The sequence below is a fragment of the Streptomyces sp. NPDC046303 genome, assembly GCF_055588085.1.
In genome coordinates this window covers 273,826-329,577 of the sequence record NZ_JBVJFA010000001.1, presented here as the reverse complement: position 1 = coordinate 329,577, position 55,752 = coordinate 273,826, and the positions used below count along the sequence as shown (strand labels likewise).

Sequence of the window (55,752 nt, the reverse complement as noted above, 5' to 3'; positions counted from 1 at the left end):
ATGGGCGATCGCCCATACTGTTTGGGCACTTGCCCATACTAGGGCCGGGCGCCGTGGTGCGCTCCGGCGGGAGGGAGTTCACCCATGGGTCGATTCGCCAACACCGCACAGGCCGAGGCGTGGAACGGCTACGAGGGCGAGCAGTGGGCCCGCAGCTGGGAACGCTGGGACGCCGTCAACGACGGCTTCAACCAGCCCCTTCTGGATGCCGCGGCCGTCTCGGAAACCGACCGCGTACTGGACATCGGCTGCGGGGCCGGCCGCACCACCCGCCTGGCGGCCCTGCGCGCCGGGCGCGGCAGCGCACTGGGCCTGGACCTGTCCGGCCCCATGCTCGAACGGGCTCGGGCCGGCGCCCTGCGCGAAGGCCTGGAGAACGCCTCTTTCGTCCAGGGCGACGCGCAGGTCCACCCCTTCGAAGCCGCCGCCTTCGACGTGGCCGTCAGCCGCTACGGCATGACCTTCTTCACCGACCCCGTCGCCGCGTTCGCCAACCTCCACCGCGCCCTGCGGCCCGGCGGCCGGCTGGCGTTCATCTGCGCGGCCGAAGCCGAGGCGAACGAGTGGCTCCAGGCGCTGGCCTCGCTCGACGAGATCCTGCCGCTCGGCGGGTTCGGCGAACCGGGCGCGCCCGGCATGTTCTCGCTCACCTCACCCGACCGCATTCGTACGCTGCTCACCGCGAGCGGCTTCGTCGGAGTCGGCGTACAGCGGGTCGAGGCCCGCGGGAACTGGGGAGCCGACGCGGAGGACGCCGCCGCGTTCCTGCTGGACTCCGGCCCCGGACGCCACCTGCTCGACCAGGTCGGGCCCGAGGCGCAGGCCGAGGCGGGCCGGGCGCTGACCGGCGCCCTGCGCGGCTACGAGGCCGGCGGAGCGGTGTGGTTGCGCAGCAGTTCCTGGCTGGTCACCGCCGCCGCGGGGCCGTCCCGGAATTGACGTAAGCCTTTCGTCATCAGGAAGGGCCTGGTCCCGGGGGTGCCGGTCCCCTTGAATGGGGGAAACGGTTCCGTTCCGGGAGGACTGGCAGTGGCAATGACGAAGCGGGGCGGCAGGAGGCTCGCCGGGATCCTGGTCCTGGCGATGCTGGCGCTGGGCGCCGGCCTGTACTGGTTCCAGCCGTGGAAGCTGTGGCAGGACGCGACGGTCCGCGAAGCGCTCCCCGCTGCGGCGCCGCCCGTCGGCCCCTCCCCCACGTCGGCGGCGCCGAAGACCGTGGCCGAGGGCACCTTCATCAGCCACGAGCACACCACCACGGGCACCGTGAAGCTGATCCGCCTCGCGGACGGCTCCCACACCCTCCGGCTGGAGAACCTCGACACGAGCAACGGCCCCGACCTGCGCGTGCTGCTCACCGACGCCCCGGTGAAGGAGGGCGCCGCCGGCTGGCAGGTGTTCGACGACGGCAAGCACGTCAGCCTCGGCATGCTCAAGGGCAACAAGGGCGACCAGAACTACGAGATCCCGCCCACGGTGAACCTGGCCGACTATTCCAGCATCAGCGTCTGGTGCGACCGCTTCGACGTCTCCTTCGGCGCGGCGGTGCTCAAGCAGGTGTGACCACATCCCCCCACGCATGATCCGCCGCGGGGCGGCCCTCCCGAAAGGGCCGCCCCGCGGTGCGTTACGCAGAACGCCGCGCGTTCGGGTGTGACCTTTGGCCGCGGCGGTCGTTCACCGGCCGTGAGGAAGATCATCATCGCCCGGCGGGGCGGGCCATGCGACTGAGCCGTGCCCTGTGTGCCGCGGCCGTGGCCCTGTTGCTCACGGGCTGCTCCGAGGCGCGCCCGGGATCCCCCCGCTCCGGCATCCCGTCCGGTGAGCAGGGACAGGACGACCTGATCAAGTCCGCGCAGCGCGCCCTCGTGACCCGCTGCCTCGCCGGGCAGGGGCTGACCCTGCCGGCCGCGAGCGAACGGCAGGCCGCGAGCGAACGGCAGGCCTCCACCGCCGAGGGCAAGCGGCTCCAGGCCGCCCTCTTCGGCACGGACCCCCGCGAGCTCTCCCTCACCCTGTCCACCGGATACACCGTCACCGCCAACACCGACGGCTGCCTCGCGCACGCCCAGCGGGCCCTCTACGGCGATCAGAAGCGGTGGTTCCAGGCCGAGGTGGTCGTCAACAACCTGCGTGCGGAAGCCCAGGCCCGGCTCGGTACCGACTCCGGTTACCGCGCCGCCCTGGCCCGCCGGACGCGCTGCACCGACCAGCCGCCCGGCACCCCACCGGAACGCACCCCGCCGGAACGCTCCGAGCCGGCCCGCACCGACCACTGCGACCGCGACAGCGGACTGGCCGAGATCAGGGCCCGCCTCGAACCGGCCCTGCTGGCCGAGGTACGTGCCGAACGGCGCGAGGAGCTGACCGCCTACCAACGGCTGCGTACGGTCGCCCTGCGACGCGCCGCCGGCCTGACCTCCTCCTCCATCCCCACTCCCCTTCCCTAGCACCGAAAGGACCCACCCCTCATGACCATGAAGCGCGTCTTCACGTCCGCCGCCGTGGCACTCCTCGCCATGGCCGGAGCCCTGGCCGCCGCCACGCAGGCCGGCGCGGCCGACTGCCCCAGCGGACACTTCTGCGCATGGGAGCACGCCAACTTCGACGGCCAGCGCGCCAACTGGTCCGGTGATGACGGCTGGTGGGAGAGCTGGATCGCCGACGAGGACTCCTCGTGGGCCAACCACGGCATCTCGGGTCCGGGGATCAAGGACCACGTCAAGGTGTACTCCAGGGCCAGCCAGGGCGGACACATGACCATCTGTCTGGCCCCGGGCCAGGAGGTCGGCTTCAACGGAGCCGCGAACGACAACGGCGACTCCCACACCTGGGCGATGGGCTGCTGAGGGCACGGCCCTGCGCTCCACCTCGGGCCGCACGAGTCCACGGCCACAGGCCCGGACCCGTGCGGCCGGCTCAGCCGGTGCGGCGCGAGCGGGTCAGGGCCAGCCCCGCGAGGGCCGCGCCGGCCAGCCCCAGCAGCAGGGCCACGAAGGCCCCGCCGAGGCCGTTGCCGGTGCCCAGACCGCCATCGGAAGTGGCCACGATCAGACTCCCGAGCGCCGTGCCGATCAGGGCCAGCAGCAGGGCGACGACGGCCGGACCGCGCCCGCTGCCTGAGCCGATGCGACCGGCGGAGCGCAGCGCCCGCCCTGCGATGACGACGGCGGCCAGCCCGAGCAAGCCTCCCGCGAGGGCCCCGAGTCGCCCGGAGCTCATGGCGTACACACTGGCGGCCGTCGGTGCGTCAAGCATCATGCGAACTGACATGGCCTGCTCCTCCTGCTGTGACTGGACTGCTGTGGACTCGACTGGATCGATCGTGTCCGCCGGGCCCGCCGCCCGTCGTCCGCCGGACGCGGTCACTTCGCCCTGCCGCCGACGCCGCATCCGCCTACCGCGGACGCTGCGGGAGCCGCGGAGATACCGCGTGCGCGGTAGTCGGCCGATCGTCCGCTCGTACGATCCGCCCGCGGGGACATCCGGCTAGGGTGCGGACATGAGCAGGAGATCCATCGGTAGGGGTGACTGGGCGATCGCCGTCGGCGTAGCCGTGATCCTGCTGGTCACCGGGCTGTCCGGGCAGCATGACGCCGCGGGGACCGAGCTGCTCGGCTTCGCGCTGCTGGTGGTCGGCGGCCTGGCGCTGGCCGCACGCCGCCGTACGCCGGTTCCCGTCCTGGCCGTCACGGGGCTGTGCGCGCTGGGTTACCAGGCCGTGGGTTTCGACGTACCGGCCGTCGCGTACCTGTTCGCGGTGTACGCGGCCGTACGGGCCGGGCACCGCACCGTCACGGTGGTGGCGAGCGTGATCGTGCTGGCGGCCCTCCCGCTCGCCGCCCTGGCCTCGGGGCTGCACGACACGGGCGAGGCGTTCGCGCAGGCCCGAGGGGCCCTCGAGGTGGCCTGGCTGATCGCCGCCGGCGCCGCGGGGGAAGCGCTGCGGCAGGCCGAACGGCGGGCGGACGAAGCCGAGCGCACCCGGGAGGAGACCGCGCGGCACCGCGCCGATGAGGAGCGGCTGCGCATCGCGCGAGAGCTGCACGATTCGCTCACCCACCAGATCTCCATCATCAAGGTGCAGTCCGAGGTGGCCGTACACGTGGCCCGCAAGCGCGGCGAGCAGGTGCCGGAGGCGCTGCTGGCCATTCAGGCGGCGGGCCGCGAGGCGACGCGGGAGCTGCGCGCGACCCTGGAGGCGCTGCGCGACGACGACACCGCCCCGCCGCGCGGGCTCGACCACGTACCGGAACTGGTGGAAGGGGCCCGTTCCGTCGGCCTGGACGCCTCGCTGACGATCGAGGGACGGCGACACGACGTGCCGGCCGCCGTGGACCGGACGGTCTACCGGATCGTCCAGGAGTCGCTCACCAACATCTCCCGGCACGCGGACGCCGCCACCGCGTCGGTGCGCATCGACTGCCGTCCGGACGCCGTCGCGGTACGCATCGACGACGACGGCAAGGCCCTGCCCGGCACCGCCGCGACGCCCGGTGTCGGACTCCTCGGCATGCGCGAACGGGTCACCGCCCTCGGCGGCCGGCTGCGTGCGGAACCGCGTGCGGAGGGCGGTTTCACCGTCCAGGCCGAACTCCCCGTGGACCGGTCGTCGTGATCCGTGTCCTGCTGGTCGACGACCAGCCGCTCATCCGCAGCGGATTCCGCGCGCTCCTCGACCTCGAGGACGACATCGAGGTGGTGGCCGAGGCCGGCGACGGGAAGGCGGGCGTGGCCCTGGCCAGGGAGCACCTGCCCGACATCGCTCTCGTCGACATCCAGATGCCGGTGATGGACGGCATCGAGGCGACCCGGCTCATCGCGGCGGACCCGGCCCTGGCCGGGGTGCACGTCGTCATCCTGACCAACTACGGCTTGGACGAGTACGTCTTCGACGCGCTGCGCGCCGGGGCCGCGGGGTTCCTCGTCAAGGACATCCTGCCGGAGGACTTCCTGCACTCCGTACGGGTCGCCGCGCGCGGCGACGCCCTGCTCGCGCCCTCCATCACGCGCACGCTCATCAACCGGTACGTGACCCAGCCCCGCGACGCCGGCACCGCGGCCGGTCAGTTCGAAGAGCTGACCAACCGGGAACGCGAGGCCGTCGTCCTGGTCGCGCAGGGCCTGTCCAACGGCGAGATCGCCGACCGCATGGTGATCAGTCCGATGACGGCGAAGACCCACGTCAACCGGGCCATGGCCAAACTTCATGCCCGCGACCGTGCCCAACTCGTCGTACTCGCCTACGAATCCGGCCTCGTCACCCCCCGCACCTCCTGACGCCCCGGGCGTGTTGCAGAATCACTGGCCGAGGCCGGTACCTGCGGACACGGGGAGTCCAGGACATGCGCGTGTTGCTGTCGACGTACGGATCGCGCGGCGACGTCGCACCGCTGGTGGGACTCGCGGTGCGGCTGCGGGAGTTCGGCGCGCAGGTGCGGGTGTGCGCACCTCCGGACGAGGAGTTCGCGGCGCTGCCGGCCGGTTTTGGCGTGGAGCTGGTGCCCTTCGGGCCGGCGGTGCGCGCGCTGGTGACCGGGGCCGCGCCGGCGGCGGGCGGTCCGCCGCGGCGCGCGGCCGAGTTGGTCGCCGCGCATTTCGACACGGTGGCCGCCGCGGCCGAGGGATGCGATGTGCTGGTGGCGGCCGGCTTGATGCCGGCCGGTCTGCGGTCGGTGGCCGAGCACCTGGGCATCCGCTATGTGTACGCGTGCTTCCATCCCTTCGAACTGCCGTCGCCGCACTACCGGCCTTCGTTGCGGCCCGGCCGCCCGAACCCGCCGGAGGTGACCGGCCACCGGGCACTGTGGGACCTGGACGCCGAGCGCGTGAACGCGATGTACGCGGAGCCCCTCAACACGCACCGGGCGTCGCTCGGCCTGCCACCGGTGGACAACGTCCGCGACCACGTCTTCACCGACCGGCCGTGGCTGGCGGTGGACCCGGCCCTCGGCCCGTGGCAGGAGCTGACCGACCTCGACGTCATCCAGACGGGCGCGTGGATCCTGCCGGACGAACGCCCGCTGCCGGACGAGCTGGTGGCGTTCCTGGACGCCGGCGCACCCCCGGTGTACGTGGGCTTCGGCAGCATGCCGATGCGCACCGCGCCGGACGTGGCCCAGGTGGCCGTGGAGGCGGTCCGCGCGCAGGGCCGGCGGGTACTCGTCGGGCGCGGCTGGGCCGGCCTGGCCCCGGCCGGCGACGAGGACGACTGCTTCACCGTCGGCGAGGTCAACCACCAGGCGCTGTTCGGCCGGGTGGCCGCCGTCGTGCACCACGGGGGTGCCGGTACGACGACGACGGCTGCCCGGGCGGGCGCGCCGCAGGTGGTGGTCCCCCAGATGGTGGACCAGCCGTACTGGGCGGGCCGGGTCTCCGACCTGGGCATCGGCGCGGCGCACGACGGCCCCGTTCCGACCGCCGGGTCCCTGTCCGCCGCGCTCGGGGCCGCTTTGGCTCCCGGGACCCGCGCTCGGGCCAGGGCGATGGCCGGTGCGATCCGTACGGACGGGACGACGGTGGCCGCGAAACTGCTGCTCGATGGTGGAGCCTCCTGCTGACCGCTACCGATCGGCGGCCGGCAGGCGCAGCATGTAGATGTCGATCGGGTCCTGGGACTCCACCGTGAAGCCGTGGCGCTCGTACAGGCGCCGGGCGGCGCTGCCCTGGAGGACGTTCAGGCGGACGGGTACGCCGTCGGCGTCGGTCGCGTCCAGGAGCGTGCGCAGGACGGCCGAGCCGAGCCCCCGGCCCTGGGCGCCGGGGGCGAGGTAGAAGTGCTCCAGCCACTGCCCGCCCTCGGACGGGCGCAAGGTGACACAGCCGGCGAAGGCGCCGTCGGACACGATGACCGACGTGTGCCGCGGGGAAAAGGAATCGTGCAGCCGCTGACGGACGTAGTGCTCGTCGAACCGGCCCAACCGCTCCAGGTCCGGGCGCATGACCACGGCCCGCAGCTCCGCGATCGTCTCGACATCCGCGGGCTCCGCGGGGCGCAGGGCCCATCCGGTCGTCTTCGTACGCGTGTCCACGGCCGGATTATGTCAGTGGGTCGTGTGGGTTACGTGGGCAGTGTGGGGCGGGTGGTGCCGGGGCGGCAGATCACCTTCGGGTTGTACGTCTCGTACGTTCCCAGGGGGTTCTTCTTCCACAGCCACAGGTGCAGCGCGTAGTGGACCGGCTGGCCCGGGAAGTGGCCGCGCTGCGGGCCCTTGAACGGGGTACCGAACAGGCTGGGCCGGTCGTCGTCCGTAGCCAGGTCCTGGTCGCGGTCGTAGACCATCCACTGCACGCCGACGAGGCGCTTGCCGCCGCGCCCGTCGTCCTCGTAGAACAGCGCGGTGGGCTTCGCCGGGTCCAGGGAATTGTCGAGCGCGTGGTTGAAGTGCGGGTAGCCGAGCGCGCCCGGTCCCTGCTTGTTGACGACGCAGTACTTGTCCGGCACGTAGCCCGCCTCCACCGCCTTGGCGTGCTGGTGGAACCTGGCGGTGGCCTCGTACGTGATCGCGCGGTCGGCCGCGCCCCGGCCCGGGTCGGCTCCGGCCGCGGGGGCGGCGGCGAGCGCCAGGGTCAGCGCGGCGGTGATCGTGAGGGCCGGGGGGAGGCTTCGGGCCATGTTCGGACTCCTTGGGTCGGGCTGACTACTTGAGCAGCCTGTCCCGCGATCCCTCCGCCCGCCACACCGTGCGACAGGTCGGCTGACCGCCGCGCGGGTGACGGCGGCCGGGCCGTCCCGTACCCGGTCGGGGTGGAAGCGGCTCACTCCATCGAGCCACGGGGGTTTCACGCCACGCCCCTCCAGGGAACCGGTGTGTCCGCAGAACTCGAGTGTCACGGAGGGTGCGGAACATGACGCAGGAGAACGCGACACCGAACGCGCACGGGCACGGGCCCGGGCCCGGGCAAGGTGCCATCGGCGACCTCGTGTCGGCCGTGTCCAGGGGCGCGCCGGAGTACCGGTCCTGTCCCCATCCCGTCTACGCCGCCCTGCGCGAGCAGGCCCCGGTGTGCCGGCTGACGCCTCCGCACGGGGTCGACACGTACCTCATCACTCGCTACGAAGACGCCCGCGACGCGCTGTCCGACCCGCGCTTCAGCAAGGACATGCGCGGGGCGATCGACACCTACCACGCCGTGTACGGCAGCTTCTTCGACGCCCTCGACGACAACGTCCTGAACTCGGACCCGCCCCGGCACACGCGTCTGCGCCGGGTCCTCCGGAGCGGGTTCACCCCCCGGCGGGTGGAGGAGATGCGGCCGAAGGTGACCGCGATCGCCGAGGCCCTTCTCGGAGCGTGCGGCAAGAGCGACCCGGTCGATCTGATGGCGTCGTTCGCGTTCCCGCTCCCCATCGCGGTCCTGTGCGACCTGATGGGCATCTCCGAAGGGGACCGTCCCGAGATCCTGGCGCACTTCGGGGTGGTCTCGCGCGCCAGGTTCGATCCCCGGATGGGGGCGGAACTGCAGGCGGCGGAGGAGTGGCTGCGCGACCGGCTGGCCCGGCTCATCGCGTACACGCGCGCCCATCCGTCGGACTCGTTCCTCAGCGACCTGATCCGGGCGGAGGAGGAGCTGGACGACGCCGAACTGATCTCTTCGCTGTGGGTGCTCTTCTTCGCCGGGCACAAGACGACCGCGTTCCAGATCGGCAACTCCGTGCTGAACCTGCTGCTCCATCCGGATCAGCTGGAGAAGCTCCGGAAGGACCCGGGGCTGATTCCGCGGGCGGTCGAGGAGATCGTCCGGTTCGAGGGATCCGTGGAGACGTCGACGTTCCGGTACGCGACGCAGGACGCGGAGGTCCGGGGAACGGTGATCCCCAAGGGCTCGCTCGTGCAGATCGCCATCACCTCGGCGAACCGCGACCCGGAGAAGTTCGACCGCCCCGACACCCTGGACGTGACGCGCGAGGGCCTCCAGAGCACGCACCTGGGCTTCGGCCACGGCACGCACTACTGCCTGGGCGCGCCCTTGGCACGGCTCGAGCTCGAGATCGCCCTGTCCTGCCTGCTGCGGGAATTCCCGGAGATGGAACTGGCGGACGCGCAGGCCGCCAAGGGGGCATGGCTCAAGGGGCCGATGCCGGCGTTCCGGGGGCTCCAGGAGCTCCGGCTCGTCCTGGAGCCGGCCCGGCCTGCCCCCAAGGACGCCGAGCCCGCGGTCCCCATGACCTCCGTGGCCTCCGTGGTTTCCGGAAACTGACCGACCAACTGACCCAGCCCCGACGGACGGTGGATTTGGCATGACAGATTCCGCGAGCACCTCCAGGCTCGGCCTCCTCGGAATGCCGACGGAAGAACCGCTGACCGCCGCCGCGGGCTCCACTGCGGGCGCCGAGGACAGCGTCGGCCTCGCCCGGGACTCCTCCGCCCCGGGCCCGGCGGAAGCCCACGCGGCACTGGTCAAGATCGACATGCACCATCACTACTGCGCACCGGAATGGCGCGAATGGGCCGCACGGCACGGGCTGGTCAAACCGGAGAAACTGCCTCCGTGGTCACGGCTCGACACCGAGGCCTCGATCGGCTTCATGGACCGCGCGGGCATTTCGACGGCCGTCCTCAAGCCCATGCTGCCGGCGCGCTACCGCTCCTCGGCACAGCTGCGTGAAGCGATCAACATCACCCTCCAGTCGATGCTCGAGGTGGCGAGTTCTCATCCGGGACGGTTCTCGTTCTACGTGCCGCTCTTCCTCGACGATGCGGACGCGTCGTCCTGGGCCGTACGCCGCGGGCTCGGGCAGCTCGGCGCGGTCGGCGTGAACGTGACGGCCAACTACGGCGGTGTCTACCTCGGCGATCCCACCTACGACCGGGTGTTCCACGAGCTGAACGACCATTGCGCCGTGGTCGACACCCATCCCCACAACCTCCCGGACGGCACCCCCGGGGCGATGACGGTTCCGGGCATTCCGAACTTCATGTGCGACTTCCTGCTGGACACGACGCGGGCCGCGGTGAACATGATCGCCCACCGGACGCTCGACCGTTTCCCGGACCTCTCCGTCATCCTGCCCCACGCCGGAGGCTTCGTTCCGTACATCGCCGGCCGCCTGGAGGCACTCGGACGGTTCTGCGACCCGCCCCTCGAACCCGCCGCCGTCCGCGAGCACTTGCGACGCTTCTACTACGACACGGCCGGCCCCATGGCGGGCGCCTCGACCCTCCTCGACCACGTGCCCGCCGACCACCTCCTCTTCGGCACGGACTGGCCCGCCGCCCCAGCCGACACGGTGACGAACCTGGCGCTCCCCGCCCTGGAGTCCGACCCCGCCTTCAGCCCGGACCAACTGCGGGGGATCTACCACGACAACGCACTGCGCCTGATCCCTCAACTGGCCAGCGTCTGACCGCCGTGGAAGATGACGTCAAGGAGACAGAACCCGGCCGGCCGCGGGGCGCGGGTGGGTTTCGTACATGCGGATCGCGACCACCAGGCCGGAGGCCGCGGTGAGGGCGGCGACCGTCCAGGTGGCGGTGGTCAGGCCGTATGCGGCGGCGAGGGCTCCGGCCAGCAGGGCGCCGACGGCGAAGCCGCCGTCCCGCCACAGGCGGTAGACGCCGACGGAGCGGGCGCGCCAGGCGGGGTGGGCGACGTCGCCGATGACGGCGAGGAGGGTCGGGTAGACGAGGGCGGTGCCGATGCCGAGGAGGACCTGGGCCACGGCCCAGACGGGGAAGGCCGTTCCGGCGGCGACCAGGGAGAGGGCGGCGGCCTGGAGCAGCATGCCCGCGGTGATGAGGCGTTTGCGGCCGACGCGGTCGGACCACCAGCCGGTGAGGAGTTGGCCCGCGCCCCATACCGCGGGGTAGACGGCGGCCAGGACGCCGATCTGCGCGAGGGACAGCCCGTGGGCGGCGAAGAGCAGCGGGAAGATGCCCCAGGCGAGGGCGTCGTTCAGGTTGTTGACCATGCCTGCCTGGCTGGCGGCGGACAGCGCCTTGTCGGTGAAGCTGGTGCGGCGGGCGACCTGGGCGGTCGTCAGGGCCGTTTCGGCGGCGGTCCGGACGGGGTGGAGGGCTGCTTCGGCGCGGGCGTGGGCGCGGGTCTCCCGGACGAGGAGGGTGGACATGCCGAGGCCGAGGGCGGCGTAGGCGGCGCCGAGGAGGAACGGTTCGGGGCGCAGGCCGTGGTGGGCGGCGATGGCTCCGGTGGCCAGGGAGGTGGCCGCGACCGCGACGTATCCGGCGGCTTCGTTGAAGCCCATGGCGAGTCCCCGGCGTTCGGGACCTGCCAGGTCGATCTTCATGATGACGGTGGTGGACCAGGTCAGGCCCTGGGAGGCGCCGAGGAGGATGTTCGCCGCGACGATCCACGCCCAGGCCGGGCCCCAGGCCAGCATGGCGGGGACGGGCAGGGCGATCAGCCAGCCCGCGATGAGCACGGGCTTGCGGCCGTAGCGGTCCGAGAGGGTGCCGGCGAAGAAGTTGACGGCCGCCTTGGTGGCGCCGAAGGCCAGGATGTAGGTCAGCGAGAACGCGGACGCGGCCAGGTGGAAGACCTGGTCGGCGAGGAGCGGCAGGACCACGCGCTCCTGACCGAGCATGCCGCCCACGAGTGCGTTGACGGCGACGAGCAGGGTGAACTGGGCGAGGTTGGCGCGCAGCCCGAGCCGGATGCCCGGTTCGGCTCCGGGGTCCGCGGCGGGCTGGGCGGGAGCGGGGCCGGTCACTCGCCCTCCTGGAGCGCGCGGCCGGTCGCCCGGGCCCAGTCGCCGGGGCCGCCGTCGAGGACGGCGAGGTCGCGGTGCCGGGCGCGCTGGAGCAGGCTGGCGGCGGTCATGGCGCGTTCACCGTGCCCGCAGGCCACGACCGCACCGGCCGGAGCCTCGTCCGTGCGGGCCTGGAGGTCGCCGAGCTCGATGCCGATGGCGCCCGGGATGTGGCCGGCGGTGTGCTCGGCCCGCTGCCGGACGTCCAGCACCGGCCGCCCTTCGATCCGGCCGGCGGTAACGAAGGCGATCGTCTCGCGCGCGCCGCCCTCGGCGGTCCAGGCGTCCATGCCGCCGTCCAGGAATCCCGCCAGCTGTTCGTACCCGATCTTCAGCGCCTGCCAGGTGATCTCGGCGAGGTCCTGGCCGGGGGCGGTGACGAAGACGAGCGGGGCGTCGTCGGGCAGCAGCCAGCCCAGCCAGGTGGCGAACTGGTCCCGCAGCGGGATCGAGAGCGCGCCGGGAACGTGTCCGGCTGCGAAGTCGGCGGCGGGGCGTACGTCGACGAGCTGCGCGCCCTCGGCGAGCAGGGTGCGCACGCGCCGGGTGTCGAGCGCGGGCAGGAGCGGGGCGCCCGCGAGGACGGCGGGGCCGCGCCGGTTGACCTCGCCGAGCCGGCCGAAGTAGGTGGGGTAGGAGCCGAGGCTGCCCAGCAGGCGGGCCACGAAGGCGTCCTCGTCGGGTGCGGCCAGCAGGGGGTTGGCGTGTTTCTGGGCGCCGATGGTCGTGGTGCGTTCGGCGCCGGGCGGGGCGGAGCAGAAGGAGCCGGCACCGTGGGTGGGCCATACCGCCACGGCGTCGGGCAGCCGCGCCAGGCGCTGGAGCGAGCGGTACTGGGCGCGGGCCAGCTCCTCCGTGCGGTCGGCGCCGAGGAGGTCGGTGCGGGCGGCGGAGCCGACGATCAGCGAGCCGCCGGTGAAGACTCCGAGCTCCCGGCCGGCGTCGAGGAGGAGGAAGGACAGGTGCTCGTCGGTGTGGCCGGGCGTGGCCAGGGCCCGCAGCGTCAGCCCGCCCAGGTCGGCCTCGTCGCCGTCCCCCAGGCCGCGGTGGGCGAAGGCCCGCATCCCGGCCGCGGAGGCGAGCACGGCCGCGCCGTCGTCGTGGGCGAGCTGGAGGGCGCCGGAGAGGAAGTCGGCGTGCAGGTGGGTGTCGGCCGCGAACGCGACCCGCAGTCCGCGCCGGTCCGCCGCCGCGCGCAGGGCGCGCAGGTCCCGGGCGGCGTCGACGGCCAGCGCCCGGCCGTCGCCGAGGTCGACGAGGTAGGCGCTGTTGCCCAGACCGTGGTCGACCAGCGGTACGAGATGGTCGTCGGCGAATCCCATGAGTCCTCCAGGCGTCGGGATATGTGCCGTGTCGCTTCAGCACCCGCCCCTCCCTTACAATATTCCATGGATTTATGGAGGATGCCATGGGAGACCCCGCGCGCAAGACCGCGCTGTACGACGCCTTCGCCCGCACGGGCAAGGCACTGAGCAGCGGGAAGCGCCTGGAGCTGCTCGACTTGCTGGCCCAGGGGGAACGCACCGTCGACGCCCTCGCCAGGGCCGCCGCGCTCAACCTGACCACCGCCTCGGCGCACCTGCAGGCCCTCAAGCGGGCCGGGCTCGTCACCACTCGCCGCGACGGCGTACGCATCCACTACCGGCTCGCGGGTGACGACGTCGCGGCCCTGTACGCGCTCCTGCGCACCGTCGCCCGGACCCACCAGGCCTCCGTCGAGCCCGCCCGCAGGGCCTACCTCGGCACCGATCACGCCGAAGAGGTCAGCCGCGAGGACCTGCTCGCCCGCGCGCGGTCCGGCGAGATCGTGGTCCTCGACGTCCGCCCCGCGGAGGAGTACGCCGCCGGTCACATCCCGGGCGCGCTCTCCATCCCCGTCACCGAACTCGCCGAGCGCATCGCCGAACTCCCCGAGCACACGGAGGTCGTCGCGTACTGCCGGGGCGCCTACTGCGTCCTGGCCCACGACGCCGTACGCCTCCTGCACGCCCGCGGCCGCACGGCCGTCCGCCTCACCGACGGCATGCTGGAATGGCGCCTGGCAGACCTGCCCGTGGCCACCGGGAGCGCCGCGTGACCGTGCGGATATTCATCGCCCTCGCTCCGCCCGACGACGCCAAGGAGGAGCTGGCGCGGGAGCTGCGACCCGCCTACGACGCGTACCCGCGGATGCGGTGGAACCGGATCGAGGACTGGCACATCACCCTGGCGTTCCTCGGTGAGCTGCCGGTCGCGACCGTCCCCCTCCTGCGCCCGCCGCTCGCGGCCCTCGCCGCGGCGCACCGTCCCGTGCGGCTGGCACTGCGCGGCGGGGGGCACTTCGACGAGCGGGTGCTGTGGAGCGGGATCGACGGGGACCTCGACGGCCTGCACCTGCTCGCCACCGAGGTGCGTGCCGCCGTCAGGGAGTGCGGAGTCGCCTTCGAGGAGCGGCCGCTGCGCCCGCACCTGACGCTGGCCCGGTCCCGCCGCAACGCGCCGCCCCACGCGGTGGAGGCCGCCGCGGGACTCTCCGCGTTCGCCGGCCGCCCCTGGCAGGCCGAGCGCCTGCACCTGGTCGGCAGCAACATCGGCCGCGGCCCCGGGCCCATCCACTACCGCGACATCGAAGCGTGGAGCTTCGGCGGCGGGAGCTGAGCTGACGGCAGGTCGTGCGCATACGGGAGAGGCCCCGCCGGTGTCACACCGGCGGGGCCCCGATCCCCTGCGCGTGTCTCAGAGGGCGCTCTTCGACGCGCTGGAGACGACGCACTCCTTGTACTCGCTGCCGTCGCCCTTGCCGGTATACGGCGTCGTGGCCTCGGCCGGCTTGGACGCGCCCGCCTTGACGGTGAGTGCGGCCACCTTGGCCTGGGCGGGGGTCGCGGTCGACGTGGCGTCCCCGCGGAACTTCATGGTGATGTTGTAGGTGTAGTCCACCGAACCGCTGTTGGTGACGGTGAGCCGGGCGACCAGGTTCTTGCCCGAGCTGTCGAGCTTGCAGCTGTCGATCTTGATGTCGCGCTCGGCCTTGTTGCTGCTGGAACCGCCGGTGACGGAGCCGGTGGTCGAACCGCCGCTGGTGCTGGTGCTGCTGCTGTCGCTGTTGCCGCCGGTGCTGCCCCCGCTGGAGCTGCTGGAGCTCGAGCCGGAACCGCTGCTGCCACCGCAGCTGGCGCCGTGGGAGCCACGGGCTCCGGTGAGTGCGAAGACGGCGATACCGAAGACGGCGACTGCGCGGACATGACGAAGCTTCACGTTCAACCCCGTTGAAATATCAGGAACCGAGACCACCCGTCTTGACGGGCGCACGTCACCTTAACAGCGAACTCAGGGGGCCCCGTCCCCGCTTGCGCGCGCGGCGCCGCCCCGGGCCCGTGCCGACAGGCCCCGGTGCAGGCAGGCGGTCAGGCGCGCTGCGATCAACCCCTCTGGGTCCAGGCGCGGGTTGAAGATCGTGACGTCGAGGCCGACGGCCCGTTCGCCGGCCAGTGCCGTGCGCAGCACGCTCTCCAGTTCCGGCCAACCCAGCCCGCCGGGAAGGCGGTAGTCGACGGCGGGCATGACCGCGTCGTCCAGGACGTCGACGTCGAGGTGGATCCAGTACCCGGCGCTTCCGCCGTGCGTGAGCCGGCTGACCGCCTCGCGCGCGGCGGTGGCGGCGCCGGCCGCGCGCACGGCGTCGAGGTCGATCGCACGCAGGCGTGACGGCAGCGGTTGCATCCCCGCCTCGCGGGATTCGGCGGAGTCGCGGAACCCGAACGCGACGGTGTCCTCGTCGCGGAGCAGCGGCCGGCGCCCTTCGAGGTCGGTGAGCAGCGCGGGGCCCCGGCCGGTGGCGAGGGCGAGTTCCATCGAGGCGGCCTCGCCGGTCGGCTCCGCCGAGGGCTGGTAGAAGTCGGTGTGGCCGTCGAGGAACAGCAGGCCGTAGCGGCCGCGGCGGCGCAGGGCGAGGAGCGTGCCGAGCAGGATGCTGCAGTCGCCGCCGAGGACCACGGGGAAGCGGCCCTCGTCGAGAACGGCGCCGACCGCGTCGGCCAGCAGGACGGAGTACCGCGCGATGCCGGCGGGGTTGAGGATCCCGGTGCCGGGGTCCCGCCGGGGGTCGTACTCCGGTGCCTCGACCCGGCAGGCGCGCACCAGCCCTGGGTGGTCCATGAGACCGGCGCCGAGCAGCGCCGCCGGCAGGTCCTGGACGCCGGACGGGCGCAGCCCGAGCACGGACGGTGCTTCGATGACGGCCATGTCGTGCACGTCTCAGCCCCTTCGCCGCCTGTCGAGAACCGGCGCCACGGACTCATGGTCCCGCAGGACGGCCACCCGTGCCGCGCCGACGGCGTCGGAGCAGGTCAGCCGGTGTCGAGGACGAGGTCGGCGCGGTGGCGCCCGGCGGCGACGAGGCGGGCGTTCGGCTCGTCCGACCGGGCCACCCACGCGCGTGCGTACGCCGGGTCCTTGCCGTGGCGCACGTGCCGGTCGACCAGGCGCCGGACCCGCAGGTCCTCGTCCGGGGCGAGGTACCAGGCCTCGTCCAGCAGCGGCCGTACCGCTGCCCACTCCCCCGCGTCGTGCAGCAGGTAGTTCCCCTCGGTGATCACCAGGGGTACGCCCGGGGTGACGGGGATGCTGCCGGCGATCGGTTCCTCGAGGGCCCGGTCGAAGGCGGGTGCGTACACCGTGGCCGCGTCCCCGGTGGCCGCGTCCCCGGTGGCCGCGTCGGATCCGCGCAGGCGCAGGCGGCGCAGGAGGGAGACGTAGCCGGCCGCGTCGAAGGTGTCCGGAGCGCCCTTGCGGTCGGCCAGCCCCACCCGGACCAGCTCGGCCTGGGCGAGGTGGAACCCGTCCATCGGGACCACCACGGCCGTCTCCGGCCCGAGCGCTTCGGCGAGCCGGGCTGCCAGCGTCGACTTTCCGGCTCCCGGTGGTCCGGCGATGCCGAGGATCCGCCGGCTGCCGTCCCGGGCGGCCAGCGCGGCCGCCCTCCCTACCAGTTCCGTCGTCGTGTGCACGGGTCCATCCTGCCCTCCTCGGGCCTCGTCAGGTGTGGGGCAGTGCGCTCTTGAGTTTTGCGTGCAGGTCGTTCGCGAGTTGCGCGGCCGAGGGCGGTTTGTCCGTGTAGAGCCGGCGCAGTTCGGCCGTGAAGGTCTGGGTGAAGGCGCCGTAGAGCGGCGTGCGGGGGCGCTGGACGGCGTTCTGCAGTGCGGGCAGCAGGGTGTCGCGCGCGTACTTCGGGCGGCCGTGCTCGTCCCGGGGCATGCGGTCGGTGCTCTCGGCGTTCGGAGTGGCCGGGACGGGGGGCTTCGCCATGGGACACGTCTGTGCGTTGTCGTTGTACGCGGACAGCCGGGTGGCCGCGAAGCCCGCGTCGAGCAGGCAGCGTTCGCTGTCGCGGCCGGTGAGGAATGTGATGAGCGCCTGGGCCGCCGGCCCGCGCTTCGACGCCTTGGTCACGGCGAGGTTCTGGCCGCCCAGGACCGCTCGGCCGGGCAGCGGGGCCACCGCCAGCTGCTGGTCGGTCAGGGACTGGTGCAGGGTGCGGTAGGCGTACGGCCAGTGGCGCAGGAAGGCGGTCCGGCCGTCGGCGAAGTCGCCGAGGGATTCGGCCTCGTCGGAGCGGCCGGCGTCACCGAGGGTGTAGGGGGCCTGCGTACGGTCGCGCAGCTCCCTCAGCCCCGCGTCCAGGTCCGCCACGGAACCGGTGTACCGGCCGGCGCCGTCGGTGAGGGAGAAGCCCTCGTCGGCGGAGGCGAACGCCTCGATGCCGTTGACGGTGAGGCCCTCGTACGGTGCGAGCTGCGTGGTCCACCCCTTCTCGTAGCCGTCCGCCGCACTGCGGCCGGCGTCCTGCACGGTGTCCATCAGCCGCTGCACCGTGGACCAATCGGTTCCCGTGCCGAGTCGGGTGTCCGTGACGCCCGCCTTCTTCAGGTAGTCCGGCCGGTAGAAGAGCAGCCCGACGTCGCTGTTGAACGGGACGGCGTACGTCTTCCCGGCCCAGCGGGCGGTGGCGGCGACGGAGGGGATGACGTCCTCGTCCAGCATGTCGTCGGGGAGCGGCTGGACCAGGCCCGCGTCCGCGAACTCCGGCACCCAGGTCACGTCGAGGTTGACCACGTCGTACTCCGCGCTGCCGGACTGGAGCGCCCCCAGCAGCTGGCTGCGCTGCTGGTCCGCCGAGCCCGGGAGCTCGACCAGCCGGGCCCGTGGGCCGGACCCCTTCTCCTCCTGCTGCCGGTTCCACTGCTCGATCAGCTTCTGCCGGATGCCGCCCTTGCCCGTCACGTCGCGTCCGCTGGCCACCACGATGTCGCCCTCCGCGACCGCTGCGTCGGCCGGCCCGCCCGTGGCCCCGGCCCCGCTGTCGCCGCTCCCGCTGCACGCTCCCAGGGTGAGGACCACCACGAAGACCGCCGCGCAGAGCCGTCTGCCGCCGCGCGTCACCCCTCGTCCCCCGTTCCCGCTCGGGCGACCTCGTCGCGCAGTCCGGCCACCAGATCGGTCCTGGTGTCCAGGCAGCGCCCGCCGCTCGCCTCGGAGATGACGGCGTCCGGCTTTCCCTTGTCGCAGCCGCCGCTGTCCAGGGATGCCATGACCACCGGAACCTTCCTGTCCCGCGCGTACGCGCGCAAGCCCTCGAGCCGTCCGCCCTCGGTCAGCCGGTTGTTGTCCTCGTCGTCGGTGATGTAGACGATCAGCTGCGGACGGTCGTCGTCGGCGCCGCGCCGGGCCATGTCGTCCAAAGCCGCGGTCAGGGCCCGGTAGGGATCCGCCTCCACGTCCTTGACCTGCGCCCGCTGGTCGATGGCACGCTCGGCTTCCTCGCGCCGGTACCGGCCGAAGGGCAGCAGCTCCTGGTGCGCGAGGGGGGCGCCGGGCGCGGCCGCGACCGCCCAGACGCCGTACTCGTCCTGATCCCCCAGGCCACCGAGCGACTGCTTGACGATGCCGGGCGCACCCCCCGGCCCCTCCCACAGGTCGCCCATCGAACCGGAACTGTCGACCAGGAACAGGACGCGGCCGGGCCCGTGGGCGTCCCGGTACTCCTTCAGTGCGGCGGCCATCGCGGCCTGCCGGGCGGGAGCGCCGAGGGTCCCGGGGCGGGTGACGGCGCCGAAGCCGCTGAAGGCGAGGTCGGGGGCGAGGGGCCGGTGCTCCCCCGCGGCGCTGCGGAAGCCGTCCTTGCCGAACTCCACGAGCCCGCCCCGGACCCCCTCCGACCCCGGGCCCGACCCCGAACCCGACCCCTTCCCCGGGCCGGTCCCGGTCAGCCAGGTGCGGAACCGCTCGACCGCGTCCTGCCGCGCGTCCTTGTCCCGGTCCGCCTCCCGCCAGCGCACCCGTACGAACGTCGGGTCCAGGCCCGGCGTGTCGTCGGGGTAGGCGGCCAGCCGCGGGGCCCGTGTCGTGCTGTCGCAGTCCACGCCGGACTTCATCAGGAACTCCGGTACCAGGGCGGCGGTGCGGTCGTCGACGGAGTCGTCGTCGGGCAGCAGGCACAGCAGGCTGCCGCCGGTGGGCGCGGGAGGACCGGGCTGCGCGACGCGGTTCTCGGCGGTGGCGGCGTTGGTGCCTCCCGCACCGCCGGCGCCTCCCGCACCGTACAGACCGATGGTCGCCACGAGCCCCGAGTCCGTGTGCTCCGGGTCCGGGCGGCGTACCTCCGCCTTCGGGTCGCGGGTGCGCACGGCGTCCATCAGTGTCGTGAGCGCGCCGGTCCGTTCGGCGATCGCCTCCGCCGCGAGGTGCTGCGGTACGGCGAGCACGAGCGGCGAGTAGGCGAACGGGGCTTGGTCGACGAGCAGTTCCACGTAGCTGCGCTGGTCCTGGGGCGGGCGGGCGCGGGCGGCGCTCGCCGAGGTCGCGGGGATCCAGATGTCCGGCTGGGGGCCGATGTCGCGCTGCGGGTTGACCGCTTCGGAGGTGGGCCGCTGCCAGGGGTCGGACTGGTCGTGGAACGCGGCGACGACGTCCGCGGCGCCGGCGCTGTACACCGTGATGCCGCTGCGCCGGCAGCCGTCACCGGTCCGGTTCGCGTCCGAGACCAGGTACACCTCCGTCGCCCGGCGTACGGTGGGCTCGATGTCGGGGTCGGTGAGCAGCCGGAGTTCGAGCGGGGGCCCGCAGGGGTGACCGCCGCCGAAGAGGTCCCCGGCGAAGTGGTATCCGGCGGGGACGAGGCCCGCGAGCACGGTGAGCAGTCCGGCGCCGGCCGCGACCGCGCGGGTCCGGGCGGTCAGGCGAAGACGGCCGGTCCGGTTCGGATCGCCGGCAGGGCGCGGACGACGCGTTCCGGGAAGCGGCCACGAGGGCCGCCGGCGCCATAAGGGCCTGTCGGGCACGGCTGTCAGGTCCGGGCGGCCCGCCTCGGGATCCGCCCCGGCCGCCCCCGCCCCGGGAACCGCTGCCGGATCCGCCCCGTCCGCCGGGCCGCCCGCGCCCGCTGCGCCGGCGCCCGCGGAGCCGGCCACGAGCAGCACGTCCGTGCCCGGATCGGCCCGGCGGCTCTGCGGCTCCCACTGTTCGGCGGGCTCGCGCAGCGTCGTGTGATGCGCGGACATGTACGCCCGCACCCGCTCCGCGAGCTCCTCGAATCCCACGGGGGGCGTGGCTGCGCCGTGACCGTCGACGCGCAGTTGGCGGATCAGCTCCGCGGTGAACGGGGTCGGGGTGGTGTCGTCCCCCGCGTCGATCCGGTTGTTGGCCTGCACGCTCATGAACAGCGATATCCGGTGCCGCTGCGAGGTGTCGAGCGCGTCCCAGGCCGCCGAGGCGTTGCCCGCGTAGCAGCAGTCGAGCACCACGACCACGTGCACCGCCCTGGTGCGGGTGAGCACGGCCAGGACGCTCTTCCAGGGGACGGCCCCTCGGAACACCGACTCCGTGCCCGCCACGATCGTCGCCGCGCGCATCAGGAGCCACAGTTCGTCACCGGTGCTGGGCACGGCGCCGTGTCCGGCGAAGTAGAGCAGGAGGAGGCCCTCGGCCTCTTCGACGGCCTCGTCCAGGCGGCGGTCGAACTCGTCCACGTTGCGCGGCCGGACGACTCCGATCTCGCCCTCGCGGAACACGCCGCCTCCGCGCAGGGCGTCCTCGAGGCCGACCAGGTTGTGTTCGACCGCCCCGAGGTTGCCGGGCACTCCGAACGGGTGGCCGGGCTGCGTGAACTCGTACGAGGGCACGCCGACGAGCAGCGCTCTGTTCACCTTCCCGCGCGGATCGAAGCGCGCCATCGGACTACCTCGCGTCGCCGTCCGGCACGACGTCGACCTCGACCTCCGGGGGTTCCCCGCGTTCGACGGAGCGGCGGTTCTCCCGCCATGCCCGTACCCCGCTCTTCGCCTGCTCGTACACCTCGTCGAAGAGCTTGGGGCCGATGATGCCGACCAGGACCAGTGTGATCTCCAGGCCGGTCCCCATCGGGCTGCCGGCGTGCTCCTCGGCCCCGGCCTGCTCCCTGATCTCCAGGTCGCCGCTGCTCCTGAGCGCCTCCAGTTTGTGTTCCCGTTCGAGCCACGCCTTCAGGGCACCGACGTCGCTCGCGCTCGCCCCGTGCCCCAGGCGTATCCGGACAGCCGTCTTCGCCAAACCCTCCCCCTGGTTCATAACTCAGCATCATGGCACGAGGGTTGGGGGCGTGGGGAGACATCGGTCCGGTGCAGGTCCGCACCCGCGCGCGCCGGGCGGCCGCCGGGGACGGGCGTACACCATCACGCCAGGCCGACATGTCGTGACCGCCGACCCGGCGCCACCGCTACGGAGCCGGACGTTCCGCTGCCACTCGCGCCCCGCAGGCGCCCCGCAGGCACCCCGCAGGCACCCCGGCAATGGACGGGCCGCGTGTGCATGGGGGCGGGCGAACGGGGGCAGGCGCGCTGCGGGACAGCCCGCCCGACGGACCGGTGGGGCGGGGAGACCCGAGGAGGACGCCATGGACGAGCAGGGCGGCGCGGGAGGAGTCCCGCTGCACGACGAGGAGGAGCAGGGCCGTCACCGCAAGCCGCACGCGGAGCGCCGCGACGACGGGAAGACGTCGGCCGCCGACACGGACGAGGCGAGCCGCCTCGACCGGCCTCAGCAGCCCGAGAAACCGGGCGCCGGCGGCAAGGGGACGCGCTGGGCGAGCCCGCGGGACGAGTGACCCGAGCGGTCACGCGCCGGAGGGCCGGCCCGGATGGGTCGGCCCTCCGGCGGGTCGGCAGTGGGGGCGGCCCGCCCAGGACCGTTCAGACCGTTCAGGCGGCCCCTCAGGCGGCCAGGGGCGCCGTGGCCATCCCCGCACCCTCCCGCAAGCCCGCCAGGAACTCCTCGACGGCCTCCACCGCCGTGTACGCGGGCTGCCAGGCCAGCTCCGTACGGGCCCGGGAGGAGTCCAGCAGGGGCAGCCGCAGGACGGCGTCGAACAGGTCCGGTGACGCGGGCGCGAGGTGCAGTCGCCAGGCGGCGGCGAGCGCGGCCCTGACCGGGGCGCTCGGCATGGGGAGCCGGCGGGCGTGCAGGATGCCCGCGAGGACGTCCGCGTCCAGGGGCGGGTCGGCCGCCAGGTTGAACGCTCCGCGTACCGGGCGGGTGGCGGCCGCCAGGTAGGCGGCGGCCGCGTCGTCGGTGTGCAGGGCCTGGAAGGTCAGGCCCGGCAGATCGGGGACGGCGGGGATCAGGCCGGGCCGGATGAGTCGTCCCGGCAGGAGCCGCCCCGCGAAGATCCTGCGCTGTTCGGAGGCCGAGGTCCGCTTGAACAGGAACGCCGGGCGCATGCGGACCACCCGGACGTCCGGGTGCGCCTGCTCGAAGGCGTCGAGGACGCGTTCGAGGTAGGCCTTCTCGCGGGTGTACGCGGCCTGCGGCCACCCGTGCGTAGGCCAGGATTCGTCGACCTTCCGGTCCTTGGGCCCGGGTGAGTACGCGCCGACGGACGAGGCGTGGACGAGGGCGGGCACGGCTGCTTCCGCCACGGCGTCGAAGACGCGCACGCTTCCGAGGACGTTGGTCCGCCAGGTCTGCGCCGGGTGGTGGGTCGGCTGGAACTTCCAGGCGAGGTGGATCACGGCGTCTGCCCCGGCGAACAGCGGCACGAGGTCCGGGCCGTCCGGTTCCACGTCCACGGCGGCCCAGGTCGTCTTCGCGGGCCTCCACTGGGGCACCCGGCGGGCCAGGCCGAGGACGGACGTGACGGCCGGACTGTCCGCACAGGCCTGGACCACGCTCGTTCCGACGTTTCCGGTGGCGCCGACGACCACGACCCGCAGGCCGTCGTCACCGGGTTCGGTGGGCAGGGGGCGGGGGCGAGTCATCCTGGGGGCTCCCTTCGGGAGGCGCGGTGTCCCTCGTACGACGCGCCTAACCCGCACCGGGCCGGGCAAACCTCGCCCGCCGCACGGACCGGGGCCGATCGGCGCGCGCAACGGGCGCGCCGGGCGCGCCGGCGACACGCCGCCGACGGCCGCCCCGCATGTCACCGTCGCCAGAACAGGTGGTGCGTCACACCGCTCGGGCTGGGCACGACGTCGAGGTGGAACCGGTCCAGCAGCTCCTCGGGCGACTCCCAGAGGCGTACTCCGGATCCGAAGCGCACCGGCGAGACGGCCACGTGCAGGGTGTCGACGAGGTCGGCGTCGAGGAACTCCCGGATGGTGGTGGCCCCGCCGCCGAGGCGGACGTCCTTGCCCTGCGCCGCCTCCTTCGCCCGGTCGAGGACCGTGGCCGGATCGTCGTCGACGAAGTGGAAGGTGGTGTCGGAGAGCGTGAACGAAGGGCGCTCGTAGTGGGTCATGACGAACACCGGGGTGTGGAAGGGCGGCTCGTCACCCCACCAGCCGCGCCAGTCGTGGTCCTGCCAGGGCCCGCGCTGGGGCCCGAACTTGTTGCGGCCCATGATTTCGGCGCCGATGTTGTGCGCGAAGTCCCGCGTGAAGTAGTCGTCGAGGCCGCGGCTGCCCCCGGGGTCGGTGCGGCGGGGCCAGCTCGCCGTGGCGCCGGCCCAGGCGAACAGGGCCCCGGGATCGACGTCGCCGAACGGCCGCTCGAGGGTCTGGTGCTCACCGGCGCCGAATCCGTCACTCGAGACGTTGAAGTTCTGGACTCTCAGCAGTTGCTCCACGCGTTTCCTCCTGCGTAGTCGAGGACGAGGAGACGGCCCGCGCCGGGTATGCCCCTCGCCGCTGCCGTGCCATCCAACCCGCTCCTGCCACGGAACGCGATCACCGGTCCGGCGAGCCCCCGCAGGCCGTCAGCCGTCGGGCGCATCCCGCCGGCCGGCCGGCCGGGGGCGGACACCACCCGTTCACTCACCGGCCGCCGCCGCCAGGGAGAGGTCCTGGAAACGGGCGTAGCGGCCGCCGAGGTGCAGCAGTTCGTCGTGGGTGCCCGCCTCCACGATCCGGCCGCCGTCCAGGAAGACGATGCGGTCGGCCCGTCGGACGGTCCGCATCCGGTGCGCGACCATCACCACGGTACGCCCCGCCATCAGGCGCTCGATGCCCTCGTGGGCCGCGGCCTCGTTCACCGGGTCCAGTGCGGAGGTCACCTCGTCCAGCAGCACGATGGGCGCGTTCTTCAGCAGCGCGCGTGCGATCGAGACGCGCTGGCGTTCGCCGCCCGACAGCAGCGCCCCGCCCTCGCCGACGTGCGTCGCCCATCCCCCGGGCAGTCGCTCGATCACCTCGTCCAGCCGCGCCGCGGTCGCGGCCGCCCGCACCTCGGAGTCGTCGGCGTCGGGGCGACCGAGACGCACGTTCTCCTCGATCGTGCCGTCGAAGAGGTAGACGTCCTGGAAGACGAACGCGATCCGCGCCATCAGCACCTCGGTGTCGATCGCCCGCACGTCCACGCCCCCCACGCGCACCGCGCCCGCGTCGACGTCGTAGAACCGTGCGATCAGCTGCAGCAGGGTGCTCTTGCCGGCTCCCGAGGGTCCGACGACGGCGAGCCGCTGTCCTTCCGGCACGGTCAGCGACACGTCGTCGAGCACCGTGCGGTCCCCGTGCCGGAAGCCGACGGAGTCGAACTCCAGGTCGTGGCCCGCCGGCCGGACCGGTTCGGCGGGTTCGGGCAGCGGCTCCGTGCGCAGCAGCGTGTCGAGCCTCTCCAGCTCGGCGCGGGCGCCGCGCAGTTGACCGCCCAGGTCCGCCAGCGACAGCAGGGGGTCAGCGCACCGGGCGGCGAGTACCAGGATCGCGAGAACCTCCGCCGCGCCGATGTTCCCGCTGAGCGCGAGGGAGGACCCCAGGACCAGCAGCACCGTGAACACGGCCTGCACCGTGAGCGTCAGACCCAGTACGCCGGGCAGCGCCGACAGCGTGGAGCGGCGGGACGCGCGCCGGAGTTCACGCAGCGAGTCGTCGAGCGCCCGGAAGCGTTCCGTGGTGCGGCCGCCGGCCCGCAGCACCGGCTGGGCCTGGAGGTACTCGACGACCCGCGCGGTGGCCTCGTGTTCGCGTGCGGCGCGCTCGGTGTCGGTGGCGGCCATCGAGCGTCCGGTCCGGATCTGGATCGCCGCCACGAGCGGAACGGCGGCCAGCGCGGCCAGTCCCAGCTGCCAGTTGAAGAAGAGCAGCACGGCGACGATCGTCAGGGGAGTCACACAGGCGGAGACGAACGGCGCCAGCAGGTGCGCGATCACGCTCATCGCCTGCAGGACCCCGGGGCCGGCCAGGCCGGACACCTCCCCGACGCGGCCCGCGCTGTACCAGCCGAGGGGAAGCCGGGCCAGGTGATCGCCGATGCGGTGATACATGCCGTGCAGCAGCGTGGTCCCGGCGCGGAATCCGGACAGGTCGCTGACGTAGCGCAGGACCGCGTAGACCGCGACGGCGGTCCCGAACGCGAGCAGCCAGGGCCGGGCGTCCTCGGGCGTGCTCCCGAACAGTGCGCGCAGCACGGGCACCAGCAGCGCGTAGGACAGTCCCTCGACCACGGCGGTCGTCGTCATCAGGGCCACGGTGCGGCGCACCGGCGGGGCGTACTCGGGGCCCAGCACGCGCAGCAGCAGTCGGATCATCGGTCCTCGTCTCCTTGCCTTGCGGCGTCGGGGGTGTCCTGCTCGTGGGTGGCCGCCGGCCGGCGCGACTGCCAGAACGCGGCGAACTTTCCGCCCCGTGCCAGCAGTTCGGCCGGTTTGCCGTGCTCGACGATCGATCCGTCGTCCAGCATCACGACGGTGTCGGCGTCGGCGACCGTCTCCAGGCGGTGGGCGATGACCAGAACCGTCCGCTCGCCGCCCAGCGCCGCGAGGGTCCGGCGCACCGCCTGTTCGGTCTGCGGGTCGGCGAAGGCCGTGGCCTCGTCGAGTACGAGCACGGGTGTGCCGGCGAGCAGTGCGCGGGCGAGCGAGAGCCGCTGTGCCTCGCCGCCCGACAGGCCGGCCTCCTCGCCGATCACCGTGTCGTATCCGCGGGGCAGTTCGAGGATCCGCTCGTGGATGCCTGCCATCCGGGCGGCCCGCTCCACGTCGTCGAGGCCGGCGTGCGGGACCGCCAGCGCGATGTTGTCCGCGACCGACGCGCGCAGCAGGCGCACGTCCTGGAAGACGAACGAGACCATCCGGTGCAGCTCCCGGCTGTCGAGATCGCGCAGGTCGACACCGCCCAGGGAGACCGAACCGGAGGTCGGGTCGAAGAACCGCGGCAACAGCCGGACCAGGGTGGACTTTCCGCTTCCCGACGGCCCGACGACCGCGGTGACCGTGCCCGGCTCGAGCACCAGGTCGATCCCGCGCAGCACTTCGCGGCCGGCTTCGTAGCCGAATCGGACGTCGCGCAGTGCGATCCGGTGGCCGCGTGGTGCGACCGGGTGCGCCGGTTCCGGCAGGGGCCGCACGGCGAGCACGTCCCGGATCCGGCCGACCGCGCGTCCGGCGGCCTGCATGTCGTCGAAGCCGTGGCCGAGGGCCGCCACCGGAGCGGTCAGGCCCAGTCCGAGCAGCAGGAAGGGCAGCAGGTCGGCCGGCGCCAGTCCCCCGGTGGTGATCAGAGCCGTTGCGCCGATCAGTACGGCGAGCAGGACGAACGGGGGCGACAGGACGAGCTGCATGCCCGCGGCGATCCCGGCGAGGCCGCGCACCATCCGGTAGAAGACGGTGACGAACTCGTCGGTGGCCGTGCGGAACCTGCGGTGGGCGCGCCCGGATCCGCCGAACGCCTTGACCACCGCGATGCCCTGCACGAACTCGACGACGGAACTCGAGATCCGCCCCATGGCCGCGTCGAACTCCTTCTGCTCGCGCAGCCGGGTCGGGGTCATCATCAGCGGAACCAGCGCCACCGCCAGCACCACCGGTATCAGCGTGATCAGCGTGAGCCGCCAGTCGACGGTGAACAGGTACACCAGCGACACCAGCGGGACCACGAAGGCGGAGACGAGCTCGCCGGGGGCGTGGGCGATGAACGGGTGGACGGCGCTGACGTCCTCCCCGACCACCTTCGCCAGCTCGCCGGTCCGGCGCCGGGAAAACCAGCCGATCGGCACCCGGCCCAGCCGTTCGGCGAGTTGGCGGCGGAACGAGAGCTGCACCCGGACGTCGAGGAGGTGCCCGAGCCCGGAGGACGCGGCGGTCAGCAGCAGCCGGACGAACAAGCCCGCCGCACCGGCGATGACGACGAACCGGACGTGCCCGTGATCCACCGGGCCGGGCGACAACAGCGCCCGGCCCAGTTCGGCGACCGCCAGCAGCGGCGCCAGGCCCGCGACGGCGCCGATGACCTGCAGGGCCACCACGGCGGCGAAACTCCCCGCGTACGGGCGCAGCAGTCCCGCCGTGCCCGGCTTCACGGGGCGAGGGCGCGGCGCAGCGCGGAGCCGAGTTCGGTGATCTGCCGCTGCGAGACGGCGGCGGACTGGATCGCCAGCGATCCGTGGAACGTGCCGGGCCACTGGTGCAGCTCCACCGGCACTCCCGCCTGCAGCATGCGCAGCGCGTAGTCGATGCCCTCGTCGCGGTTCGGGTCGAATTCCGCGGTGGCGACGTAGGCGGGCGGAAGGCCGGACAGGTCCTCGGCGCGGGCCGGTGCGGCGTAGGGGGTGGCGGGCTGGGAGCCCAGGTAGTGGCCCCATGCGGCAGCGCGAACGGCGCGGTTGTTCCAGGGGGTGTCGGTGAAGTTCCGGGCGGACCACGTCTGCTGCCGGTCGTCGAGGATGGCCTCGTTGAGGAGCTGGAAGGCGATCGGCGGCCCCTGCTCGTCACGGGCCCGCAGGGCCACCGCGGCCGCGATCCCCGCGCCGGCGCTGTGGCCGCCGACCGCGATCCGGTCCTGGTCGATGCCGAGTTCGGGCGCGTGGTCGTGCGTCCAGTTCAGCACGGCGTAGACATCGTCGAGTGCGGCCGGGAAGCGGTTCTCGGGCGACAGGCGGTAGTTGACGGTGATGACGACCGCTCCGGCGAGGTGCGCCATCGGGGCGGCCCACAGGTGCTCGGTGTCCAGGTCACCGCCGACCCATGCGCCGCCGTGCAGCCAGATGACGGCGCCCCGCGCCTGGTGCGGGCGGTAGACGCGGACGGCCACGTCGGGATCGGCGGCCACCGTGCGGTCCGTGATCTCCAGTCCCGCGGTGTCCGGTGCCGGCCGTGAGGTGGCCATCTCGGCGTACGTCGTGCGGAAGGCGACCGGGTCGCTCAGGTCGGTACGGGGCAGCAGGGGGATGAATGCTTCGAGTTCGGGATCCATGTCGGCCATCCTCACCGCCGGCCTGCCGCGGGATCATCCGCCAACTGTCGCGCGTCCGGCCCGGATCGCGCGCCGAACGGCGCTTCTTCTCGCTGCCGTGGGGACCTATCCTCCTGGAATGGAGGCACTGGCCGTACGGCTGTCGGGAATGGACTCGTACGTCGAGGGCGCGATCCGCGTCGTCGCGTTCTACGACACCCTGATGCGCCGGCGGGTGGACCTCCCGGCACTCGCCCGGGCCTCGGCGGCTCTGGCCGAGTGCGTGGCGGGGTTCCAGCTCCACGGCACCGGCCGGATGACCCGCATGTCGCCCGACGGCAGGCCGGCGTCCGGCCCGCCGGCACCCCCGTCCACGACGGCGCCGATCACCCTCGACGACGAGGAGATCGGCACGGTGTGGCTGGAACGCCCCGGCTCGCCGAATCCGCTCGACGAGGTGCTCCTCGACCGGCTCGCGATCGCCGCCGCGACGGCCGTCGAGCGGTACGGCCCGGCCCGCACCACCATGGCCGACCCCGCCCTCGTCGAGCTGGCGATCAGCGAGGACAGCGAGGAGGCGGCCAGAGCCCGGGCGCTGCGACTCCTCGGATTCACCGCGGAGCTGCCGGTGCACGTGCTCGCCGTACGCTCGCACCTGCCGCTCGACCGGATCGGCTCCCTGCTCTGCCCCGGCCGCCTGGTGAAGGCGGCTTCCCTCGCCGATGTGGGCGTCATCCTGGCCACGGCCGTCGACCCCGACCGGATTCCGGCGGACGTGTACGCGGGCATCGGCGCCGCCGAAGGCCCCGACCGCTCCTGGCGGCAGGCCCGCACCGCCCTCCGCTTCGCCGGCGCACGTCAACCAGTGGTCCACTACGACGACTTGGGGGCGCTGGCGCTGCTCGCGCACGTGCCTCAGGACGCCGCCCGGGACAATGCCGACGTGGCCGCGATCGCCCGCATCGCCGGCACGCCGGACGATCTGGAGACTCTCGACGCCTACTGCGCCACCGGCTCCTTGCGCCGGGCCGCCGACCGCCTCCACCTGCACCACAGCAGCGTGGCCCGCCGGCTCGAGCAGATCGCGCGGTCCCTGGGCATCGAACTCACCGAACCGGCCGGACTGGTACGGGCCAGCGTGGCCCTCACCGCGTGGCGGCTGCTCGACTCGGCGGAGGGTGCCGGGGTTCGCCAAGGCGGTTGAGCTGCGCCTCTCGCCTCGTCAGCCCACGCCCGGTCAGCCTCCCGTCGCCGAGAAGTGCTGGTAGTCGGGTGGGGACCAGCCGCCGCCCCAGTGCCAGCCCACCTCCTCGAAGGCCCGGGTGACGACGTCGTCGGGGCGGATCATGCCCGGGGCCCGGCGGTCCCTGCGCAGGTACGGGCGGCCGGCGGCGGGGTGGGGAGTGCCGCCGCGGTCCACATAGGGGTTCTCGAGCGGGTTGACGTCCACGGCGTCCCCGTAGGCGTGCCGGGAGCGGCGGCCCGGGTCCCCGGTGACCTGCCGGCAGTTGAAGGCGGAGGTGTTGTCGTCCGCCATCGACCGGGCGTCGTCCCCGCCGTACGCCGCGGCCGGCCGCATGCGGCGGATGGGGAACCTCGCCTCGAAGGCCTTGCCGAAGACGCGCAGGAGGGGCTGTACCGCCCGCTCGTGGACGACGAGTTCACCCCGGTGGACCTTGCCGTCGAAACCCCAGTGGTTCATCCGGATCAGCCGCAGCCGGTCGGGGCCGACCGGGCAGCCCGGCCGGTACGTGGCGCCCAGCGCCGCGTCCGGCACCCGCTGCACCTCGGCGGCCAGCACCGCGCGGTCCTCGCGCACCCGGACCACGGGCGGGCCGGAGGGAGCGGCCGTGCAGGCGGCGAGGGTGGCGGTGCACAGGACGACGGCCGCCGCGGCGGCGTGGGGGGCCAGGCGCACGCCATCGCGGCGGCGCCGGCCTTCGTCGCCGCACGCCGCGCCGGCCGGGCTCAGCCCGTGTCCCGGTGGGTGAGCCGTACCTCGAAGCCGCGCAGTTCCTCCGGCGCCGCCGTTTCCTCGCGGACCTCGACGGCGCGCACGTCGGCCGCCGGAGGCCCCGTGCGCGCCCACCGCACCATCGCCTCGACGGCGGCCTCGCCGCCTTCGAACAGCGCCTCGACGCCGCCGTCGGGCAGGTTCCGTACCCAGCCCGACACGCCGTGGGCGAGCGCCTCGCGGCGGCAGGTGTCCCGGAAGAACACTCCTTGCACGGTCCCCGACACGATCACGCGCTTGCGTACCATGCTCCGACCATAAGGCGAGGCTGGGAGTCATGGTCGTGCACGTACTGGGCAGCAGGGTCCTCCTGACCCCCACGGACCCCGAGCGTTCGCGCGTCTTCTACGGGGACACGCTCGGGCTGGCCGTCTACCGCGAGTTCGGCACCGGCCCCGAGCGCGGCACGGTCTACTTCCTCGGCGGCGGCTTCCTCGAGGTGTCGGGACGCGCCGAGGCGCCGCCCGGTCCCGGGGTACGGCTGTGGCTCCAAGTCGCGGACGTGCAGGCGGCGTACGAGGAACTGCGCGGCAGCGGCGCGGAGGTGCTGCGGCCGCCGCAGCGCGAGCCCTGGGGCCTGATCGAGATGTGGATCGCCGACCCGGACGGCGTGCGCATCGCCGTGGTGGAGGTGCCGGCGGACCACCCCCTGCGCTTTCGCCCGTGACCGGGCGTGGCCGCCGCCGTGATTTCCCGGGCATCCGCCGTTTGGGTGACCGGGCGCGGGGCAGAAGGGGACTGCCGCCCCGCGGTCGAACGCGGGGCGGACCACATGCGCCCACCGAGCGACGCGGTCGGGCTCCGCGCGCCGCGTTGTGGGTCACGGCGGGTGCGACCCGGCGGCGGTTGCTCCGTTCGAGGGGGCGCGAAGCCGGACTCGACGGGCTCGCGCTGCACGGCCGTACCGGCGCCGGGTGGGCTGCGGTCCGCGGAGGGCGCGGGCGAGGCCCGTGGCGGGCGGCAGCGCGCCGAGGCCTCGCAGGGCGACCTCGGCCAGGGTCCGGGCCTCCTCGGCCGAGAGGCTCCGCCCGACCGGGGTGGCGCTCACCCATGCGCCGTCCGGGTCCAGTTCGGCGAGACGGCGCCGGCCCTCGCCCATGAGCTGCAGGGCCGGCGGCCGCGGCGTCAGGCGGGCCACGAGCACCCCGGGTGCGAGGACGGCGACGACGACGGCCGCGGCCGTGGCCGTGGCCGGTTCGGCATCGCGGACGGCCGCCGCCACGATCCAGCCAAGCCCCAGCAAGGCGGTCAGGGCCTGGGCTCCCCCGTGCGCACGGACGCAGCTCCCGTACGGCCCGGACGGGATCCGGCGCTCCACCAGCCCCTCGTCGAACAGCCGGCTCCCCGCCCAGCGCAGGGATTCCGCCCGGGCCGCGGCGTCGCGGACCTGCCGTGCGTCGCGCCCGCGGCTACCGCTGCCGTACGCGGCCGCCACGGCGGCCCGGGCCGGATCCCGGGGTCGCGGGCCGGGTGCGAGCGTGATCCCGTAGCGGCCGGTCACCGACAGCCGGCCGGCCAACAGGAGCCCGGTCATCGCCGTCTCGGCCACCCGCTCGCGCCCGCCGAGGAGGAACGCCGCCTCGTACAGGCCCAGCGGCGCCGACGCCGCGCTGCCGGGCGGCCGCTCGCGCCTCCGGGGGCGGTACATGACCCACCAGAACGAAGCCCGGCTCACCCCCACGGACAGCGTCACCAGCGCGGCGAGCGCGAAGCACGCGAACACCGGTCCGTCCACGCCCCGCTCCCCCGCCGCTCGCCCGGTGACGGAGGCCGATTGTGAAGCCTGCGGCCGGGAAGGGCAATCCCCGTGACCCGCCCGCGTGAGCGAGCGGCCGTCAGTCCTCGATCGCGATCTCGCGCTTGAGGATCTTGCCCGTGGGGCCCTTCGGCAGGCCCGGTACCAGCTGGACGATCCTGGGGTACTTGTACGGGGCCACGCGGGCCTTCACGAACGCGCGGAGTTCGTCCGCGGTGACCTCGGCGCCCGGCTTCAGCGTGACCACGGCGGCGACCTCCTCGCCGTGGACCGCGTGCGGGACGCCCACGACGGCGGCCTCGGCCACGGCCGGGTGCTCGTAGAAGACCTCTTCGATCTCGCGCGGGTAGACGTTGTAGCCGCCGCGGATGACCAGGTCCTTCTTGCGGTCGACGATGAAGTAGAAGCCGTCCTCGTCGCGCCGCGCCAGGTCGCCGGTACGGAACCAGCCGTCGGCGAACGCGGCTTCGTCGGCCTCCGGGCGGTTCCAGTAGCCGGGCATGACGTTGGGGCCCTGCACGGCGATCTCGCCGACCTCGCCCTCGGCGACGTCCTTGCCCTCGTCGTCGATCAGGCGTACCCGCACACCGCTGATCGGGGTACCGATCGAGCCGGGCTTGCGGGGCCCGTCGAGCGACCCGAACGTGACCACCGGGGCGGTCTCGGACAGCCCGTAGCCCTCGACGACCGGGCATCCGAACGCCGACTCGAAGCGGTGCAGCACTTCCACGGGCATCGCCGAGCCGCCGGTCACGGACAGCCGCAGGCCGCTGTCGCCCGGCAGACCGGTCGAGCCGGCCGCGTCCGCGGCGGCGAGCAGGCCCAGGAACATGGTGGGCACGCCCTCCATCACGGTGACCCGGTCGCGGGCGAGGATCTCGAGCGCCTTCGCCGCGTCGAACCGCGGCAGCAGGGTGATGCGGGCGCCGATGAGCACGGCCGCGTTCAGGCCGCAGGTCTGGCCGAAGACGTGGAAGAAGGGCAGGCCTCCGAACACCGTGTCCGAGGCCGACATGTGCAGCAGGTCCACCACGGCGGCCGTGTTGCTGCCCAGGTTGCCGTGGGTCAGCCGGGCGCCCTTGGGCCGGCCGGTGGTACCGGAGGTGTAGAGCAGCACGGCGAGGTCGTCGGTGTCCCGGTCCACGACGTCGGTACGCGGCTCGGCGGCGGCCAGCGCGGCGCCGAACTCCTCGGCGGTGACGTCGACGCAGTCGATGCCCAGCTCGGCCGCCGCGGCACCGGCCTCGGGCAGCGCCTGCCCCCAGGCCAGGACCAGCCGGGCGCCGCAATCCCCGGCGCTGTAGCGGATCTCGGGGGACTTCAGCAGCGGGTTCATCGGGACGGCGACCGCGCCGGCCCGCAGGACGCCGTAGTAGACGACCGCGAAGTGCGGGATGTTCGGCAGCAGGATCGCCACCCGGTCCCCGGGCCCGACGCCCCGGGCGGCCAGCCAGCCCGCGACGCGTGCGCTGCGCTCGTCCAGCGACCGGTAGTCGAGCGCCAGGCCGTCCCACTGGATCGCCGTGCGGTCGGGGTTCGCCGCCGCGGTGCGGGCCAGGTTGAGGGCGAGGTTGGTCATCTTTGACTTCTTTCTGATGGTTCGGTCTTCGGGTGGGCGCCGGTCGCCGGGCCGGGCGGCTGTCAGCGGCCCGGCCCTGCCCACCGGCCAGGCTATCGGTCGGACGTGCGGTGCCCACCGCGCCGAAGACCGGTCCGGCTTGAAGGAGTCGGGGCAGGTCGATGGCGTGTCCGTGCCCTGTGTGACCATGGCTCGTCGACACACCCGCGCCTCATGGGGGGACCATGCGCACCCGCACCACCACCGCCACGACCGGCCTCGCCGCCGCGCTCGCAGCGCTGCTCGTCCTGGCCGGCTGCACCGCACCGGGCACGAGCCCGCGCGGGGCGGTGAGCTCCGGACCTTCCGCGCCCGCACCGAGCGGCGGGTCCGCGTTCAAGGGACCCCGGCCGCAGGACCAGAACCTGCTGGCGTGGACCGGCGACCCCAATGACGCGGGGCACGTCACCGCGCAGTCCGCCGCGGGGGTCGGGGGCCGGGTCACCCTGGTGCGGATCGTCCTGCGCGAGGAGATCACCTGGTCGAACATCTGGCTGGGACTGGCCGGACTCGACCCGAACGCCCAGCTCGCCAACTGCTACCTCGGGGTGTACGACGCCAAGGGCACCCTGCTCGCGGCCACCCCGGACATCTCGCCCCAGCTGATGACCGAACCGATCGCCAAGCCGCTCCCCCTCGCCAGGCCGTTCACCGCCGCGCCCGGCACCTACTTCATCGCCCTCCTGCTCAACGGCACCTGGGCCACCAACGCCCTCACCCTGAAGTCCACCGGGGCCGGCATCTCCGTGAACGCCGGTCTGACGCCGCCGCAGCTCCGGTACAGCACGATCCTGACCGGTCAGACCTCGCTGCCGGCCTCCGTCGACCTCGCCGAGCAGTCCACCAGCACCATCAACACCGGCTGGGCGAGCCAGTGGTACGGAATCTCCTGAGCCCCTCGGTGTAACGTGCCGACGGGTCAAGCGGGTTGACGGAGGGGGCGGTACCGTGGCGGACCACGACCTGACCGGTTTCACCCGGAGCACGTTCACCCACGAAGGTGCCTCCCGCGGGATACTGCGCCGCGGTACGGGCCCGGCGGTGATCATCATGGCGGAGATCCCGGGCATCACCCCGAAGGTCGTCGAGTTCGCCGAACGCGTGGCGGCGTCGGGCTGTACGGCCGTGCTGCCGGTGCTCTTCGGCACGCCCGGCCGGGACGCGAACCCGGCCGCCCGCGGCTGGCCCGGTACCGGGCGCTACGTGGCCTCGTCGCTGTGGCGGGTCTGTGTGAGCCGGGAGTTCACCCTGCTGGCCACGGGCCGCAGTTCGCGCGTCGTGCACTGGCTGCGCGCGCTGGCCGCCGCGGAGCACGAACGCTGCGGCGGGCCCGGAGTCGGCGCCGTCGGCATGTGTCTGACCGGCGGATTCGCCCTGGCCATGGCCACGGACGAGCGGCTGTTGGCCCCCGTCCTGTCCCAGCCGTCGCTGCCGCTGGCGTGGACGCCGGGGCGGGCCGGCGCCGTCGACATCAGCCCGGAGGATCTCGCGGTCGTCCGCGCGCGGTGTGAACGCGAGGGGCTCCACGTCCTGGGGCTGCGGTTCCGGGGCGACCGCCTCGTCCCCGGGGAGCGGTTCGCGCACCTGCGGCGCGAACTCGGTGACGCGTTCGTCGCCGTCGAACTCGACGACAGCGCGGCGAACCCCGACGGCGTGTTCGCACCGCACTCCGTCCTGACCGAGCACCTCGTCGACGAGCCCGGGCAGCCCACCCGGCAGGCGCTGGACACGGTCCTCGCCCTGTTCCGCACCCGGCTGCTCGGCGAACAGCCCCCGGCCACCGCCTGACCCGGTCCGCCCCGGGCGCCGTACCGTCCTGCCGGCAGCCGTGCCCGGACGCGAGGAAACACCGGCGCCGCGTGCCGGTCGGCCGGGGCCGGGGGATGCTGGTTGCATGGCTGGCGTTCCCCGGGTGCGGCTGCCCGCCGCCTACCGGGCGGCGGCCCGGCGGTCGGTGCGGGTCACGCTGGCGGGCAGCGCCGGTTTCTACCTGTTCCTGTACGGCTTCGGCTCGGCCGCCGCGGCGACCTACGCGCTGTTCGCCGCCGTGGCGATGGCGGGCCTGTCGCACATCCCCGGTACCGGACGGCAGCGCGCCGCGGTGCTCCTGCGGCTGCTGCCCGCCTGCTGGGTGCTGATCACGATCGGCACCTACCTGTCCGTACGGACCTGGAGCGCGGCCCTCGGGATGCTGGTGGCCGGGTTCGCGCTGGCCTTCGCGGCCGTGGGCGGCCCGCGCCCGGCGGGGGCCGCGCCGGGCCTCCAGCTGATGTACATCCTGCCGTCCTTCCCGCCCTACGATCCCGGTTCGCTCGGCGAACGGCTGGCGGGCGCGACGACGGGCCTCGCGCTGCTCGTCCTCGCGGAGGCGCTCGTGCTGCCCGATCCGCCGACCGTCCCGTACCGGGAGCTGGCCGCGCGGGCCGCCGACACCGCCCGGCGCTGCGCCGACGAGCTGACCCGGGGGACCTGCACGCTGTCCGACGCGACGGTGCGGGCCGCGCACCAGGCGGGTACCGGGCTGCGGTCCTCGCTCGTACCGGAAGCCGAACGGCCGGCCGGAGCGGGCCTGCGGGACCGGGCCCTGGCCCATACCGGTCTGGCCCTGCGCACCCTGCTGAGCAGGCTGTCCGTGCTGCCGCCCGCCCCCGGCGGGCCGGATCCGAGCCGGGCCGGGCTGGACGTGCTGCGCGCGGTACGGGACGCGGCGGAGGAGACGGCCGGCCTCCTGCGCGGCCGGGCACCCGTCGGGGACGCGCACGCGGAGCTACTGCGGGCCCGTGCGGCCCTGGCCGCGGGCCCGGCCGCCGACGCCTCCCCGGCGATGCTGCGCCGGTACGTGGCGGTGCTGGAGGCGGCGGACGCCGGGCTGGCGATGTCGACGGCCGCGGGGATCGCGGTACGGGGCCGCGCGGGCGCGGAGCGGGCGGCGCCGGGGCGGTTCTGGTACGCCCGGATGTCCGCACCACAGCTGTGGTGGCGGCGGTTGGAGGGGCACGCCGGCGGGCGGTCGGTGTTCTTCCAGAACGCGGTGCGGATCAGCCTGGCGCTGGCGGCGGCCCGGGTGATCGCGGGGGCGGATTCGCTGCCGCACGGGTTCTGGGTGCTGCTGGCGACCTTGACCCTGACGCGGACGACCGTACGGGAGACCCGGTCGACCATGCGGGTGGCGCTCACCGGGACGCTGATCGGCGCCCTGGTCGTGGCCGGGCTGCTGGCGCTGGTGGGGACGGACATCGCGGTGTACGCGGCGGCGCTGCCGCCGCTGATGCTGGTCGCCTTCACGCTGGGGCCGGTCAAGGGGGTGGGCTGGGCCCAGGCCCTGTTCACGCTGGTGATCGCCCTGGTGTTCGCGCAGCTGGCGCCCGCTACCTGGCAGCTGGCCGAGTTCCGGTTGCTGGACGTGCTGACCGGCAGCGCGATCGGCGCGGTGTTCGGGCTGCTCGCCTGGCCGCGGGGCGCGCAGGACGAGCTGCGGCGGTCGATGGCGGTGCTGCTGCGGGGCACGGCGGAGACCGTGGTGGCCACGACCGCGCAGCTGGCGGCGGGCGGGGTGCGCAAGCCGGTGACCGCGGCGCCGGGGCACCGGTCCCTGCAGCACGCGCTGATCATGGCGGAGTCGGCGTACGCGCAGTTCCAGAGCGAGCCGAAGGAGCCGGCCGCGCCGTCCGCCGGGCCGGACTGGCAAGCGGCGCTGATGACCGGCCACCACACGCTGTGGGGTGCGGGCCGGTTGCTGGCGCCGCCCGAGCGGGTCGCCGAACCGCCGCTGGGGCGGGAGCCCGCGGCGGCGGTGACCCGGCTCGGGGACCGGGTGGCGGGACGGATGCTGCTGGTGTCGGCGCGCCTGGACCCGAGCGGCGACACCCCGCAGGAGCCGGTGCCGCTGCGGGACGCGGAGTTCGACGGATTCACGGCCGAGCCACCGGGCGCCCCGACGTCGTACTACGCCGCCGCGGAGTGGCTGGACTCGCTCATGGCGGACCTGGAGCGCATCACCGGACAGTCCGGGGAGGGACAGGCCGGACGGGACGGACAGGACGGACAGGACGGACCCGCAGTCGCCCTTCGCGTGTGACCCGGGGGCCGGTCCGCCGGCGGATGCGGTGGACCGGCCCTGCGCCCCTCAGGTCACCAGCGCACGGGCAGCTCCCGTACGCCCCTGATCAGCATTCCGGGAACCCAGGACAGCTTCGCCTCGTCGCCGTCGGCGGCGAGTTCCGGGAAGCGCTCCAGCAGCGAGCGGAGCGCGATGCGGCCCTCCATCCGGGCCAGCGGAGCGCCGAGGCAGTAGTGCAGACCGTGCCCGAAGGCGATGTGGCCGCGGGCGTCCCGGCGGATGTCGAAGCGGTTCGGGTCTTCGAAGCGCGCCGGGTCGCGGTCCGCGTCCGCCATGGCGATCAGGACGGCCGAGCCCGCCGGGATCACCACCCCGCCCATCTCCACGTCTTCCAGGGCGAGTCGCTCGGTGCAGGTCTCGACGGGACCGTCGTAGCGGAGCATCTCCTCTATCGCGCCGTCGAGCAGACCGAGGTCCGCGCGCAGGTCGGCGAGCTGGTCGGGGTGGGCGAACAGGGCCCGCATCCCGTTGCCGATCATGTTGACCGTGGTCTCGTGCCCGGCGATGAGCAACAGGACGCTCATGCCGATCAGTTCGTTCGGCGCGAGCCGGTCCCCGCCCTCGTCGACGGCGTGGATCATCGCGCTGAGCAAGTCGTCGCCGGGGGCGGCACGCTTGGCCTCGATGAGCCCGCTCAGGTAGCGGGGCATCTCCGCGTACGCGAGGGCCTCCGCCTCCGGGCTGGTACGGGCCACCATTTCGCTGGACCACCTGCGGAACGCCTCGCGGTCCAGTTCGGGCACGCCGAGCAGCTCGCAGATGACGGTCATCGGGAGCGGGAAGGCGAAGGAGTTCACCAGGTCGCCCCGGCGCTCCGGGTTCGCCTCCATGGCGTCCAGCAGTTCGTCGGTCACCTGCTGGATGCGCGGTGCCAGGGTCTCGATGCGGCGCGGGGTGAACTCCCGGGCCACCAGGCGTCGCAGCCGGGTGTGGTCGGGCGGGTCGGACATCAGCATGTGGGCGAGCGCCGGGTGGTCCTGGTCGGCGTTGATGATCTGGCCCATGTCGCCTGATCTGCGCCAGTCCCGGCTCAGTCGCGGATCGGTGAAGGCCGTACGGCAGGCTTCGTGGCCGACGACCAGCCACATCTCTTCGTCGTCCGGGGTGCGCACGTGGTGCACGGGTCCCTTTTCCCGGAGGGCCGCGTAGACCGGGTAGGGGTCACGCGTGAAGTCCGGGCTGAGCTCGAGCAGATCGACAATGGCAGGTCGAAGCGCCATTCCATTCCCCCTGAATCGAATGCGTCGGAAAATCATACGCGGTTGCGTGTAGCAACCACACTAGTCCTCGCGTACGCCGTTCAGTTGGGCAGGCCTGCCCAGCGGCGCAGGGCGGCGGTGGCCTGTTGGGCCTCGTCCGCAGGCAAGCCCGCTATGGACACGTGGTGGTTGGCTCCGGGCACGTTGAAGAGGAAGGAGTCGCGTGTGCCGCTGCCCAGGCGGAAGGGTTCCGCGGTGGCGAGGTCGTTCTCGCCGTTGACGAACATGAGCGAGCTCCCGCGGTGGCGGACCCAGCGGTCGATGTCCTTCATCGCGGCGGGCTGGAACCGCAGGTCGATGTCTCGAGGCACGTACGAGCGGATCTCCTGGATGCCCGGATAGCGCAGCAGGTCGTCCAGGTGCGGGGTGGTGAACTGCGCGTACCCGAGCTGGGTGCCGAGTTGGTAGAAGTACGGAGCGTAGGCGGCGAGGGTCCGGTCGGTGTAGGCGGGGAGCTGGGTCACCTTGGCGATCCAGCCGTAGAGCGCGTCGTCGGTGGTCGCGGCGGTGGGTACGGAGGCGCAGCTTCCGGCGGGTTGGTGCATCCAGAACATCATCGGCAGGCGCAGGGTGGCCAGTTCGAAGGCGCGGTCCACGCCGCCGATGGTCTGGAAGGTGTGCGCGCCGGCCTCGGCCCACTGGCCGTACCGCTCCGTCATGGCCTGACGGCGGATCAGTGCCTCGCGCTGGACGGACTTGAGGGCGGCGCGGCAGTCGGCCGGTCCGAGCTGCTCGAGCCGGGCGTCGTAGGCGCTGTCGTCGCGGTCGTCCGTGTTGTGGGGAGCGGCGTACGCGACCGTGCCGGCCACGTCGTTCGGGTAGAAGCGGCGGTGGTAGACGGCGGTCATGCCGCCTTTGCTCCCTCCCGTGGAGATCCACGGGCCGTCGTAGACCGCTTTGAGGGCCCTGATGAGCCGGTGGTGGTCGCTCGCCGCCTGCCAGATGGTCAGCGTGGACCAGTCCGTGCCGCCCTCGGGCCGGGACTGCCCGAAGAAGCGCTGTTCGGTGGTGACCTGGTTGGCGTCCAGCATTCTGGTCGGCTCGCTCGGGCGCTGCGGCGACGTTCCGAGGTCGTAGCCGCCGGAGTAGAGCACGACGGGGCGTCGTGCCGACTTGTGGACGAGCGTCAGTCTCTGGTCGAAGGAGCCCCGCTCGGGATGGCGGTGGTCGGTCGGCTGGCGGTAGGCGAGGTCGAGGACGGTCTGCCCCGGGTCGGCCGGCCGTTCGCCGAGCACGCGCATGCCGGTTATGGCCTCGACCCTGGCACGCAGGTCGATGTCCACGGGATGAGCCGCGGCCGGGGCGGACAGTCCCGTGACCGTCAGCAGGATCACCGTCAGGACCAGCAAGGGCAGTCGGAGTGTCGTCGTGGGTTTCATACGTCCAGACAACCGGCTGCGCGCGGCCCGCGTATCCCCCGCGCGGGGATCGCGTCTCCCCCTGGCGGGGGAGGACACCTCGGGTCAACCGGCCGATGATCGAACCCATGAACGCACTCTCTTCCCGATCACGCTTCTGCTCCGTCGCCCGCCGGGTGATCGCTTCACCGACCGCGGCCACGCTTGCCGCCGGGCACCCCGCGCTGAGGTTCCCGCGCTCCGCGGGGCCCGATCCGGCTAACCGCCGGCGGCGCGCCGTTCGGCTGCCGGGCGGAACCGTGAACGGCTGCCAGGGTTGGCTGGCGAGGCATCACCGTCCCGCAGGCACCCCTGGAGTTCCCCATGGTCTCGGTCGACAGCACGCCGGAACGGGCGCTGGGAGATGCGGATGCGGGTACGGATACCGAGCGCCGTGTCGCCTCGGGGAACACCGTCCTGCGGCTGCTGTCGACCACCGATCACAAGGTGATCGGCAACATGTACCTCGTCACCGCGTTCGCGTTCTTCCTGTTCGCCGGGGTGCTGGCCATGCTCATGCGGGCCGAGCTGGCCCGGCCCGGTCTGCAGATCGTCTCGGCCGAGCAGTACAACCAGCTGTTCACGGTGCACGGCACGATCATGATGCTGCTCTTCGCGACGCCGACCTTCACCGGCTTCGCCAACGCGGTGATGCCGCTGCAGATCGGCGCGCCGGACGTGGCCTTCCCCCGGCTCAACGCCTTCACCTACTGGGTGTACCTGTTCGGTGGGCTGATGGTGGTCAGCGGGTTCCTGACGCCGAGCGGCTCGGCCTCGTTCGGCTGGTTCGCCTACGCCCCCCTCAACGGCGCCGTCTACACCCCCGGGGTGGGCGCGGACCTGTGGGTGATGGGCCTGGCCGTCTCGGGGCTGAGCACCATCCTGGGATCGGTCAACTTCATCACCACCATCGTCTGCCTGCGCGCTCCCGGCATGACCCTCTTCAGGATGCCGATCTTCACCTGGAACGTGCTGTTCACCTCGATCCTGGCCCTGCTGGCGTTCCCCGTCCTCACCGCGGCGCTGCTCGCGCTGGAGGCCGACCGGAAGTTCGGGGCGCACGTCTTCGACCCGGCGAACGGCGGGACGCTGCTGTGGCAGCACCTGTTCTGGTTCTTCGGCCATCCCGAGGTGTACATCGTCGCGCTGCCCTTCTTCGGGATCGTCAGCGAGATCCTGCCGGTGTTCAGCCGGAAGCCCATCTTCGGATACACCGCCCTGGTCGGCGCGACGATCGCCATCACCGGGCTGTCCGCCACCGTCTGGGCGCACCACATGTTCGCCACCGGGGCGGTCCTGCTGCCCTTCTTCGCACTGCTGTCCTTCCTCATCGCCGTCCCGACCGGGGTGAAGTTCTTCAACTGGATCGGGACGATGTGGAAGGGCTCGCTGTCCTTCGAGACACCGATGCTGTGGTCCGCCGGCTTCCTCGTCACTTTCCTCCTGGGCGGCTTCACGGGTGTGCTGATCGCCTCGCCCCCGATGGACTTCCACCTCACCGACAGCTACTTCATCGTGGCGCACCTGCACTACGTGCTCTTCGGCACGATCGTCTTCGCCACCTTCGCCGGGTTCTACTTCTGGTGGCCCAAACTCACCGGAAAGCTCCTCGACGAACGCCTGGGGAAGATCCATTTCTGGGTGCTGTTCGCGGGTTTCCAGCTGACCTTCCTGGTGCACCACTGGCTCGGCGAACAGGGCATGCCGCGCCGGTACGCCGACTACCTGGCAGCCGACGGGTTCACCCTCCTCAACACGCTGTCCACGATCGGCTCCTTCCTCCTGGGCCTGTCTACGCTGCCCTTCCTCTACAACGTGGTCCGGACGGCCCGGTACGGACGCCGGGTGCACGTCGACGACCCCTGGGGCTGGGGGCGTTCGCTCGAATGGGCCACGAGCTGCCCGCCGCCGCGGCACAACTTCGACGCCCTGCCGCGCATCCGGTCCGATTCGCCGGCGTTCGACCTGCACCATCCGGAGGTGAAGTCGGTATGAAGACGGAGGCATGGCTGTTCAGCTGGGTCGCGGTCTTCTTCGCGGTGACCGGCGGCGTTTACGTGCGGTACTCGGACGAGCCGGCCGGGGCCGCCGCCCTCGCCGTGTCCTTCCTGATGTCCGCGCTCATCGCCGTCTTCCTGTGGCGGCAGTTCCGCCGCGACGGCTACCGTCCCGAGGACCGCGGGGACGCGATGGTCCGCGAGGCGGGGGACCGGCGGTTCTCCTTCCCCGCCCGGAGTTACGCACCGGTGGTCTCGGCCGTGGGAACGGCACTGGTGGGCCTGGGCGTCGTCCAGGGGCTGTGGCTCGCCCTCATCGGGTTCGGCGTCCTCGTCCCCGGTGTCTTCGGGTTCGTGTTCCGGCCGGGCGAGGACCGCGCGGGCTGATCGCCGACGCGGTCAGCCCGTCGGCGGCTCGGTCCCGCGCGCGGTCAGTCCCCGGCGGAGGCGTCCCGCGCGTCGGGGCCCGCCAGGATCGCGTCGACCGTGCGCCGGTCCTCCTGCGACAGCGGCGGCGCCAGCACGTCCTTGTAGTACCAGCGGCTCGCGGCCGTACGCAGCCGTTCCACGAAGCCGCGGATCCGCCCGCCCCGCTCCGGCGCGGCCGGGCGGACCGGGCCGGACACCGGGTACACCAGCAGCGGATACCGCCGCTCGGCGCTCAGGGGCCGGTGGGACGGGTGGTATCCGCCCTCGACCGCCTGGCGCACTTCGTCGGTCTCCTCCCCGTGCGTCAGGGCGTCGATGTCCGCGCGCTGCAGGGCCAGGCAGATCCGCCGGGTGAGCCAGAAGGCCACCGGCGGTACGAGGAACACGGCGCACCTCAGGGCCCACGTCAGCCCCGGCAGCGGGAGGTCGAAGACGAAGGCGATCAGGTCCTGCGCCCCGGCGAGCAGCAGCACCGTGTAGCCGGAGACCACCGACACCGCCAGGGCCGTCCGGGCCGGCCGGTGCCGCGGCCGGTCGCACAGGTGGTGTTCGCCCTGGTCGGGGCTGATCCAGCGCTCGAAGTAGGGATAGGCGTACAGGCCGGTGAACAGGGCGCCGGGGAGCAGGACGCCGGCCACGAGCGGATTCCACGACAGGGTGTGGCCCCACAGCCTGGTCTCGACCCCCGGCATGAGCCTCAGCGCGCCCTCCAGGAAGCCCACGTACCAGTCGGGCTGGGCGCCGGTGGAGACCTGGTCCGGCAGGTACGGCCCGTAGGCCCAGACCGGGTTGATCTGCGCCAGCGCCGAGAGCCCCGCGAGAACGCCCGCGACCAGGAAGAAGAATCCCGCCGACTTCGCCGCGTACTGGGGGAAGAAGGGCTTGCCTACCGCGTTGCGGCCGGTCCTGCCGGGCCCCGGCCACTGGGTGTGCTTCAGGTGCACGACCAGCAGGAGGTGGAGCGTCACCAGGGCGAGGAGGAGCCCCGGGACGAGGAGGATGTGCACGGGGTAGAGCCTGGACACGATGTCCTCGCCCGGGTATTCGCCGCCGAAGACCAGGAAGCCGGCGTACGTGCCGACGACGGGCACGGACAGCATGATGCCCTGGGCCGTGCGCAGGCCGGTCCCGGAGAGCAGGTCGTCGGGGAGCGAGTAGCCGGCGAAGCCTTCGACCAGGGCCAGCACGAACATCGTGACCCCGACCGTCCAGTTGAGTTCCCGCGGCTTGCGGAAGGCTCCGGTGAAGAAGACGCGCAGCAGGTGCACGGCGATGGCGGCGACGAACACGAGCGCCGCCCAGTGGTGCATCTGGCGGATCAGCAGGCCGCCGCGCACATCGAAGCTGATGCGCAGGGTGGAGGCGTACGCCTCGGAGACGCGCAGGCCGCGGAGCGGTCCGTAGGAGCCGCTGTAGACGACCTCGTTCATCGACGGCTGGAAGAAGAACGCCAGGTAGGTGCCGGTCAGCAGGAGCACGAGGAGGCTGTAGAGCGCGATCTCTCCGAGGAGGAAGGACCAGTGGTCCGGAAAGGCCTTCCGTACGGCCCCCTTGGCCACTTCGCCCAGGGGGAGCCGGGCGTCGAGCGCGGCGGCGGACCGTACGGCCGAGCGCCCGGCCCGTGCGGCCAAGCGCGCCCTCCTCTTGTCCGCCTGCACCGATCCACGCCTTCCCGCCGGAGGTCGCCGAAGTCCGGCTCGTGCCGTCGAGCATGGCGCTCCGGCGGCCCGTCGGCAGGGAGGCACGCAGTCCGGGCGCGGAATGCGCCTCCCATGGCGGACCCGCTGCCGCAGGCGGTCGAGCCGCCGCTCCGGTGTGGGCCTGTCGCCGTCGGGTGTGACCCGTGCCGTGGCACACTCGGGTCCGCTCGATCCGCTTTGCTCATATTTGAGCCATTTCGCTCCGACCCCGTTCCCGCGGGAGGCCCCGTGTTCCGCAGCCTCGCTCTCGTACGCGGCGGGCTCGCCGCCCTCGCCGCCGCCGGCCTGATCCTCGGCCTCACGGCGGGCACCACCCGGCCGGCTCCCGGGCCGCGCGCCACCCCGGCCGCCACCGTCCCCGCCCCCACCCCGGTCTCCGCGGCGCCCGGCAGCACGACGGTCCTGACCGGATACGCGATCCAGTCGACGGCCAAGGTCGAGGACCCGGCGGCCGCCGTGTCCCGTCCCGGCTATCCGGCGGCGGGCTGGTATCCGGCCGGGCCCCGCTCCACCGTCCTCGCGGCACTGCTCGCCGCCGGCGTGTACCCGGATCCCTTCTACTCCACCCAGCAGAAGCAGATCCCGGCCGCGGACTTCACCGTGCCCTGGTGGTACCGCTCCGACTTCACGGTCACCGACACGACCGCCCGTACGTACCTGGACTTCAGCGGGGTGATCTCCGCAGCCGACGTGTTCGTCAACGGCCGGCAGATCGCCACGGCGAGCACGGTCGCGGGCGCCTACACCCGGCACGAGCTCGATGTCACCGACCTGATCGAGACGGGTGCCAACACGGTCGCCTTCCGGATCCAGCCCAACAACCCGCGCAAGCGGCTCACCATGGGCTGGCTCGACTGGCTGCAGCCGCCCCCCGACGAGAACATGGGCATCGTCCGGGACGTCACGGTGCGCCGCGGCGGTCCGGTCGCCCTGCGCGACGCGCACGTGGTGAGCACCCTGGCCATGCCGTCGATGGCCTCGGCCGACCTGACCGTCAAGGCCCGGGTGCGCAACGACTCGGCGGACACCGTCACCACGACGGTGTCCGGCACCGCGGGCCCGGCCTCCGTCAGCCGCACCGTCACGCTGGCGCCCCACGAGACCCGCAGCATCGTCTTCTCCCCCGCCGACCTTCCCGCGCTGAGGCTGAGCCCGCCCCGCGTGTGGTGGCCGGCCGCGATGGGCGAGCAGCCGATGTACGGGTTCGAGCTGACCGCGAGGGTGAACGGCGCGGCCTCCGACACCGCTCGCGGGTCCTTCGCCGTCCGTGATGTGCGGGCACCGCTGAACGCCGACGGCGCCCGGCAGTACCGGATCAACGGCCGCCCGCTGCTGATCAAGGGCGGCGGCTGGTCCCCGGACGAGTTCCTGCGCTGGGACCCGGCCTACGTCGAGGACCGCCTCACCCACGCCCTCGACCTGGGCCTGAACACCCTGCGCCTCGAAGGGCACATCGAGCCCGACGAGTTCTTCGACCTCGCCGACCGGCACGGGATCCTGACGCTGCCCGGCTGGGAGTGCTGCGACAAGTGGGAAGGGGAGGTCAACGGCACGGAGGCCGGAGAGCGGTGGGACGCGCCCGACTACGCCGTCGCCAAGGCCTCGATGGCCGCCGAAGCGGCCCGGCTCCGCCACCACCCCAGCGTGATCTCCTTCCTCATCGGCAGCGATTTCGCACCGAACGAGGAGATCGAGGAGATGTACGTCGATGCGCTGAAGGCCGCCGACTGGCCGACCCCGGTGGTGCCCGCGGCCTCCGACGCCTCCGCGCCGATCACCGGACGCTCCGGCATGAAGATGACCGGTCCCTACGACTGGGTGCCGCCCGGCTACTGGTACGCCAAGCGGGAGGGCGGCGCGACCGGCTTCAACTCCGAGACCAGCGCGGGCCCCGGCATCCCGACGCTCGACACGCTGCGCCGCATGATGTCCCCGGCCGAGCTGGAGACCCTGTGGAAGAACCCGTCCGCGGCCCAGTACCACCGCTCCCCCTCCCCCACCTTCGCGACGCTCAAGCTGTACAACGCCGCGCTGGCCGGCCGGTACGGTCCGCCGACCGGCCTCGAGGACTACGTGCGCAAGGCGCAGCTCGCCCAGTACGAGAACGTACGCGCGCAGTTCGAGGCGTACGCCCGCAACGCCAAGGACGCCTCGCGGCCGTCGACCGGCGTCATCTACTGGATGTTCAACAGCGGCTGGACCTCGCTGCAGTGGCAGCTCGTGGACCGGTATCTCGACCAGGGCGGGTCGTACTTCGGGGCGAAGAAGGCGAACGAGCCCCTGCACATCCAGTACGGGTACGACAACCGCGCGGTGACCGTGGTCAACCACCGGACCACGGCGGCCGGCGGGCTGACCGCGCGGGTCACGCTCTTCGGCACCGACGGCACCCAGCGGTACGACCGGACCGTGACCGGTGTGGGCGTCGCGGGCGGCGGCGGGAGCAGCACCGCGCTGACCGTCCCCGTCCCCGCCTCCGTCCCCGGACTCTCCGGCACCTATCTGGCCCGGCTGCTCCTCACCGACGCCGACGGGCGGGAGGTGAGCCGCAACGTCTACTGGCTCTCCACCCGGGCGGACGTGCTCGACTACGCGAAGAGCACCTGGTACCACACGCCCACCACCGCCTACGCCGACCTCACGGGGCTCGACGCGATGCCGCAGGCGCCCGTCACCGCGACGGCGTCGACGACGGCGGACGGTGGTGCGGGGACGTCCACGACGACGGTCACGGTGCGCAACACGGGCACCGGGAACACCCCGGCCCTGCTCACCGACGTGCACCTCGTGTCGGCGCAGGGCGCGCCCGTACTGCCCGTCCGGTGGAGCGACAACCAGATCAGCCTCTGGCCGGGCGAGTCGGCGACGCTGACCGCGACCTACCGGACGGGAGACCTGCGCGGTTCCGCGCCGAAGCTGCGGATCTCCGGCTGGAACACGCCCACGGTCACGCTCCCCGCCGCCTGAACCACCGCCACCGCCGTTCGGCGACCTGAGTTCACGACGGGACGGGCCCGCGGCACGTGAGGTGCGGCGGGCCCGTCCCGAGCCGGACGTCCGGTCTAGGCGATCGGTGACAGGAGGCTGCTGCCCAGCCCCGCGGGGCCGGTCCGTCCCTCCTGCGCCCCGCTCGGACGCATGGCGGACTGCGTGCTGCCGACGACGATCAGGGCGATCAGGACGGCCGCGGCTTCGCTCTGCAGGATCCGGGCGGCCTGTTGCAGCCGGCGGGGGTCGGTGGCCGGGATGGACAGGGCCACGCACTCCGCGTTCGGCCCCGCGGTGATCGGTACCGCGGCGCAGACCGTGCCCAGCGCGTACTCCTGCAGGTCGAGCAGGGGGGCGCTGGGCCGGCGGCTGTCGAGCTCGTGGAAGAGGGCTTGCGGGGTGCCCAGGGTGTGGGCGGTGAAGCGGGTGAGCCGGTGACGGGAGAGGTGGTCCTTTCGCTGGTCGTCGTCGAGCTGGGTGAGCAGGGCCTTGCCGACGGCCGAGGCATGGGCGGCGGCACGGAAGTCGACGTACTCCTCGACCAGCGGCGTGGCGGGCCCGTCGGCGTACTGGGTGATGGAGACCTCTCCGTCGGTGTAGCGGGCCACGTAGACGGCGGCCCCGACCGCGTCCCTCACCCAGGCGAGCGTCTCCTGCAGGTGGGCGCGGCCGTCCTCGCCCTGGGTGAGCCGCAGCGCACTGCCGCCGATGTAGGCGTCGGGTCCGACGGGGGTGACCAGTGCGGCGCGGATCAGCTGTTCCACGGCCCGGGCCAGGGCCAGTTGGGGCAGTTCCGTCTCGCGGGCGATCTGCGTCAGGCTGACGCCGCCCGCGTAGCGGTTGACGACCTCCAGGACGCGCAGGGCCTGGTGGACCGATTGCATCGCGGCCGGCGCGGGGCGCCGTCCGGGTGCGCTGCGCAGCGGCCGGGCCGGCTGCGGCTCCGTGAACACTTCGAGGGCCCAGACGTGCGCCGCCTCGTCGGTCAGGTTCAGCGGGTTGAGGCGTGCGTGCTGCGCCACGGCCGCGGCGACCTGCGGGCCGGGGAGCGGAACCTCGCCCAGGTCCGGGTCCTCGGACCAGACCCGTGCGGTGACGGCCCGGCTCAGCCGCGGGGGCAGCCGGTAGGGGGGACGTACAAAGCGGCCCCCGCCGGTGAGGGGGGTGAGGTCCTGGGTGGTGATGGGCGGGGAGGTCCAGATGATCGAGGCCCGCAGGGCTTCCTCGAGGGTCTCCGGGACCTCCGGCAGGGACGGCAGGTGCTCGTCCGGCGGCAGGGTCTGGGCCTGTCGCTTCCAGTGGCGGGCGGTCTTCACCTCGGCGCGGGCCAGGTGGTGGAGGTAGAGGCACCGGGCGGCGGTCTGCGAACCGGCGCCGGCCGCGTACTGGAACCAGAACTGCGCGCCCTCGTCGTCGTTCAGGTGCAGGAGGCAGCCGAACAGCAGTGCCGAGTCCGCCCCGTGGGGCCAGGAGTCGGCGCCCAGGGCGAGTTCCGCGAAGGACCGGCTCTCCGCCAGGGCCCAGGCGATCTCGTCCAGCGTCCTGGCGGCCCGCACGTGACAGGTGGCGTCCAGGACGAGGTCGTCGGCCGCCACCGCCGACCGCGGCGCGGGCAGGACACCGCCCTCCGTGCCGATCGCCGCCCGGGCACGGTCGGCGACGATCCGGCGGGCGATCCGTCGCCGTGCCGCGCCCTCGTCGTACCCGGCGTACTCCTCGACCAGGACCTCCGCTTCCTGCAGTGCCGCGTCCAACCCATCCCACGTCACAGGGTCGCGGTCGCGAGTCACATCGCTCACTGGTCCTTCTCCTCTCCAGGGACCCACTCCACCCCGAGTTTCCGGGACAGGTTCCGGCGCGCGCCTCGGATGTGCGAGCGCACGGTCGCGGAGGAAATGCCCATCATCCGGGCGACCGTGTCGTTGTCGTTGCCCAGCAGGAAGGCCAGCAGCACCACGTCGTACTGCCGCTCGGACAGGTCCGCGATCGCCGCGTACAGGCCGAGTTTCGACTCCAGCAGCTCCATCCGCTCCCGGGAGGCGCGGCGCAGCGCGGCGAACCACGCGGTTTCCACCATCGCCACCGAGCGGGCCGAGACCGCGAGCCTGCGCTCGACGTGCTCGCGGAGCACCGCCCACGCGAACCCGTGCAGGCTCGCCTCCTTCAGGGCGTGCGGCCATACCTTCAGCAGGAACGTGAACACGTCGTCGACGACGTACTCCGCGTCCTTGCGGGAGCCCAGCTGCAGATGGGCATAGCGCAGGTAGGCGCGATGCTGCTGGGAATGGAAGGCGGTGTACTCCACGGGCAGGACACCAGCCAGCTCGCTGGAGACCGCCTGGTCTCCGGATGGGTCGAACTCGCCCTCACTCATGCACTCTCCCACGGCTGCTCGTAGCCGCCCACCGGGACGGCAACACCCTGACCACGTCAAAAGCGAAAACACGGACCGCGGTAGCGGTTATCAGCACGAGGGCAACGACCTCGACGTTCACGTCTGCGCGAAACCTTCCCGATGGCGTGTGTAGCGCGTCTGCCTACCCCCACATCCGGCAGCCGTGGAGCACCAAGCGCTCCTCATCACCACCGAATCGGAAAACACGCCCGATCGTGCAAGCCGGTCCCCGGGAATCTTCCGGGAATAGCGCATCCGCTCCCCCGTGCGCCCCCTGGCGCCCGCGCACGCCCCTCGGCTTTCTTAGCGGGACGTTAGATCTGGGTGGCGGACCTTGTCCGCGGGCCGCGGCAGCCGCATGCTCTGGGCACTTCCCCGCCTCCGGGGCATCCCCCCGTCCCCGTCAGGGACTTCCGTCTGGAGCCGCCATGTCCTCGTCCACCGTCATGCCCACGCCGCCGCCACTGCCACCGGGCGATGAGCGCAAGAAGCGCCGGCTCGCGCTGGTCGGCGGGTCGCTCGGCAATCTCGTCGAGTGGTACGACTGGTTCGTCTACGCCAGTTTCGCGATCTACTTCGCCGACTCCTTCTTCCCCGGCGACAATCCGACCACCCAGCTGATGAACACGGCGGGCATCTTCGCGGTCGGCTTCCTGATGCGGCCCGTCGGCGGATGGATCCTCGGCCGCGCCGCCGACCGGCACGGGCGCAAGAGCGCGCTCACCCTGACCGTCACCATGATGTCGGTGGCCGCCCTGCTGATCGCCGTCGCGCCGACCTACGGCCAGGCCGGCTACTTCGGCGCCCTGGTGCTGCTGCTCGCCCGCCTGCTCCAGGGGATGAGCATCGGCGGCGAGTACGCGGCCAGCGCCACCTACCTCACCGAGGCGTCGGCCCGCAACCGGCGCGGCCTGGGATCGTCGTTCCAGTACGTGTCGATGACGTGCGGGCAGCTCCTCGGCCTGGGCATCCTGATCACGCTGCAGCACACGCTCACCACAAGCCAGTTGGAGAGCTGGGGCTGGCGGATTCCCTTCGTCCTCGGGGCGTTGTTCGCGGTGGTGGTCTTCTGGCTGCGGCGGCGGCTCCAGGAGACCGACGCGTTCAAGGAGGAGACGTCGGGCGAGGACGCCCCTGACGACAGCACGCGCGGCACGCTGAAGCTCCTGTGGCAGCACCGGCGGCAGGCCGGACTGGTCATGGCGCTCACCCTGGGCGGCACCGTGGCGTACTACACGTACACCACGTACCTCACCAAGTACCTGGTCGGCAGCGCCGGCATGCCGAAGACCACCGCGACACTGGTGAGCTTCACGGCCCTGGCCCTCTTCGCCGTGCTGCAGCCCTTCGCCGGGATGCTGTCCGACCGGATCGGCCGCCGGCCCCTGCTGATCACCTTCGCGGTGGGCTGCACGATCGGCACGTACCCGATCATGACCGCCCTGGGGTCGGCCTCCTCGTACTGGTCCGCGCTGGGCCTTTCGCTGCTGGCCCTGGTGATCGTCACCGGCTACACGTCGATCAACGCGGCGGTCAAGGCCGAGCTGTTCCCCACCCGGGTGCGCGCCCTGGGCGTGGCGCTGCCGTACGCGATCGCCAACGCGCTGTTCGGCGGCACGGCGGAGTACGTGGCGCTGTGGTTCAAGAGCAGCGGCCACGAGAGCATGTTCTTCTGGTACGTCTCCGGGTGCGCGCTGATCTCCCTGGTGACGTACGTGCTCATGCCGGACACCCGCAACGCCGCGCTCAGCCGTGCCGAGGAGCGGGCCGACGCCGAGGCGCAGGCCGACGGCGGCCCGGACCGGCCCTCGGCGGCTCCCGTAAGCTGCTGACCCCGGTCACCGGTCGCGAGGGAACTGTCTATGCACGCGCTTCTCGTCGAGGACGACGACCGCATGGCCCAGGCCCTCGGCACCGCCCTCGCCCAGCGCGGGCACACCGTCCGCAGGGCGGGCCGTGCGATGGACGCCCTGCGGCACGTCCGCGAGGCCGACTTCGTCCTGCTCGACCTGGGCCTGCCGGATCTGGACGGGCTCGAGCTGCTGCGGCGGCTGCGCACCGTCTGCGACGCGCCGCTGATCGTGGTGACCGCGCGCTGCGAGGAGCGCGACATCGTGCAGGGGCTGCGGGCCGGCGCCGACGACTACGTGGTCAAGCCGTTCCGGATGGCCGAGCTGATGGCCCGGATCGACACCGTGCGGCGCCGGACGGGCGCGCCGTCGGGCAGGCCGGAGGCCGACGGCGGACCGGTCCGCGCCGGGGACGTCGAGGTGGACCCGGCGGGCCGTACGGTGACGGTGGCGGGGGCCGAGGTCCGGCTCACGCGCCGCGAGTTCGACGTGCTGGCCATCCTGGCCGCCCGCCCTGACGAGGTGCACTCCCGGGAGGAGATCCTGGACCGGGTCTGGGGTGACGCCTTCCTCGCCGCCTCCCGCTCCCTGGATGTCCACGTGGCGGGCATCCGCGCCAAGACGGGCCGCTCCGGCCTGGTGCGCACGGTCCGGGGGTTCGGCTACCAGCTCGGGTCCCCGGCCGCACGGGACGGCGACGGCGGGGGCGGGGGCGGCGGTACGCGGGACGGCGGGCGGTGAGGCGCAGGCTCCTCGCCGTACTGATGGTGCTCATGGGCGCGGCGGCGCTGCTGCTCTGCGCACCGCTGGCCGATGCGTACGCCCGCGGCCGGACCGAGCACCTGCTCCTGCAACGGCGTTCGGAGGCCGTGCGGTTCGCCGACCTCGCCGACCGGATGCGCACGGACGCCGACCGGTCGGAGCTGTCCGCCGAGATCGGCCGGTACGCCCAGCTGTACGGAGCCCGGGTGGTCGTCGTCGACACGGCGGGAGCCGCGGTCGCGCGGGCCGGAGCGGGGCCGGACTGGGAGGGCGCCCGCGCGGCGGCGGAGGCCCGGCGCCGCGCCCTCACCGGCCGCTCCACGGACCGGCTGCCCACCGTTCGCCCGTGGGGTCCGAGGGCCGTGGTGCTCGCCGAGCCGGTGGGCCGCGACGAGCGGGTGAGCGGGGCGGTCCTGATGGCCGTGCCCACCGGCGCCGCACGGCTGGACGTGACGGTCCGCTGGTCGGTCATCGCCGGCGGCGCCGTCGCCGCTTTCGCGGCGGCCGCCCTGGTGGCCGCGGGGATCGCGCGCTGGCTGATGCGCCCGGTGCGCGATCTGGACCGGGCGGTGGAGGGGCTGGCCGCCGGCAGTCTCCACGCACGGGCCGTCTCCGACACCGGGCCGCCGGAACTGCGCCGTCTGCGCCGCCACTTCAACATCATGGCGGAGGCCGTGGCCGACTCCATCGGCCGCCAGCGCGACTTCGTCGCCGACGCCTCCCACCAGCTGCGCAACCCGCTGGCCGCGCTGGTGCTTCAGCTGGAGAACGTCGAACCGCACCTCGCCCCCGGGCCCGGCCGGGAGGAGCACACCCGCGCCCTGGACGAGGCGGAGCGCCTGGAGGAGCTGCTCGACGGACTGCTGGCCCTGGCCCGGGTGGAGTCCGGCCGCGCGGAGCTGACGGACCAGGACGTGTCACGGACCGTACGGGAACGGGTGCGGGCCTGGGCTCCGGTGTTCCTGGACGGCGGGCTGGAGGTGGCGGTCACCGCCCTGCCGGACGATCTGCGGGCGCGCGCCCTGCCCGACGCGGCGGGCCGGATCCTGGACGCGCTCCTCGACAACGCGGTCAAGTTCGTGCCGCGCGGCGGCCGGGTGGAGGTGAGCGCCGCCCACGGCGCGGACGGGTCAGCCGTCGTGCGGGTCGCCGATGACGGTCCGGGCGTGGCGGCGGACCAATTGCCGCTGCTGCTACGGCGGTTCGCCCGCGCCCCCGAGCACCAGAACGTGCGCGGCAGCGGGCTGGGACTGGCCATCGCCGAGGAGACCGCACGCATCAGCGGCGGGCGGCTCGGTGTCTTCGCCAACGTGCCGCACGGCTTGGTCGTGGAGTTCCGGCTCCCGCCGTCCGCAGGCCGGTGTGGCGGCAGCGCTCAGCCGTACACCGAGCGGTAGTAGGCGACCGCGCCCGGGTGGAGCGCCACCGCGCCGGTCGAGATCGCGAACCGGGGCTCGAGGCGTGCGCCCGCCGTCACCTCCCGCAGCAGGTCGCTCCACCGTTCGAACACCACCTGGAGCAGTGCGTGCGTGGCGCTCGCGGGTACGTCGTCACGGGCCAGGAGGTAGTTGCCGACCCCGATGGTGCCCACGGGCTCCGTGAGCCCGTACACCCCGGCGGGCAGGGTGACCGTCGTGTAGACGGGGCCGTGGCTCTGGCGCAGCGCGCCCACGTAACCGTCCAGCGGGAGGAACCTGAGCGGGAGTTCGGTCGCCAGTGCGGACAGCGCCGGTGTGGGTACGCCTCCGGACCAGAACAGCGCGTCGACCGCGCCCTCGCGCAGCGCCGCCGCCGACCCGGCGAGCCCGAGCTGCCGCTCGTCGGCCGGTGCCGGGCCGCCGTTCAGACCGGCGGCCCGCAGCACCCGTCCGGACACCACCTGCACGCCCGACCCCGCCGCGCCCACCGCGACCGGACGCCCGGCGAGATCCTGCATGGATCGCACCGGGCCGTCCGCCCGGACGAGGAGGTGGGTGTAGTTCACGTAGACCCGGGCCAGCGCCGTCACCGCGGCCGGGCGGATGAACGGCTCGCGGCCCCGTACCGCGTCCTCGGCCGCGTCCGCCATGGCCAGCGCCAGTTCCACGGACCCGTCATCCAGCTTCCGCAGGTTGTCCACGCTCGCCGAGGTGCTCACCGGCACGATCTCCAGGCGGCGTCCGCTCGCGGCGGCGGCCTGGGCCAGGGCCATGCCGAAGGCGTTGTACGGGCCGCCCTCCGGCCCCGTCGCGAGCCGGAGCCGCCGTACCGGACCGGCGCGCCCCGAGCATCCGGCCAGCGCCGCGGCCGCGACCGCTCCGAGCCCGGCGCCCATCAGCCGTCGGCGGCTCACCCCTGCACTGGTCACGGCCGAAGCCTAGGGGGTGTCGCGTCAGCACTGGCCGGGCGTGCGGCTATCGGCCCTCCGTCTCCACGCCGTCCTCGTCCTGCGGCGGCCATCCGGACGCCTTGCCCGGCGCGAGCCGCTCCACCACCTCGGCGAGGTCCTGGCACGCCTGCTCGATCCTCGCCCGGATCATGTTCTGCTCGGTGACGATCGCCGACAGCAGCAGCGAAGTCAGCGCCGCGGAGCCGTTGAGCGCCTGGAGGTTGGCCATGGCCTCGACGAGCGTGTGGTGGTCGAAGGGGCCGTCCTGTTCGATCGCCGCCCCGTTCGCCATGGCGGAGACGAACAGCATGCACGGTGCGCTGCCCTCCAGCTGGAAGCGCAGGGCCGCCCAGATGAGGAGCGGGAAGACGAGGAAGAGCAGCGCCAGGCTGCTCCTGGTCGCCAGGAGGGTGACGGCGAAGGCCGAGACCAGCAGGGCGGCCGCCTCCGCCCACCGGTAGGCGCCGGAGGGAAGGCGGGCCATGCGCAGGACCAGGAGCAGCGGGGTGATGACGAGTACGCCCATGGCGTCGCCCGCCCACCACGTCCACCACACGATCCAGAATCCGCTGTTGGGCATGCTCCCGGTGATGAGGAGCAGCCAGGCTCCGATGCTGGCGCTGATCAGCATCGGGCCCAGGCCGCCCAGGAAGACCAGCGCCACACCGTCCCGGAGCCGGTCCAGGGTGACGCGGAAGCCGACGCGCCGGAGCATCAGGAAGGCGCACACGGGGGCGAGGGTGTTGCCGGCGGCGATCCCGTAGCCGACGAGGTCGATC

The 55,752-nt window shown here is 73.2% G+C and carries 49 protein-coding genes and 1 pseudogene (1 of these 50 only partly in view); 23 read left to right on the top strand and 27 right to left on the bottom strand.

The genetic code is table 11. The features are described 5' to 3' along the window. The first annotated feature begins 84 nt into the window (after window positions 1-84). The 4 genes from ACZ6I1_RS01525 to ACZ6I1_RS01510 all read left to right on the top strand — a co-directional run bounded on the left by ACZ6I1_RS01525 (window position 85) and on the right by ACZ6I1_RS01510 (window position 2,846). Window positions 85-939, top strand: a complete 855-nt coding sequence (locus ACZ6I1_RS01525; protein ID WP_469281876.1) for a class I SAM-dependent methyltransferase — start codon at window positions 85-87, stop codon at window positions 937-939. A gap of 96 nt (window positions 940-1,035) precedes the next feature. After that, the gene (locus tag ACZ6I1_RS01520) at window positions 1,036-1,560 is read left to right on the top strand and encodes a DM13 domain-containing protein (protein ID WP_469281874.1); all 525 of its coding nucleotides are present in this window, start codon (window positions 1,036-1,038) and stop codon (window positions 1,558-1,560) included. A 158-nt stretch (window positions 1,561-1,718) separates the two neighbouring features. Further along, complete coding sequence (locus ACZ6I1_RS01515) at window positions 1,719-2,447, top strand: hypothetical protein (protein WP_469281872.1); 729 nt, start codon at window positions 1,719-1,721, stop codon at window positions 2,445-2,447. A gap of 27 nt (window positions 2,448-2,474) precedes the next feature. Continuing rightward, window positions 2,475-2,846: a peptidase inhibitor family I36 protein gene (locus ACZ6I1_RS01510; protein WP_469282017.1), complete on the top strand. Its 372-nt coding sequence runs from the start codon at window positions 2,475-2,477 to the stop codon at window positions 2,844-2,846. A gap of 70 nt (window positions 2,847-2,916) precedes the next feature. On the opposite strand, the gene ACZ6I1_RS01505 is transcribed toward ACZ6I1_RS01510, so the two are convergent. Then, entirely contained in the window at window positions 2,917-3,270 is a 354-nt protein-coding gene (locus tag ACZ6I1_RS01505; RefSeq protein ID WP_469281871.1) for a DUF6223 family protein, read from the bottom strand. A gap of 229 nt (window positions 3,271-3,499) precedes the next feature. Here ACZ6I1_RS01505 and ACZ6I1_RS01500 point away from each other — a divergent pair, with 229 nt between their 5' ends. From ACZ6I1_RS01500 to ACZ6I1_RS01490, 3 genes are all read left to right on the top strand, one after another. Then, window positions 3,500-4,615 carry a sensor histidine kinase gene (locus ACZ6I1_RS01500; protein ID WP_469281869.1) on the top strand — a complete coding sequence of 372 codons (1,116 nt, stop codon included), beginning with the start codon at window positions 3,500-3,502 and terminating at the stop codon, window positions 4,613-4,615. Next, on the top strand, window positions 4,612-5,277 hold the full coding sequence (locus ACZ6I1_RS01495) for a response regulator (RefSeq protein WP_469281867.1): 666 nt from the start codon (window positions 4,612-4,614) through the stop codon (window positions 5,275-5,277). The genes ACZ6I1_RS01500 and ACZ6I1_RS01495 overlap by 4 nt, the downstream gene beginning before the upstream one ends. Before the next feature lie 65 nt (window positions 5,278-5,342). Further along, window positions 5,343-6,557, top strand: a complete 1,215-nt coding sequence (locus ACZ6I1_RS01490; protein WP_469281865.1) for a glycosyltransferase — start codon at window positions 5,343-5,345, stop codon at window positions 6,555-6,557. A gap of 3 nt (window positions 6,558-6,560) precedes the next feature. Here ACZ6I1_RS01490 and ACZ6I1_RS01485 read toward each other — a convergent pair whose 3' ends face one another. Both ACZ6I1_RS01485 and ACZ6I1_RS01480 read right to left on the bottom strand, forming a co-directional pair. After that, window positions 6,561-6,995 carry a GNAT family N-acetyltransferase gene (locus ACZ6I1_RS01485; protein ID WP_469282014.1) on the bottom strand — a complete coding sequence of 145 codons (435 nt, stop codon included), beginning with the start codon at window positions 6,993-6,995 and terminating at the stop codon, window positions 6,561-6,563. Window positions 6,996-7,057: 62 nt separating this feature from the next. Then, window positions 7,058-7,612 (bottom strand): hypothetical protein, encoded by a 555-nt coding sequence (locus ACZ6I1_RS01480; protein WP_469281863.1) that lies wholly within the window; start codon window positions 7,610-7,612, stop codon window positions 7,058-7,060. A 233-nt stretch (window positions 7,613-7,845) separates the two neighbouring features. Here ACZ6I1_RS01480 and ACZ6I1_RS01475 point away from each other — a divergent pair, with 233 nt between their 5' ends. Further along, window positions 7,846-9,198 carry a cytochrome P450 family protein gene (locus ACZ6I1_RS01475; protein WP_469281861.1) on the top strand — a complete coding sequence of 451 codons (1,353 nt, stop codon included), beginning with the start codon at window positions 7,846-7,848 and terminating at the stop codon, window positions 9,196-9,198. A gap of 40 nt (window positions 9,199-9,238) precedes the next feature. After that, window positions 9,239-10,345, top strand: coding sequence for an amidohydrolase family protein (locus tag ACZ6I1_RS01470; RefSeq protein ID WP_469281859.1), 1,107 nt, complete (start codon window positions 9,239-9,241; stop codon window positions 10,343-10,345). Between the two features lie 18 nt (window positions 10,346-10,363). Here the strand turns inward: ACZ6I1_RS01470 and ACZ6I1_RS01465 are convergent, their stop codons facing one another. Continuing rightward, entirely contained in the window at window positions 10,364-11,668 is a 1,305-nt protein-coding gene (locus ACZ6I1_RS01465; protein WP_469281857.1) for an MFS transporter, read from the bottom strand. Then, entirely contained in the window at window positions 11,665-13,029 is a 1,365-nt protein-coding gene (locus ACZ6I1_RS01460; RefSeq protein ID WP_469281855.1) for an MBL fold metallo-hydrolase, read from the bottom strand. Before ACZ6I1_RS01460 ends, ACZ6I1_RS01465 begins: the two co-directional genes overlap by 4 nt. Before the next feature lie 86 nt (window positions 13,030-13,115). Here ACZ6I1_RS01460 and ACZ6I1_RS01455 point away from each other — a divergent pair, with 86 nt between their 5' ends. Together ACZ6I1_RS01455 and thpR are read left to right on the top strand one after the other, a co-directional pair. Further along, window positions 13,116-13,784: an ArsR/SmtB family transcription factor gene (locus ACZ6I1_RS01455; protein ID WP_469281852.1), complete on the top strand. Its 669-nt coding sequence runs from the start codon at window positions 13,116-13,118 to the stop codon at window positions 13,782-13,784. Continuing rightward, entirely contained in the window at window positions 13,739-14,344 is a 606-nt protein-coding gene (thpR, locus tag ACZ6I1_RS01450) for an RNA 2',3'-cyclic phosphodiesterase (RefSeq protein WP_469281849.1), read from the top strand. The genes ACZ6I1_RS01455 and thpR overlap by 46 nt, the downstream gene beginning before the upstream one ends. 78 nt (window positions 14,345-14,422) lie before the next feature. Here the strand turns inward: thpR and ACZ6I1_RS01445 are convergent, their stop codons facing one another. From ACZ6I1_RS01445 to ACZ6I1_RS01420, 6 genes are all read right to left on the bottom strand, one after another. After that, window positions 14,423-14,944, bottom strand: a complete 522-nt coding sequence (locus ACZ6I1_RS01445; RefSeq protein ID WP_469281847.1) for a hypothetical protein — start codon at window positions 14,942-14,944, stop codon at window positions 14,423-14,425. 72 nt (window positions 14,945-15,016) lie between these two features. Beyond that, window positions 15,017-15,931 (bottom strand): arginase family protein, encoded by a 915-nt coding sequence (locus ACZ6I1_RS01440; protein WP_469282013.1) that lies wholly within the window; start codon window positions 15,929-15,931, stop codon window positions 15,017-15,019. A gap of 104 nt (window positions 15,932-16,035) precedes the next feature. Further along, entirely contained in the window at window positions 16,036-16,695 is a 660-nt protein-coding gene (locus ACZ6I1_RS01435; protein WP_469281845.1) for a nucleoside/nucleotide kinase family protein, read from the bottom strand. 28 nt (window positions 16,696-16,723) lie between these two features. Continuing rightward, the gene (locus tag ACZ6I1_RS01430; protein ID WP_469281843.1) at window positions 16,724-18,127 is read right to left on the bottom strand and encodes an extracellular solute-binding protein; all 1,404 of its coding nucleotides are present in this window, start codon (window positions 18,125-18,127) and stop codon (window positions 16,724-16,726) included. Beyond that, the gene (locus ACZ6I1_RS01425) at window positions 18,124-20,916 is read right to left on the bottom strand and encodes a caspase family protein (RefSeq protein ID WP_469281842.1); all 2,793 of its coding nucleotides are present in this window, start codon (window positions 20,914-20,916) and stop codon (window positions 18,124-18,126) included. Before ACZ6I1_RS01425 ends, ACZ6I1_RS01430 begins: the two co-directional genes overlap by 4 nt. 4 nt (window positions 20,917-20,920) lie before the next feature. After that, window positions 20,921-21,271 (bottom strand): hypothetical protein, encoded by a 351-nt coding sequence (locus ACZ6I1_RS01420; protein WP_469281840.1) that lies wholly within the window; start codon window positions 21,269-21,271, stop codon window positions 20,921-20,923. 343 nt (window positions 21,272-21,614) lie between these two features. Here ACZ6I1_RS01420 and ACZ6I1_RS01415 point away from each other — a divergent pair, with 343 nt between their 5' ends. Next, window positions 21,615-21,824: a hypothetical protein gene (locus ACZ6I1_RS01415; RefSeq protein ID WP_469281838.1), complete on the top strand. Its 210-nt coding sequence runs from the start codon at window positions 21,615-21,617 to the stop codon at window positions 21,822-21,824. A gap of 106 nt (window positions 21,825-21,930) precedes the next feature. On the opposite strand, the gene ACZ6I1_RS01410 is transcribed toward ACZ6I1_RS01415, so the two are convergent. The 5 genes from ACZ6I1_RS01410 to ACZ6I1_RS01390 form a co-directional block, all read right to left on the bottom strand. Further along, entirely contained in the window at window positions 21,931-22,974 is a 1,044-nt protein-coding gene (locus ACZ6I1_RS01410) for an NAD-dependent epimerase/dehydratase family protein (protein ID WP_469281836.1), read from the bottom strand. Window positions 22,975-23,135: 161 nt separating this feature from the next. After that, complete coding sequence (locus ACZ6I1_RS01405) at window positions 23,136-23,780, bottom strand: dihydrofolate reductase family protein (protein ID WP_469281834.1); 645 nt, start codon at window positions 23,778-23,780, stop codon at window positions 23,136-23,138. A gap of 183 nt (window positions 23,781-23,963) precedes the next feature. Then, entirely contained in the window at window positions 23,964-25,679 is a 1,716-nt protein-coding gene (locus ACZ6I1_RS01400; protein WP_469281830.1) for an ABC transporter ATP-binding protein, read from the bottom strand. Further along, window positions 25,676-27,448: an ABC transporter ATP-binding protein gene (locus ACZ6I1_RS01395; protein WP_469281828.1), complete on the bottom strand. Its 1,773-nt coding sequence runs from the start codon at window positions 27,446-27,448 to the stop codon at window positions 25,676-25,678. Before ACZ6I1_RS01395 ends, ACZ6I1_RS01400 begins: the two co-directional genes overlap by 4 nt. After that, window positions 27,445-28,341 (bottom strand): alpha/beta hydrolase, encoded by an 897-nt coding sequence (locus ACZ6I1_RS01390; protein ID WP_469281826.1) that lies wholly within the window; start codon window positions 28,339-28,341, stop codon window positions 27,445-27,447. The genes ACZ6I1_RS01395 and ACZ6I1_RS01390 overlap by 4 nt, the downstream gene beginning before the upstream one ends. 118 nt (window positions 28,342-28,459) lie before the next feature. On the opposite strand from ACZ6I1_RS01390, the gene ACZ6I1_RS01385 reads away from it, so the two are divergent. Then, window positions 28,460-29,524 (top strand): PucR family transcriptional regulator, encoded by a 1,065-nt coding sequence (locus ACZ6I1_RS01385; protein ID WP_469281824.1) that lies wholly within the window; start codon window positions 28,460-28,462, stop codon window positions 29,522-29,524. Window positions 29,525-29,557: 33 nt separating this feature from the next. On the opposite strand, the gene ACZ6I1_RS01380 is transcribed toward ACZ6I1_RS01385, so the two are convergent. Beyond that, complete coding sequence (locus ACZ6I1_RS01380; RefSeq protein WP_469281821.1) at window positions 29,558-30,238, bottom strand: M15 family metallopeptidase; 681 nt, start codon at window positions 30,236-30,238, stop codon at window positions 29,558-29,560. Window positions 30,239-30,288: 50 nt separating this feature from the next. Continuing rightward, window positions 30,289-30,582, bottom strand: coding sequence for an acylphosphatase (locus ACZ6I1_RS01375; protein ID WP_469281819.1), 294 nt, complete (start codon window positions 30,580-30,582; stop codon window positions 30,289-30,291). Window positions 30,583-30,611: 29 nt separating this feature from the next. Between ACZ6I1_RS01375 and ACZ6I1_RS01370 the strand changes: the two genes are divergently transcribed. After that, window positions 30,612-31,001: a VOC family protein gene (locus ACZ6I1_RS01370; RefSeq protein ID WP_469281817.1), complete on the top strand. Its 390-nt coding sequence runs from the start codon at window positions 30,612-30,614 to the stop codon at window positions 30,999-31,001. A gap of 153 nt (window positions 31,002-31,154) precedes the next feature. On the opposite strand, the gene ACZ6I1_RS01365 is transcribed toward ACZ6I1_RS01370, so the two are convergent. Together ACZ6I1_RS01365 and ACZ6I1_RS01360 are read right to left on the bottom strand one after the other, a co-directional pair. After that, complete coding sequence (locus ACZ6I1_RS01365) at window positions 31,155-32,069, bottom strand: TIGR04222 domain-containing membrane protein (protein ID WP_469281813.1); 915 nt, start codon at window positions 32,067-32,069, stop codon at window positions 31,155-31,157. A gap of 100 nt (window positions 32,070-32,169) precedes the next feature. Next, entirely contained in the window at window positions 32,170-33,669 is a 1,500-nt protein-coding gene (locus tag ACZ6I1_RS01360) for a long-chain-fatty-acid--CoA ligase (protein ID WP_469281811.1), read from the bottom strand. Between the two features lie 224 nt (window positions 33,670-33,893). Here ACZ6I1_RS01360 and ACZ6I1_RS01355 point away from each other — a divergent pair, with 224 nt between their 5' ends. From ACZ6I1_RS01355 to ACZ6I1_RS01345, 3 genes are all read left to right on the top strand, one after another. Beyond that, window positions 33,894-34,601 (top strand): hypothetical protein, encoded by a 708-nt coding sequence (locus ACZ6I1_RS01355; protein WP_469281809.1) that lies wholly within the window; start codon window positions 33,894-33,896, stop codon window positions 34,599-34,601. A 55-nt stretch (window positions 34,602-34,656) separates the two neighbouring features. Then, the gene (locus ACZ6I1_RS01350; protein ID WP_469281807.1) at window positions 34,657-35,496 is read left to right on the top strand and encodes a dienelactone hydrolase family protein; all 840 of its coding nucleotides are present in this window, start codon (window positions 34,657-34,659) and stop codon (window positions 35,494-35,496) included. A gap of 106 nt (window positions 35,497-35,602) precedes the next feature. Further along, complete coding sequence (locus ACZ6I1_RS01345) at window positions 35,603-37,786, top strand: FUSC family protein (protein WP_469281805.1); 2,184 nt, start codon at window positions 35,603-35,605, stop codon at window positions 37,784-37,786. A gap of 53 nt (window positions 37,787-37,839) precedes the next feature. Here ACZ6I1_RS01345 and ACZ6I1_RS01340 read toward each other — a convergent pair whose 3' ends face one another. Both ACZ6I1_RS01340 and ACZ6I1_RS01335 read right to left on the bottom strand, forming a co-directional pair. Next, complete coding sequence (locus tag ACZ6I1_RS01340) at window positions 37,840-39,048, bottom strand: cytochrome P450 family protein (RefSeq protein WP_469281803.1); 1,209 nt, start codon at window positions 39,046-39,048, stop codon at window positions 37,840-37,842. 80 nt (window positions 39,049-39,128) lie between these two features. Continuing rightward, a complete protein-coding gene (locus ACZ6I1_RS01335) occupies window positions 39,129-40,466 on the bottom strand; it encodes a S28 family serine protease (protein ID WP_469281801.1) in 1,338 nt (445 codons plus the stop codon). Window positions 40,467-40,808: 342 nt separating this feature from the next. Between ACZ6I1_RS01335 and ctaD the strand changes: the two genes are divergently transcribed. Both ctaD and ctaF read left to right on the top strand, forming a co-directional pair. Beyond that, on the top strand, window positions 40,809-42,479 hold the full coding sequence (gene ctaD / locus ACZ6I1_RS01330; RefSeq protein ID WP_469281799.1) for an aa3-type cytochrome oxidase subunit I: 1,671 nt from the start codon (window positions 40,809-40,811) through the stop codon (window positions 42,477-42,479). After that, window positions 42,476-42,868 carry an aa3-type cytochrome oxidase subunit IV gene (ctaF, locus tag ACZ6I1_RS01325; protein WP_469281797.1) on the top strand — a complete coding sequence of 131 codons (393 nt, stop codon included), beginning with the start codon at window positions 42,476-42,478 and terminating at the stop codon, window positions 42,866-42,868. Before ctaD ends, ctaF begins: the two co-directional genes overlap by 4 nt. A 44-nt stretch (window positions 42,869-42,912) precedes the next feature. Here the strand turns inward: ctaF and qcrB are convergent, their stop codons facing one another. Continuing rightward, window positions 42,913-44,541 (bottom strand): cytochrome bc1 complex cytochrome b subunit, encoded by a 1,629-nt coding sequence (gene qcrB, locus ACZ6I1_RS01320; RefSeq protein WP_469281795.1) that lies wholly within the window; start codon window positions 44,539-44,541, stop codon window positions 42,913-42,915. A gap of 297 nt (window positions 44,542-44,838) precedes the next feature. Here qcrB and ACZ6I1_RS01315 point away from each other — a divergent pair, with 297 nt between their 5' ends. After that, entirely contained in the window at window positions 44,839-47,577 is a 2,739-nt protein-coding gene (locus ACZ6I1_RS01315; RefSeq protein WP_469281793.1) for a glycoside hydrolase family 2 protein, read from the top strand. A 194-nt stretch (window positions 47,578-47,771) separates the two neighbouring features. On the opposite strand, the pseudogene ACZ6I1_RS01310 reads toward ACZ6I1_RS01315, so the two are convergent. Both ACZ6I1_RS01310 and ACZ6I1_RS01305 read right to left on the bottom strand, forming a co-directional pair. Then, a pseudogene (locus ACZ6I1_RS01310) lies at window positions 47,772-48,482 on the bottom strand (IclR family transcriptional regulator); the annotation flags it as partial. Between the two features lie 911 nt (window positions 48,483-49,393). Beyond that, window positions 49,394-49,972 (bottom strand): RNA polymerase sigma factor, encoded by a 579-nt coding sequence (locus ACZ6I1_RS01305; RefSeq protein ID WP_446586352.1) that lies wholly within the window; start codon window positions 49,970-49,972, stop codon window positions 49,394-49,396. A gap of 449 nt (window positions 49,973-50,421) precedes the next feature. On the opposite strand from ACZ6I1_RS01305, the gene ACZ6I1_RS01300 reads away from it, so the two are divergent. The 3 genes from ACZ6I1_RS01300 to ACZ6I1_RS01290 are packed head-to-tail and all read left to right on the top strand — an operon-like array spanning window position 50,422 to window position 54,002. Then, entirely contained in the window at window positions 50,422-51,825 is a 1,404-nt protein-coding gene (locus ACZ6I1_RS01300; protein WP_469281789.1) for an MFS transporter, read from the top strand. 30 nt (window positions 51,826-51,855) lie between these two features. After that, window positions 51,856-52,584 (top strand): response regulator transcription factor, encoded by a 729-nt coding sequence (locus ACZ6I1_RS01295; RefSeq protein ID WP_469281787.1) that lies wholly within the window; start codon window positions 51,856-51,858, stop codon window positions 52,582-52,584. Further along, window positions 52,581-54,002 (top strand): sensor histidine kinase, encoded by a 1,422-nt coding sequence (locus ACZ6I1_RS01290; protein WP_469281786.1) that lies wholly within the window; start codon window positions 52,581-52,583, stop codon window positions 54,000-54,002. The genes ACZ6I1_RS01295 and ACZ6I1_RS01290 overlap by 4 nt, the downstream gene beginning before the upstream one ends. On the opposite strand, the gene ACZ6I1_RS01285 is transcribed toward ACZ6I1_RS01290, so the two are convergent. Both ACZ6I1_RS01285 and ACZ6I1_RS01280 read right to left on the bottom strand, forming a co-directional pair. Beyond that, window positions 53,981-54,952, bottom strand: a complete 972-nt coding sequence (locus tag ACZ6I1_RS01285; protein ID WP_469281785.1) for a TAXI family TRAP transporter solute-binding subunit — start codon at window positions 54,950-54,952, stop codon at window positions 53,981-53,983. The two genes, ACZ6I1_RS01290 and ACZ6I1_RS01285, sit on opposite strands and share 22 nt — an antisense overlap. Before the next feature lie 46 nt (window positions 54,953-54,998). Then, window positions 54,999-55,752, bottom strand: partial view of an MASE1 domain-containing protein gene (locus ACZ6I1_RS01280; RefSeq protein ID WP_469281784.1) — the 3' portion only. Its footprint extends 242 nt past the window's final position; 754 of the gene's 996 nt are visible here — the last part of the coding sequence; its start codon lies beyond the right edge, outside the window; the stop codon is at window positions 54,999-55,001.

Coding starts and splice junctions, on each gene's coding strand:
- ACZ6I1_RS01505 (WP_469281871.1), bottom strand. CDS start 3,270: ATGTCAGTTCGCATGATGCTTGACGCACCGACGGCCGCCAGTGTGTAC.
- ACZ6I1_RS01460 (WP_469281855.1), bottom strand. CDS start 13,029: ATGGGATTCGCCGACGACCATCTCGTACCGCTGGTCGACCACGGTCTG.
- ACZ6I1_RS01455 (WP_469281852.1), top strand. CDS start 13,116: ATGGGAGACCCCGCGCGCAAGACCGCGCTGTACGACGCCTTCGCCCGC.
- ACZ6I1_RS01515 (WP_469281872.1), top strand. CDS start 1,719: ATGCGACTGAGCCGTGCCCTGTGTGCCGCGGCCGTGGCCCTGTTGCTC.
- ACZ6I1_RS01500 (WP_469281869.1), top strand. CDS start 3,500: ATGAGCAGGAGATCCATCGGTAGGGGTGACTGGGCGATCGCCGTCGGC.
- ACZ6I1_RS01305 (WP_446586352.1), bottom strand. CDS start 49,972: ATGAGTGAGGGCGAGTTCGACCCATCCGGAGACCAGGCGGTCTCCAGC.
- ACZ6I1_RS01355 (WP_469281809.1), top strand. CDS start 33,894: ATGCGCACCCGCACCACCACCGCCACGACCGGCCTCGCCGCCGCGCTC.
- ACZ6I1_RS01520 (WP_469281874.1), top strand. CDS start 1,036: ATGACGAAGCGGGGCGGCAGGAGGCTCGCCGGGATCCTGGTCCTGGCG.
- ACZ6I1_RS01410 (WP_469281836.1), bottom strand. CDS start 22,974: ATGACTCGCCCCCGCCCCCTGCCCACCGAACCCGGTGACGACGGCCTG.
- ACZ6I1_RS01300 (WP_469281789.1), top strand. CDS start 50,422: ATGTCCTCGTCCACCGTCATGCCCACGCCGCCGCCACTGCCACCGGGC.
- ACZ6I1_RS01375 (WP_469281819.1), bottom strand. CDS start 30,582: ATGGTACGCAAGCGCGTGATCGTGTCGGGGACCGTGCAAGGAGTGTTC.
- ACZ6I1_RS01470 (WP_469281859.1), top strand. CDS start 9,239: ATGACAGATTCCGCGAGCACCTCCAGGCTCGGCCTCCTCGGAATGCCG.
- ACZ6I1_RS01425 (WP_469281842.1), bottom strand. CDS start 20,916: ATGGCGCGCTTCGATCCGCGCGGGAAGGTGAACAGAGCGCTGCTCGTC.
- ACZ6I1_RS01440 (WP_469282013.1), bottom strand. CDS start 15,931: ATGGCCGTCATCGAAGCACCGTCCGTGCTCGGGCTGCGCCCGTCCGGC.
- ACZ6I1_RS01510 (WP_469282017.1), top strand. CDS start 2,475: ATGAAGCGCGTCTTCACGTCCGCCGCCGTGGCACTCCTCGCCATGGCC.
- ACZ6I1_RS01390 (WP_469281826.1), bottom strand. CDS start 28,341: ATGGATCCCGAACTCGAAGCATTCATCCCCCTGCTGCCCCGTACCGAC.
- ACZ6I1_RS01345 (WP_469281805.1), top strand. CDS start 35,603: ATGGCTGGCGTTCCCCGGGTGCGGCTGCCCGCCGCCTACCGGGCGGCG.
- ctaD (WP_469281799.1), top strand. CDS start 40,809: ATGGTCTCGGTCGACAGCACGCCGGAACGGGCGCTGGGAGATGCGGAT.
- ACZ6I1_RS01490 (WP_469281865.1), top strand. CDS start 5,343: ATGCGCGTGTTGCTGTCGACGTACGGATCGCGCGGCGACGTCGCACCG.
- ACZ6I1_RS01475 (WP_469281861.1), top strand. CDS start 7,846: ATGACGCAGGAGAACGCGACACCGAACGCGCACGGGCACGGGCCCGGG.
- ACZ6I1_RS01370 (WP_469281817.1), top strand. CDS start 30,612: ATGGTCGTGCACGTACTGGGCAGCAGGGTCCTCCTGACCCCCACGGAC.
- ACZ6I1_RS01340 (WP_469281803.1), bottom strand. CDS start 39,048: ATGGCGCTTCGACCTGCCATTGTCGATCTGCTCGAGCTCAGCCCGGAC.
- ACZ6I1_RS01400 (WP_469281830.1), bottom strand. CDS start 25,679: ATGATCCGACTGCTGCTGCGCGTGCTGGGCCCCGAGTACGCCCCGCCG.
- ACZ6I1_RS01335 (WP_469281801.1), bottom strand. CDS start 40,466: ATGAAACCCACGACGACACTCCGACTGCCCTTGCTGGTCCTGACGGTG.
- ACZ6I1_RS01415 (WP_469281838.1), top strand. CDS start 21,615: ATGGACGAGCAGGGCGGCGCGGGAGGAGTCCCGCTGCACGACGAGGAG.
- ACZ6I1_RS01360 (WP_469281811.1), bottom strand. CDS start 33,669: ATGACCAACCTCGCCCTCAACCTGGCCCGCACCGCGGCGGCGAACCCC.
- thpR (WP_469281849.1), top strand. CDS start 13,739: ATGGCGCCTGGCAGACCTGCCCGTGGCCACCGGGAGCGCCGCGTGACC.
- ACZ6I1_RS01385 (WP_469281824.1), top strand. CDS start 28,460: ATGGAGGCACTGGCCGTACGGCTGTCGGGAATGGACTCGTACGTCGAG.
- ctaF (WP_469281797.1), top strand. CDS start 42,476: ATGAAGACGGAGGCATGGCTGTTCAGCTGGGTCGCGGTCTTCTTCGCG.
- ACZ6I1_RS01480 (WP_469281863.1), bottom strand. CDS start 7,612: ATGGCCCGAAGCCTCCCCCCGGCCCTCACGATCACCGCCGCGCTGACC.
- ACZ6I1_RS01525 (WP_469281876.1), top strand. CDS start 85: ATGGGTCGATTCGCCAACACCGCACAGGCCGAGGCGTGGAACGGCTAC.
- ACZ6I1_RS01295 (WP_469281787.1), top strand. CDS start 51,856: ATGCACGCGCTTCTCGTCGAGGACGACGACCGCATGGCCCAGGCCCTC.